General features: G+C 40.2%; 56 protein-coding genes (2 of these 56 cut by a window edge). 1 reads left to right on the top strand and 55 read right to left on the bottom strand.

Going from position 1 to position 57,671, the window contains the following annotated elements:
* The 19 genes from MHB83_RS13110 to MHB83_RS13020 form a co-directional block, all read right to left on the bottom strand.
* Positions 1–792, bottom strand: the 5' portion of a protein-coding gene (locus MHB83_RS13110) for a pitrilysin family protein (protein ID WP_050945004.1). The gene continues 438 nt to the left of window position 1, outside the view; 792 of the gene's 1,230 nt are visible here — the first part of the coding sequence; it begins with the start codon at positions 790–792; its stop codon lies beyond the left edge, outside the window.
* A 33-nt stretch (positions 793–825) separates the two neighbouring features.
* A complete protein-coding gene (locus tag MHB83_RS13105; RefSeq protein WP_223250646.1) occupies positions 826–1,719 on the bottom strand; it encodes a polysaccharide deacetylase family protein in 894 nt (297 codons plus the stop codon).
* Positions 1,720–1,893: 174 nt separating this feature from the next.
* Entirely contained in the window at positions 1,894–4,011 is a 2,118-nt protein-coding gene (pnp, locus tag MHB83_RS13100; RefSeq protein ID WP_003211098.1) for a polyribonucleotide nucleotidyltransferase, read from the bottom strand.
* 181 nt (positions 4,012–4,192) lie between these two features.
* The gene (gene rpsO, locus MHB83_RS13095) at positions 4,193–4,462 is read right to left on the bottom strand and encodes a 30S ribosomal protein S15 (RefSeq protein WP_012009997.1); all 270 of its coding nucleotides are present in this window, start codon (positions 4,460–4,462) and stop codon (positions 4,193–4,195) included.
* Between the two features lie 140 nt (positions 4,463–4,602).
* Entirely contained in the window at positions 4,603–5,568 is a 966-nt protein-coding gene (ribF, locus tag MHB83_RS13090) for a bifunctional riboflavin kinase/FAD synthetase (protein ID WP_268458632.1), read from the bottom strand.
* 18 nt (positions 5,569–5,586) lie between these two features.
* The gene (gene truB, locus MHB83_RS13085) at positions 5,587–6,516 is read right to left on the bottom strand and encodes a tRNA pseudouridine(55) synthase TruB (protein WP_050945010.1); all 930 of its coding nucleotides are present in this window, start codon (positions 6,514–6,516) and stop codon (positions 5,587–5,589) included.
* Between the two features lie 68 nt (positions 6,517–6,584).
* Positions 6,585–6,935: a 30S ribosome-binding factor RbfA gene (gene rbfA, locus MHB83_RS13080; RefSeq protein ID WP_003210803.1), complete on the bottom strand. Its 351-nt coding sequence runs from the start codon at positions 6,933–6,935 to the stop codon at positions 6,585–6,587.
* A 17-nt stretch (positions 6,936–6,952) separates the two neighbouring features.
* On the bottom strand, positions 6,953–7,231 hold the full coding sequence (locus MHB83_RS13075) for a DUF503 domain-containing protein (RefSeq protein ID WP_012009994.1): 279 nt from the start codon (positions 7,229–7,231) through the stop codon (positions 6,953–6,955).
* Positions 7,228–9,348, bottom strand: coding sequence for a translation initiation factor IF-2 (infB, locus tag MHB83_RS13070; protein WP_342496382.1), 2,121 nt, complete (start codon positions 9,346–9,348; stop codon positions 7,228–7,230). Before infB ends, MHB83_RS13075 begins: the two co-directional genes overlap by 4 nt.
* Positions 9,349–9,367: 19 nt before the next feature.
* The gene (locus MHB83_RS13065) at positions 9,368–9,670 is read right to left on the bottom strand and encodes a YlxQ family RNA-binding protein (protein ID WP_034619894.1); all 303 of its coding nucleotides are present in this window, start codon (positions 9,668–9,670) and stop codon (positions 9,368–9,370) included.
* Positions 9,663–9,947, bottom strand: coding sequence for a YlxR family protein (locus MHB83_RS13060; RefSeq protein ID WP_003210758.1), 285 nt, complete (start codon positions 9,945–9,947; stop codon positions 9,663–9,665). The genes MHB83_RS13065 and MHB83_RS13060 overlap by 8 nt, the downstream gene beginning before the upstream one ends.
* Before the next feature lie 15 nt (positions 9,948–9,962).
* Positions 9,963–11,078 carry a transcription termination factor NusA gene (gene nusA / locus MHB83_RS13055; protein WP_003211013.1) on the bottom strand — a complete coding sequence of 372 codons (1,116 nt, stop codon included), beginning with the start codon at positions 11,076–11,078 and terminating at the stop codon, positions 9,963–9,965.
* A 32-nt stretch (positions 11,079–11,110) separates the two neighbouring features.
* Positions 11,111–11,584 carry a ribosome maturation factor RimP gene (rimP, locus tag MHB83_RS13050; protein WP_003211398.1) on the bottom strand — a complete coding sequence of 158 codons (474 nt, stop codon included), beginning with the start codon at positions 11,582–11,584 and terminating at the stop codon, positions 11,111–11,113.
* Between the two features lie 657 nt (positions 11,585–12,241).
* Positions 12,242–13,045, bottom strand: coding sequence for a class I SAM-dependent methyltransferase (locus MHB83_RS13045; RefSeq protein WP_233421742.1), 804 nt, complete (start codon positions 13,043–13,045; stop codon positions 12,242–12,244).
* Between the two features lie 28 nt (positions 13,046–13,073).
* Complete coding sequence (locus MHB83_RS13040; protein ID WP_342496381.1) at positions 13,074–13,667, bottom strand: CPBP family intramembrane glutamic endopeptidase; 594 nt, start codon at positions 13,665–13,667, stop codon at positions 13,074–13,076.
* Between the two features lie 82 nt (positions 13,668–13,749).
* The gene (locus tag MHB83_RS13035) at positions 13,750–14,559 is read right to left on the bottom strand and encodes a SagB/ThcOx family dehydrogenase (protein ID WP_050945016.1); all 810 of its coding nucleotides are present in this window, start codon (positions 14,557–14,559) and stop codon (positions 13,750–13,752) included.
* Positions 14,560–14,583: 24 nt separating this feature from the next.
* Positions 14,584–15,930 (bottom strand): YcaO-like family protein, encoded by a 1,347-nt coding sequence (locus MHB83_RS13030; protein WP_003211025.1) that lies wholly within the window; start codon positions 15,928–15,930, stop codon positions 14,584–14,586.
* A 2-nt stretch (positions 15,931–15,932) separates the two neighbouring features.
* Positions 15,933–16,913, bottom strand: coding sequence for a TOMM precursor leader peptide-binding protein (locus MHB83_RS13025; protein ID WP_342496380.1), 981 nt, complete (start codon positions 16,911–16,913; stop codon positions 15,933–15,935).
* A gap of 24 nt (positions 16,914–16,937) precedes the next feature.
* Positions 16,938–17,636, bottom strand: coding sequence for a hypothetical protein (locus MHB83_RS13020; RefSeq protein ID WP_003211085.1), 699 nt, complete (start codon positions 17,634–17,636; stop codon positions 16,938–16,940).
* 419 nt (positions 17,637–18,055) lie between these two features.
* Here MHB83_RS13020 and MHB83_RS13015 point away from each other — a divergent pair, with 419 nt between their 5' ends.
* Positions 18,056–18,181 carry a plantazolicin family TOMM peptide gene (locus MHB83_RS13015; RefSeq protein WP_003212531.1) on the top strand — a complete coding sequence of 42 codons (126 nt, stop codon included), beginning with the start codon at positions 18,056–18,058 and terminating at the stop codon, positions 18,179–18,181.
* Between the two features lie 344 nt (positions 18,182–18,525).
* On the opposite strand, the gene MHB83_RS13010 is transcribed toward MHB83_RS13015, so the two are convergent.
* From MHB83_RS13010 to fliY, 36 genes are all read right to left on the bottom strand, one after another.
* Positions 18,526–19,245, bottom strand: a complete 720-nt coding sequence (locus MHB83_RS13010) for a pentapeptide repeat-containing protein (RefSeq protein WP_050945022.1) — start codon at positions 19,243–19,245, stop codon at positions 18,526–18,528.
* Between the two features lie 144 nt (positions 19,246–19,389).
* The gene (locus tag MHB83_RS13005) at positions 19,390–20,136 is read right to left on the bottom strand and encodes an ABC transporter permease (RefSeq protein WP_003212220.1); all 747 of its coding nucleotides are present in this window, start codon (positions 20,134–20,136) and stop codon (positions 19,390–19,392) included.
* 262 nt (positions 20,137–20,398) lie between these two features.
* Positions 20,399–21,292: an ABC transporter ATP-binding protein gene (locus MHB83_RS13000; RefSeq protein WP_003211121.1), complete on the bottom strand. Its 894-nt coding sequence runs from the start codon at positions 21,290–21,292 to the stop codon at positions 20,399–20,401.
* A 21-nt stretch (positions 21,293–21,313) separates the two neighbouring features.
* Entirely contained in the window at positions 21,314–21,607 is a 294-nt protein-coding gene (locus MHB83_RS12995) for a transcriptional regulator (RefSeq protein ID WP_034619900.1), read from the bottom strand.
* Positions 21,600–22,193: a hypothetical protein gene (locus MHB83_RS12990; RefSeq protein ID WP_342496379.1), complete on the bottom strand. Its 594-nt coding sequence runs from the start codon at positions 22,191–22,193 to the stop codon at positions 21,600–21,602. The genes MHB83_RS12995 and MHB83_RS12990 overlap by 8 nt, the downstream gene beginning before the upstream one ends.
* 236 nt (positions 22,194–22,429) lie before the next feature.
* Positions 22,430–23,560: a glycoside hydrolase gene (locus MHB83_RS12985; RefSeq protein WP_342496378.1), complete on the bottom strand. Its 1,131-nt coding sequence runs from the start codon at positions 23,558–23,560 to the stop codon at positions 22,430–22,432.
* Positions 23,561–23,578: 18 nt separating this feature from the next.
* A complete protein-coding gene (locus tag MHB83_RS12980; RefSeq protein ID WP_342496377.1) occupies positions 23,579–24,808 on the bottom strand; it encodes an endo-1,4-beta-xylanase in 1,230 nt (409 codons plus the stop codon).
* Between the two features lie 85 nt (positions 24,809–24,893).
* Positions 24,894–26,999 carry a glycoside hydrolase family 48 protein gene (locus tag MHB83_RS12975; protein WP_310426782.1) on the bottom strand — a complete coding sequence of 702 codons (2,106 nt, stop codon included), beginning with the start codon at positions 26,997–26,999 and terminating at the stop codon, positions 24,894–24,896.
* A 30-nt stretch (positions 27,000–27,029) separates the two neighbouring features.
* Positions 27,030–28,880, bottom strand: coding sequence for a glycoside hydrolase family 9 protein (locus MHB83_RS12970; protein WP_212045891.1), 1,851 nt, complete (start codon positions 28,878–28,880; stop codon positions 27,030–27,032).
* Positions 28,881–29,301: 421 nt separating this feature from the next.
* Positions 29,302–33,555, bottom strand: a complete 4,254-nt coding sequence (locus MHB83_RS12965; RefSeq protein ID WP_233421743.1) for a PolC-type DNA polymerase III — start codon at positions 33,553–33,555, stop codon at positions 29,302–29,304.
* 135 nt (positions 33,556–33,690) lie between these two features.
* Complete coding sequence (locus tag MHB83_RS12960) at positions 33,691–35,388, bottom strand: proline--tRNA ligase (protein ID WP_309216708.1); 1,698 nt, start codon at positions 35,386–35,388, stop codon at positions 33,691–33,693.
* Positions 35,389–35,467: 79 nt separating this feature from the next.
* Positions 35,468–36,733 carry an RIP metalloprotease RseP gene (gene rseP / locus MHB83_RS12955; RefSeq protein ID WP_106055909.1) on the bottom strand — a complete coding sequence of 422 codons (1,266 nt, stop codon included), beginning with the start codon at positions 36,731–36,733 and terminating at the stop codon, positions 35,468–35,470.
* Positions 36,734–36,739: 6 nt separating this feature from the next.
* Positions 36,740–37,891, bottom strand: coding sequence for a 1-deoxy-D-xylulose-5-phosphate reductoisomerase (gene dxr, locus MHB83_RS12950; RefSeq protein ID WP_253622611.1), 1,152 nt, complete (start codon positions 37,889–37,891; stop codon positions 36,740–36,742).
* Between the two features lie 39 nt (positions 37,892–37,930).
* Positions 37,931–38,725: a phosphatidate cytidylyltransferase gene (locus MHB83_RS12945; RefSeq protein WP_044141895.1), complete on the bottom strand. Its 795-nt coding sequence runs from the start codon at positions 38,723–38,725 to the stop codon at positions 37,931–37,933.
* A 12-nt stretch (positions 38,726–38,737) separates the two neighbouring features.
* Positions 38,738–39,520: an isoprenyl transferase gene (locus MHB83_RS12940; protein WP_003212321.1), complete on the bottom strand. Its 783-nt coding sequence runs from the start codon at positions 39,518–39,520 to the stop codon at positions 38,738–38,740.
* A 129-nt stretch (positions 39,521–39,649) separates the two neighbouring features.
* Positions 39,650–40,207, bottom strand: coding sequence for a ribosome recycling factor (gene frr / locus MHB83_RS12935; RefSeq protein WP_003212469.1), 558 nt, complete (start codon positions 40,205–40,207; stop codon positions 39,650–39,652).
* Between the two features lies 1 nt (position 40,208).
* Complete coding sequence (gene pyrH / locus MHB83_RS12930; RefSeq protein ID WP_003210919.1) at positions 40,209–40,931, bottom strand: UMP kinase; 723 nt, start codon at positions 40,929–40,931, stop codon at positions 40,209–40,211.
* A gap of 134 nt (positions 40,932–41,065) precedes the next feature.
* Positions 41,066–41,947, bottom strand: coding sequence for a translation elongation factor Ts (gene tsf, locus MHB83_RS12925; protein WP_003211584.1), 882 nt, complete (start codon positions 41,945–41,947; stop codon positions 41,066–41,068).
* A gap of 91 nt (positions 41,948–42,038) precedes the next feature.
* Entirely contained in the window at positions 42,039–42,773 is a 735-nt protein-coding gene (rpsB, locus tag MHB83_RS12920) for a 30S ribosomal protein S2 (protein WP_003212093.1), read from the bottom strand.
* A gap of 155 nt (positions 42,774–42,928) precedes the next feature.
* Complete coding sequence (locus MHB83_RS12915; protein ID WP_050945035.1) at positions 42,929–43,468, bottom strand: Swarming motility protein SwrB; 540 nt, start codon at positions 43,466–43,468, stop codon at positions 42,929–42,931.
* Between the two features lie 21 nt (positions 43,469–43,489).
* Positions 43,490–44,257, bottom strand: coding sequence for a FliA/WhiG family RNA polymerase sigma factor (locus tag MHB83_RS12910; RefSeq protein ID WP_012009976.1), 768 nt, complete (start codon positions 44,255–44,257; stop codon positions 43,490–43,492).
* A gap of 24 nt (positions 44,258–44,281) precedes the next feature.
* The gene (locus MHB83_RS12905; RefSeq protein WP_003212153.1) at positions 44,282–44,782 is read right to left on the bottom strand and encodes a chemotaxis protein CheD; all 501 of its coding nucleotides are present in this window, start codon (positions 44,780–44,782) and stop codon (positions 44,282–44,284) included.
* Entirely contained in the window at positions 44,782–45,408 is a 627-nt protein-coding gene (locus MHB83_RS12900) for a chemotaxis protein CheC (RefSeq protein WP_003211405.1), read from the bottom strand. Before MHB83_RS12900 ends, MHB83_RS12905 begins: the two co-directional genes overlap by 1 nt.
* 12 nt (positions 45,409–45,420) lie before the next feature.
* Positions 45,421–45,882 carry a chemotaxis protein CheW gene (locus tag MHB83_RS12895; protein WP_003211606.1) on the bottom strand — a complete coding sequence of 154 codons (462 nt, stop codon included), beginning with the start codon at positions 45,880–45,882 and terminating at the stop codon, positions 45,421–45,423.
* Positions 45,883–45,906: 24 nt separating this feature from the next.
* On the bottom strand, positions 45,907–47,937 hold the full coding sequence (locus MHB83_RS12890; protein ID WP_268458643.1) for a chemotaxis protein CheA: 2,031 nt from the start codon (positions 47,935–47,937) through the stop codon (positions 45,907–45,909).
* A gap of 5 nt (positions 47,938–47,942) precedes the next feature.
* Positions 47,943–49,016 (bottom strand): chemotaxis response regulator protein-glutamate methylesterase, encoded by a 1,074-nt coding sequence (locus tag MHB83_RS12885; protein ID WP_342496376.1) that lies wholly within the window; start codon positions 49,014–49,016, stop codon positions 47,943–47,945.
* Positions 49,013–49,918 (bottom strand): MinD/ParA family protein, encoded by a 906-nt coding sequence (locus MHB83_RS12880; protein WP_342496375.1) that lies wholly within the window; start codon positions 49,916–49,918, stop codon positions 49,013–49,015. Before MHB83_RS12880 ends, MHB83_RS12885 begins: the two co-directional genes overlap by 4 nt.
* The gene (flhF, locus tag MHB83_RS12875; protein WP_050945042.1) at positions 49,915–51,030 is read right to left on the bottom strand and encodes a flagellar biosynthesis protein FlhF; all 1,116 of its coding nucleotides are present in this window, start codon (positions 51,028–51,030) and stop codon (positions 49,915–49,917) included. Before flhF ends, MHB83_RS12880 begins: the two co-directional genes overlap by 4 nt.
* Positions 51,030–53,063 carry a flagellar biosynthesis protein FlhA gene (gene flhA, locus MHB83_RS12870; RefSeq protein WP_003212241.1) on the bottom strand — a complete coding sequence of 678 codons (2,034 nt, stop codon included), beginning with the start codon at positions 53,061–53,063 and terminating at the stop codon, positions 51,030–51,032. The genes flhF and flhA overlap by 1 nt, the downstream gene beginning before the upstream one ends.
* Positions 53,064–53,092: 29 nt before the next feature.
* Positions 53,093–54,181, bottom strand: a complete 1,089-nt coding sequence (flhB, locus tag MHB83_RS12865) for a flagellar biosynthesis protein FlhB (protein ID WP_003211738.1) — start codon at positions 54,179–54,181, stop codon at positions 53,093–53,095.
* Positions 54,178–54,957: a flagellar biosynthetic protein FliR gene (gene fliR, locus MHB83_RS12860; RefSeq protein ID WP_251191268.1), complete on the bottom strand. Its 780-nt coding sequence runs from the start codon at positions 54,955–54,957 to the stop codon at positions 54,178–54,180. Before fliR ends, flhB begins: the two co-directional genes overlap by 4 nt.
* A 6-nt stretch (positions 54,958–54,963) precedes the next feature.
* Entirely contained in the window at positions 54,964–55,233 is a 270-nt protein-coding gene (gene fliQ, locus MHB83_RS12855) for a flagellar biosynthesis protein FliQ (RefSeq protein WP_003211206.1), read from the bottom strand.
* A gap of 16 nt (positions 55,234–55,249) precedes the next feature.
* Positions 55,250–55,915, bottom strand: coding sequence for a flagellar type III secretion system pore protein FliP (fliP, locus tag MHB83_RS12850; protein WP_003211147.1), 666 nt, complete (start codon positions 55,913–55,915; stop codon positions 55,250–55,252).
* Positions 55,908–56,567, bottom strand: a complete 660-nt coding sequence (gene fliZ, locus MHB83_RS12845) for a flagella biosynthesis regulatory protein FliZ (protein ID WP_034619906.1) — start codon at positions 56,565–56,567, stop codon at positions 55,908–55,910. Before fliZ ends, fliP begins: the two co-directional genes overlap by 8 nt.
* An 18-nt stretch (positions 56,568–56,585) precedes the next feature.
* Positions 56,586–56,948 carry a response regulator gene (locus tag MHB83_RS12840; protein WP_003212360.1) on the bottom strand — a complete coding sequence of 121 codons (363 nt, stop codon included), beginning with the start codon at positions 56,946–56,948 and terminating at the stop codon, positions 56,586–56,588.
* Between the two features lie 27 nt (positions 56,949–56,975).
* Positions 56,976–57,671, bottom strand: the 3' portion of a protein-coding gene (gene fliY / locus MHB83_RS12835) for a flagellar motor switch phosphatase FliY (protein ID WP_212045859.1). 429 nt of this gene lie beyond the right edge of the window; 696 of the gene's 1,125 nt are visible here — the last part of the coding sequence; the start codon falls outside the window, past its right edge; it ends in the stop codon at positions 56,976–56,978.

Raw genomic sequence — 57,671 nt, 5'->3', positions numbered from 1 at the left:
GCTTCCCCCAAGAACATTATTTAAGACGATTAAGTCATAGATGCCTTTGTCTCCAGCTGGGAGGCCATTAAAGCCCATGCATAGATGCGCTTGCTCTGTTTCCTTTTTGCGTGTGAGCTTGTCATAGTGAAATTGCGGCGCTTCTACAGGCTGTTTTTTTCCTTTCGTTTCATACGAACCGAACAACTTTTCAACCTCACTAATGAATGTGTCATCCACATTCCCTGCAACAGAGATAACGACGCGGTCCGGCGTGTAGAATTCATCCATATAAGCTCTAAGAGAATCACCGTTAAAGGTAGAAAGTGTTTCTTCTGTTCCTAAAATCGGGAACCCTAAAGAATGATCACCATAAATCGCTTTGCTCAACAGATCGTGAACGATATCATCAGGTGTATCCTCATACATTTTGATTTCTTCATATACTACATTTTTTTCTTTTTTCAGCTCTTCTTCATCAAAAGCAGAGTGGAAGAACATGTCGCTTAATACATCGAGGGCGTAGCCGGCATGTGAATCAAGCACCTTTGCATAGTAGCAAGTGTATTCTTTTGACGTAAAGGCATTTACTTGACCACCGATGCGGTCAAAGGATTCTGCGATATCACGTGCAGATCTCGTCTTTGTCCCTTTAAAGAACATATGCTCTAAAAAGTGTGAGATTCCGTTAATTTCTGGTGTCTCATGTCTAGAACCCGTTCCAATCCAGACGCCAATTGCGACAGATCTTACAGTGGGATTGTTTTCAAGTACAATTCTTACTCCGTTTTGGCATGTATACGTTTTGACCAAGTTTTGCTCCTCCTATTCAACAAACAGATCGGATCACGGATGTCTTTTTTCACTTAGGAGGTCAGAAACCGTTCCTAATTCATATCCTCTTTCCTTGATTTGAGTGATAAGTGCGTCAAGACTTTTCGCCGTCGAATCTGTTGGATGCATTAATATCATCGCCCCATTGTGAATTTTTCCAAGCACCCGTTTTTGTAGTACGTTTGGTGACGGTTTTTGCCAGTCAATGGTGTCTACCGTCCACATAATGGTTTCCATTCCTTCTTCTGCGGCAAGCTTCACTGTTTCTTCTTTAAAGCTACCGCTTGGAGGGGCGAACCACTTCGGTTTTTTTCCAAGGGATTCTTCAATTTGACGATTTGTTTTGGTAATCTGCTCTAATGCTCGTTCTCTTGTCAGTGTGCGCATATCTGGGTGATTGTATGAATGGTTTCCAATTTCATGACCATCTGCCACGATCTTTTTAGCAAGATCCGTGCTTTTTTTCACCCATTTGCCCTCTAAGAAAAAGGTCGCCTTGACCTGATGCTTTTCCAGTGTCTTTAACATCTTGATTAAATGCTCGTCACCCCAAGCCACGTTGATGAGGAAAGCATTCATTTTTTTATCTGGATGTCCCTTGTAAATGGGTTCAGCACCAAGTTCATGTAAATGAATAGAAGGTTTTGTTTCATTGAAAACAAGCAGCTTTTCATCAAATGACCCTTGTTTTTTCATTTTTTCATAAGAGGCATCGATATTGACCGTCTGTCCATTTAGACCAGGCATCTTTTTCCACACTTTATCAATCTTAGCATTTTGCGCCTTCACTTCATAGTCAGAAGACTTCGATTCAATCTCTTGATATAAAATATCTTTTGAAACAGATGCAACCTCAGCATGCTCTTTCATTGATTCAATATATGTAACAGCAGCCGGCTGCTTCATCGTTTGATATGACACGAGCAGTAAAAATACAAACACAATGAATGGTAACGTTTTTTTCAATGGTTGTCCCTCCCCTTTACCACAAATTATGATGGGGAGAAACAAGCTAGAACTATTGTTAGCGCAAGAAAAGAAAGAAGCCTGGTACGGATACCTGGCTTCTAACATATTTCATTAAGACTGTTTTTCTTCTTTTTCCTTTTCTTCACGTAAAACAGCTTTGCGAGAAAGGTTCACACGGCCTTGTTTATCGATTTCAGTGACTTTGACAAGTAATTCATCGCCAATCTTCACGACATCTTCTACTTTGCCTACACGATCAAGCGCAAGCTCAGAAATATGAACAAGTCCATCTTTGCCGCTGAAGATTTCAAGGAAAGCACCGAATTTTTCAATGCGTTTTACTTTACCTAAGTAAAGTTGTCCTACTTCAACTTCTCTCACAAGATCTTCAATGATTTTCTTCGCTTTTTGGTTCATGTCTTCTTCTGTAGAAGAGATAAAGATTGTACCATCTTGTTCAATATCGATTTTCACACCGGTATCTTCGATGATTTTATTGATTTGTTTACCGCTTGGTCCAATGACATCGCGAATTTTATCAGGATTGATTTTCATCGTTAAGATTTTTGGTGCATAACGAGACAATTCTCCTCTAGAAGCAGGAATCGTTGACAGCATGCTATCTAAGATTTCCATTCTTCCTTTTTTCGCTTGTTGGAGCGCTTCTTCCAAAATGTCTTTTGATAGACCATCGATTTTGATATCCATTTGAAGTGCTGTTACACCTTTTGATGTACCTGCAACTTTAAAGTCCATATCACCAAGTGCATCTTCCATTCCTTGAATGTCTGTCAGCACTGTGTAGTATTCACCGGATTTCACAAGTCCCATTGCAATCCCTGCAACTGGTGCTTTAATTGGAACACCCGCATCCATCATCGCAAGTGTGCTTGCGCAAATACTTGCTTGTGAAGTAGATCCGTTTGATTCCAGTACCTCAGACACAAGGCGAACCGTATAAGGGAAATCTTTTTCAGATGGGATCACTGGTTCTAATGCCCGTTCACCTAGCGCTCCATGTCCGATTTCACGGCGTCCTGGGCCACGCATTGGCCCTGTCTCACCAACACTGAATTGAGGGAAGTTGTAATGGTGCATGAAGCGTTTTGATTCTTCAACGCCTAGACCGTCAAGAATTTGCACATCGCCAAGTGCACCTAATGTACAAATACTGAGCGCCTGTGTTTGTCCTCTTGTAAATAGACCTGAACCGTGCGTTCTTGGTAGAAGTCCTACTTCTGAAGAAAGTGGACGGATTTGATCTACACCACGTCCATCTGGACGTACTTTCTCTTCAGTGATCAGACGACGAACTTCATTTTTGACAAGCTTGTTTAATACGTCTTTCGCTTGTTTAATTGTCGCTTCGTCGCGATCTTCTTCTTCAAATTTCTCAACCACAGCTTTTTTCACTGCACTGATTGCATCTTCACGTGCATGCTTCTCATGTACTTGAATCGCTTTCAGCAGGTCTGTTTCAGCAAGTGCTTTTACTTCGTCTGCTAACGTTTGATCTACTTCATATAGAGGAATATCGATTTTTGCTTTACCGACTGCTTTGACAATTTCCTCTTGGAATTCGATTAAACGTTTGATCTCTTGGTGACCATACATGATAGCTTCAAGCATTGTTTCTTCTGGTACTTCGTCAGCACCAGCTTCGACCATGTTGATCGCATCTTTTGTTCCAGCGACTACAAGGTTGATGTCACTTTGTTCAAGCTGTTCTACATTTGGATTGATGATAAACTTTCCATCAACTCGTCCTACTGTAACGCCAGCGATTGGTCCCTCAAATGGAATGTCAGACACACATAATGCTAAAGATGAGCCAAACATTGCAGCCATTTCAGATGAACAATCTTGATCCACACTCATGACGATACTAATAACTTGTACTTCGTTTCTAAATCCATCAGCAAATAATGGACGGATTGGTCTATCAATTAAGCGGCTCGCAAGGATCGCTTTTTCACTTGGACGGCCTTCTCTTTTAATGAAGCCACCAGGAATTTTACCTACTGCGTATAATCTTTCTTCGTAGTTCACAGTGAGCGGGAAGAAATCAAGTGGTTTTGGTTCTTTAGAAGCTGTTGCTGAGCTAAGCACAGCTGTATCTCCGTAGCGTACGAGGACCGCTCCGTTTGCTTGCTTTGCAAGCTGGCCAGTTTCAACTGTCAGTTGACGTCCAGCCCAGTCTATGGTGAAGACATGTTTCTCTTGTCCCATTCTGAGAAAAACTCCTCTCTTATCTTGAAATTTTAGTTAATTCTTATTATGAACAAAATGATTTTCACATATCAATGTGAAAGGTGTATGTAGAAGGGTTTTTGCCATTCTTTCAACATTTTAACCATAAAATATTAGTGATTATACGATAAAAAAGCGGGAATCCTCCCGCTTTTTACGATTATCGACGTAAGCCTAGTTTGTTAATTAACTCACGGTAACGAGTTACGTCTTTATTACGTAGATACGTAAGAAGATTACGACGTCTACCTACCATTTTCAAAAGACCGCGACGTGAGTGGTGATCTTTCTTATGAGTACGTAAATGCTCGTTCAAGTTGTTAATTGATTCTGTTAGGACAGCGATCTGAACTTCTGGAGATCCAGTATCAGATTCGTGTGTTTTGAACTCACTAATTAATTGAGTTTTACGCTCTTGAGTAATAGCCATCCTGTTTCACCTCCAAATCATGTTAGCCCCATCTACCTCGCAACCGTCGGTGAAGTCGGCCTGCCAAGTAAGTGGTTTTAAAGCTACAGGAATAATCATACTAAAAATATGCTGAATTTGCAAATGGTAGAGCTGTTTTTCTATGAATTTTTTGTTTGCTTTCGCTGATGTTGAAAAAACTGAATCGCTTCTTCTTTATCTTGACTGATTTGAGCCGTTAACTCCTGGATTCCGTTAAATTTTTGCTCACTGCGAATGCGCTTGAACCACTGTAATTTAATCGGTTCACCATATATTTCTTCGTTAAAACCAAAGAGGTTTACTTCAATGGCAGGTTGATCAGGACGTTTTTCATAAAAGGTTGGTTTATAGCCAACATTACAAACACCGTCATACACTTTACCTTTCACTTCTGCTCTTACTGCATAAACCCCTGTTGGCGGAATGATATACTCAGCAGATAAACCGACATTCGCAGTCGGAAAGCCGATCGTCCGTCCTCGTTTATCACCATGAATGACAATACCGCGCAGCTGATACGGTTTTCCTAAAAGCTCACTCACATATTCAACATCCCCATTTTTCAATGCAGAGCGTATGAGTGTTGAGCTGACTTTTCGGTCTTGATTGGACAACTTAGGAACGATGGTGGCCGTGATACGCCCTTTTCCGTACTCATCGAAGGTTTCCATTGTGCCTGCACCAAAACGGCCAAACGTAAAATCAAAACCAGCTACTGCGTGCTTCACATTCAGCTCATCTAAATATTGATCGACAAACTCTTGAGGAGATAGCGCTGCAAAGCTTTCGCTGAACTGCACAATGTATAAATAGTCAGCGCCCAGTTGTTCGATGAAATCAATTTTATCCTCAAGCGGTGTAATTAAGTCCTTGGGTTCACGTGCTTTTTGCAAAACATGTGATGGGTGCGGATGAAAGGTCATGACCGCTAAAGCCAATCCTTCTTTTCTCGCAATGCTTTTTGCTGCGTCAATCACTTTTTGATGTCCGAGGTGAACACCGTCAAAATACCCTAAAGCCATAACAGACGGGTCTTGATCCTTTTGATTCAATGTATGTGGGTGTGAAATATGTATAGTCTTCACGAGATGGTCACCTTTTCTTTAAGATTGCTTGTCCTGAGATAAGATCTTCGCCGGCTTCATCAGATTCTGTTTGGTCGGGTGCTTCATATATATCGCCAAACACCTGCCTGAAGGAGCAAAGACAGCGACACGATCTTCCTCTGCGAAATGAGCGAATTCATCAGGCATGGGCAGGACTGCACCGTTTTCCACTTTACTTGCTAATGTATCATTTATCTCCCATTTCGGCAAATGATTGAGCGCACGCTCGATCGAGACAAGGTGCTCATCTACTGTGCCTTCTTCGCTTATATCTCGCAACTCATCAAGGGTGATGCACTCATCTAGTGTAAAATCACCTGATCCTATGCGAATGAGATGTGACATATGAGCTGGAAATCCTAGTTTCTTTCCAATATCAACTGCTAAGGTTCTGACATACGTTCCTTTTGAACATAAAACGGTGAATCTAAATGATACTTTTCCATTTTCAAATAAAGCAGGTGTTGTCCGCTCGATACGGTGAATCGTAATCTCGCGGCTCGGCCGCTCAATTTCAATGCCTTCTCTTGCATATTCGTAGAGTTTTTTTCCGCCAATTTTCACAGCCGAAAACATAGGAGGAATTTGTTCAATGGTTCCTTGAAACTGTTTCAGCACAGCATCAATGTCTTCTTCTGAGATGGGGTTTTGCACCTTTTTTTCTTCTACGATCTCACCTGTTTGGTCTTCTGTTGTTGTAGAAAATCCAATCGTGATTTCTGCATCATACGTTTTCGATTTATCTGTTAAGTATTCGACAATCTTCGTTGCTCTTCCGATACAAATGGGCAGAACACCTGATACCTCGGGGTCGAGGGTGCCTGTATGTCCGACTTTTTTTGTATGTAAGAGCTTTCTCACTTTGAACACACAGTCGTGAGAGGTCATCCCTCTTTCTTTATGTAATAAAAGAACACCATTTACCATCTGCGCTCTCTCCTTTCGTAAACGATGAAAAAGGACAGACGATCATCGCCTATCCTTATTTCAACGTCTTATTCGTGATCTTTTGTGTTTAGTTCAGCAATTAGGCTTTCAATTCGGTTTCCGTAATCCACGGATTCATCGAATTCAAAGTGCAGTTCTGGTGTTTTGCGAAGTCTAATTCGATTGCCAATTTCAGAGCGGATATACCCTTTAGCCTTAGCAAGGCCTTTTAAGGTTTCCTCTCTTTTCTTCTCGTCACCGAGAACAGAAATGTAGACTTTGGCAATTTGCAAATCACCGGTTACTTCGACATCGGTTACAGTCAAAAAGCCGATTCTTGGATCTTTTAGCTTTCTGCCTAGGATATCGCCTAATTCTTTTTTCATCTGCTCACCCACGCGGGTTGCTCTCATACTCATGATCATATCACCTCTAATTAAAACCACTCAGTTTTCGTGATCGTTCGTTCAATTTCAGGAAAAGAATCAATAAAGCTTAAAACACGCTGCAATTCCTTTTCCACTTGAACCCGAGATGAGGAAATCACGGCGATTCCAATTGATGTACGCTGCCATGTGTCCTGGTAATCCATTTCAGCCATGGTTACATTGAATTTATGGCGCGTTCTTGTCAATATACGCTGAAGAACCGCACGTTTTTCCTTCAGTGAGGAGGCATCATAAATGATGCACTCACATTCGGTATAACCGATCATTTTCTTTCGATTTCTTGCATAACAAATGATTCCAGAACGTCGCCTTCACGGATATCATTGTATTTCTTAATGGTAATACCACATTCATAACCTTGTGAAACTTCTTTCACGTCATCTTTGAATCGTTTTAATACGTCGACTTCGCCTTCAAAAATAACGACGCCGTCACGGATTAAGCGGATACCACTATCTCTTGTGATCGTTCCTTCAGTAACATAGCCACCAGCAATTGTACCGATTTTAGATACTTTGAACGTTTGACGAACTTCAACTTGACCGATGACTTTTTCTTCATATTCAGGGTCAAGCATTCCTTTCATCGCCGCTTCAATTTCATCGATGACTTTATAAATAATGCGGTGTAAGCGGATATCTACGTTTTCTGTTTCAGCTGTGCTCTTCGCATTTCCATCAGGACGTACGTTAAATCCGATCACGATCGCATTAGAAGCACTTGCTAAAATAATATCAGATTCTGTAATCGCTCCAACACCCGTATGGATGATTTTCACTTTTACGCCTTCCACTTCAATTTTTTGAAGAGCGGCCGTCAGTGCTTCAGCAGAACCTTGTACGTCTGCTTTCACGATCAAGTTGATATCTTTCACTTCACCTTGTTTGATTTGCTCAAATAGGTCATCTAGAGATAATTTCGCTTTGTCTGAACGCTGTTCATCAAGCTGTTTCGAAGCACGCGCCTCACCTACTTGACGAGCTGTTTTTTCATCTTTGAATACGAGGAACTGATCCCCTGCATTTGGTACATCGTTTAAACCAGTGATTTCAACAGGTGTAGATGGTCCTGCTGTTTTCACGCGGCGTCCGATGTCATTGACCATTGCACGAACGCGCCCAAATGTATTTCCGACAACGATTGGGTCACCTACTTGAAGCGTACCAGTTTGAACAAGAAGGGTTGCAACTGACCCTCTTCCTTTATCAAGCTCAGCCTCGATAACAGTCCCTTTTGCCGCACGATTTGGGTTGGCTTTCAGTTCTCCAACTTCGCTGACAAGAAGGATCATTTCGATCAATTCGTCAATGCCTTCACCTGTTTTTGCAGATAGAGGAACGAAGATCGTTTCGCCGCCCCAAGCTTCTGGTACTAGACCATGCTCCGTTAATTCCTGCATCACACGGTCAGGGTTCGCTGTTGGTTTGTCAATTTTGTTGACAGCAACAATGATTGGCACTTCTGCTGCTTTCGCATGGTTAATAGCTTCTACCGTTTGCGGCATCACACCATCATCTGCTGCCACGACTAGAATGGTTGTATCCGTTACCTCGGCACCACGTGCACGCATCATTGTAAAGGCTGCGTGTCCAGGTGTATCAAGGAACGTGATTTTCTTGCCGTTTTCTTCAATTTGGTATGCACCGATATGCTGCGTGATTCCACCAGCTTCGCCTTCAACGACTTTCGTCTTACGAATGCTGTCAAGAAGCGTTGTTTTCCCGTGGTCAACGTGTCCCATGATCGTCACAACTGGAGGGCGTACTTGCATATCTTCTTCTTTATCTTCCACTTCATACTTTTCAAGTTCAGTTTCTTCTAAAATAATGACTTCCTCTACTGGAACGCCATATTCAGAAGCGATTAGTTCAACTGTATCTTTATCCAGCTCTTGGTTAATGGTTGCCATTACACCAAGCATCATCAGCTTTTTGATAATTTCAGCTGTTTCTTTTCCAAGCTCTTCAGCCAGCTGGCCGACTTTCATTGAATTTGTAAATTCAATTTTTTCAGGAAGCTCTTTCTTAGGCTTCACAGGTCTAGCTTGTTGATGCTGCGATTTGTTATTCCCACCGCGTTTATTTTTGTTTTTGTTTTGGTTGTTGTTTTTTTTGTTTTTATTAAATTGATTATTCTGCACGTCATTCTTCTTTCTATCATTGTTTTTGTTAGATGATTGTTTTTTTTGTTCTGCGGGTTTCTCGTTAGTTGTCTCTTTTGCTTTGGCTTTTTTATAGATAGCGTCTAGCTTTTTCACAGTGTCGTCTTCAAGCGTCGCCATGTGGTTGTTCACTTCCACATTCATATCCTTAAGCGCTGCTATAATATCTTTACTTGAAACATCTATGGCTTTTGCGTATTCATATACTCTCACTTTAGCCATTCGTTCACCCCCAAATAAATTAATCGAGCAAGCTTATAAGCTTCTTAGCGAAGCCTTGGTCAGTGACAGCGACAACTACGCGAGCTTCTTTCCCAATAGAACGTCCGAGAACGGAACGGTCTTCAATTTTTCTAACCGGAACATTATAAAATTTGCATTTGTCAGATACCTTTTTCTCTGTGTTCGGTGAGGCATCTGCTGCAAGAAGAACCAGCTTAGCACGCGCATGTCTAACTTCTTTGATCACAAGATCTTCTCCTGACACGACTTTACGAGCTCGATTTGCTAGACCAAGCAAAGGATACCACTTAGAATCAGTCATTTGGTTTTTTCACCTTTTCAGCTAGTTCTAGTAATTCTTCAAATATGTGTTCGTCAATCTGTGTCTGAAATTGCTGCTGTAAACTGCGTTTGTTCTTTGCCGCAAGAATGGTTTCTTTATCGAGAGAAAGGTAAGCTCCGCGTCCGTTCTTTTTTCCAGTTGCGTCAACAGACACTTCACCTTCTTTAGAACGAACAACACGGATCAGTTCTTTCTTTGGTTTCATTTCTCCCGTCACGACACATTTTCTAAGCGGGATTTTTTTTCGGCTATTCACCTTTTACATCACCTCTTATTCGTCAGATTCCTCAGCTACTGGTTCAGCCTCTAAGAAAAGAGATTCAGAGTCTTCAGTTCTTGGGAAAATACCGAGTTCCCTTGCATCTGTTTCGCTTTTAATGTCAATTTTCCAGCTAGTCAGCTTTGCTGCAAGACGAGCATTTTGACCTCTTTTACCAATGGCTAACGACAGCTGATAATCAGGGACAATGACTGTTGTCGCCTTATCTTCTTCATTCACAATAACATCAAGTACTTTTGATGGACTTAATGCATTGGCAACAAATTCAACCGGGTCATTAGACCAATGGACAATGTCAATTTTTTCGCCTTTTAGCTCGTTGACAATTGCTTGTACACGCTGGCCTTTTGGTCCAACACAAGAACCAACTGGGTCAACATCAGGATCATCCGTACGAACAGAGATTTTAGAACGGTCCCCAGCTTCTCTAGCAACCGATTTAAGCTCTACAGTACCATCATAAATTTCTGGCACTTCAATTTCAAATAAACGCTTTAAAAGACCTGGATGTGTTCTAGACACATAAATTTGTGGTCCTTTTGTTGTTTTTTCGACTTTTGTAATAAACACCTTAATGCGGTCATGTGGTTTGTAGTCCTCATTTGGCATTTGTTCGTTGACCGGAAGAAGGGCTTCGATTTTGCCAAGTGACACGTAAATGAATTTACTGTCAATTCGCTGAACGATTCCCGTCATAATGTCTTCCTCGCGATCGATAAACTCAGTGTAGATCACACCTCGCTCTGCTTCTCTCACTCGCTGCGTCACCACTTGTTTCGCAGTTTGAGCTGCAATGCGTCCGAAATCTTTTGGCGTGACTTCAATTTCAACGACGTCACCTACCATGTAATTCGGGTTCATATTGGCTGCATCATCTACAGAGATTTCAAGGCGAGAATCATACACTTCATCTACAACATCTTTTCTTGCAAATACGCGAATTGTTCCCGTTTCGCGGTTTAAATCAACACGAACATTTTGCGCTTGATTAAAGTTACGCTTATATGCAGAAATGAGTGCAGCTTCTATCGCTTCAATAATAATTTCTTTACTAATACCCTTCTCTTTCTCGAGAACAGTCAGGGCATCTAACAACTCACTACTCATTTTTATGGTTCCCCCTTATATCAATGAAAAGGTTAATTGAACGAAACTGCTAATCTTGCGTTAGCTATTTTTTCGTATGGAATATTGATCTCTTTCTTTCTTGTCTTGATCTTCACTGTCACTGTTGCAATCTCACCATCAAAGCTTGTAAGCTCACCTTCAAATGCTTTTTCACCATCAATTGGTTCATATGTTTTCATGAAAACATTTTTTCCAAGTGCTTTTTCAAAATCAGCTTTTTTCTTTAATGGGCGCTCCGCTCCAGGAGAGGACACTTCAAGAAAGTAGTTTTGGCTAATCGGATCTGCCTCATCAAGCTTTTCGCTCAAGGCTTCGCTCACTTTGGCACATTCTTCGATATCGACGCCTTTATCAGAGTCAATAAACACGCGAAGGAACCAGTTTTGACCCTCTTTGACAAATTCAACATCAACGAGTTCAAGCTGTAAGCCATCTAAAATTGGCTGTACCATTTCGCTTACGACATCCACTACTTTTTTGCTCATTCTCTTCCTCCTTGTGCTTTCGATAAACGCTCTTATCAATCATTCTGCATAAAAACCCTGCTTTATGTGAGCAGGGGGAGCAGAAAACGGATGAATAATGTCGAGACAAAAATTGCCTGTTCAATACAAAAGAGCGGGTTTCCCCACTCTTGTCTCGGTAATCGTTAGCATTTCCATAAAAACTATACCATATCCAATTTTTTTATGCAAATGAAGTTCTTCCTTATAACAGGTACTCGTAAATCGTTTACTTTAAACCAATCATAACTCTCTCTTCCTTTATTATATATGCCAATATGAACAGAACGGGCTGGTGATAATCGCAGCTGTATACTATGGGCGAAGAACAGAACTCCCTATGAAAAATGATCTCCATCTGCACTAAATCATTTCTATGTCGAAAAAGCATTTTGTATTAAACAGAATGGTTGATATTTAATATAGAAGAAAAGAGTGTAAATGTTAAAGAAATAAGCAGGCTTCCATTTTAATCGCTTTGCCTTTGCTCCCTCATTTCAAAGAAAACCCTTCCAACTTGTTTCTAGCGAATAAAATTGAGAAAAAATTCACATCGAACTCCATGGAGAGTAGGCGGAATACTGTACTGATAACCTTAACATTACACATAAAGAAAGGACCATGTTTAGATGGAGTTATTTAGCCAGAATTTTTAATAAGCCACGCATGTAAAAGTACAGGTACTTTCTGCGTTGAACTGCTATATTGATCTGGAGCCTGTCTTAACGTTTGTTGTAAATTTCCATTTCCTATTAACGATAAAAATTCCATACTAAATGGGCTAAATCCTCCAATTATAGAAGTACCAATCTTATACATCATATCTTCTCTCGGTTTGGTAATATAGGTGAGTAACTGTTCAAACTCAGATAATGTCAACGAGGCATGATATTGATCATATATATACAGTTCTTCTTCTTTGCTCTGAACTGAACTCAATCCACTTTCTATACTATCTCGATTTAAATCAACAATATAAATCATAGATTCATTTGATAAATAAGGAAGTAACTGTTCTAATAATTCGATCGGATTTTCAAATAGCCCAAAACACAGATGTATTAAAATCACATCATATATTTTAGCATGTGATGAAAAATTTTTTATATCTGTACAAATAAAATTGGCTTTTATATTTAATTTATTTGCACAATGTATGGCTTCTTCAGATGAATCAATCCCAGTCAAATCAGCTAGAGGTAATTGCTTAGATATATACTCAAGCATCTGACCTTGTCCACACCCTATATCTAAAATAGAAACAGGTGTTTTTTTGAATGTTAGTTGATAATAAGAAATGAAAGTTTCAGCTGATAGAAATCGAGTAAATGGTGTTTCTCTATTATCATAATTTGAACTTATTTTTCTTTTATCTGGATCCAAAAACCATGACTGAGCCAGAGCTCTTTTTACTTCAAGCTCTTTGATTTTTTCTTGTATCATCACAGGGTTTACCACCTTTATAAAAGCCTCACCAGTCAGTTTCAGATAATACGGGAGGTTTCGTTTTGAATTCCTTTACTTTGAGAGGGTGAAAAAAATGAATGAACAAATTATGAGAAATATGAAATGCTATCGCTGCTAAAATCCCAAATGCAAAATATGAAATAACTGTAATTAATGTAAAAAGAGACATATAAGCAGTTGACTTAGCACCGCCTAATGGTATATGCAGCAATATAAATCCTATCGAACTTACACAGATTGATATTGCAATAGATTCCCATAAATTCATTAATAAAGCCGGAAGAATAAAGCGCCAAATTACTTCTTCTGATAGAGCAGTTAATGGAAGAAAAACGATTGAATCAACATTGACAGCAAATCTACCTTTAAATACAATCACTTTGTTTTTTATTTTCCATAGCACTGATGGTAAAAGTACTCCTAACAAAAAGAAAAATAAAATGCCAAATACATTTTTACTATTCGAGATTTCAACAAAGAGTTCTTGAGAAAGCGCCCCACAGCATATAGAAGCTCCGATAATGGTGAGTCCATCATAGCTCCTCTGAGGTGTGATATATGTTGTTAGCCTTCGATTGGCTGTTGATTTATCTCTCATGATTTTGACAACCATTTTAGAACTTAAGGGACCCAAAAAGTGAATGAGGATCCCTAAAGCTGCTATCATTGAAATCATTTATTTAAGTACCCGCAATCAATGTATATATTGGGGCATCATCTACCCCATTAAATCCACCGATCAATTCCATCAACTCATCATCGATAAACCCTCCGAACGGTCGACTATTAATCTTCTGTGCAGTAGATAGCATGATCATATTTTGCATGACATGTCCTGCCTCCATAAAAACAAAGCGATAAGAACGATGTCCATACTTAAATCGAGAACGCCAAAAATTAGCTGAAATGACTATAGCAAATGCAAAATCTTGAACTGATTCTTCTTGTAACATTATTTTCTCAAATTCTTTTTCGGAGTAATCACCCATTTTAGTCAATCCTCTTCTATACGGATCGAAATGATAAACACCTTTGTCTAAAGTATCCACTTTATTGGCTACAATATATAGATCTAGAGGATAGAGCGCACCACCAGATGGTATAGGACGTCTAGGTCCTTCTTTACGCTCTACCAATCCATAACTCTTCTGTAAAACTGTTGAGAGTTGTTCTAATGAAACACTCCCCCCGCTAAAATAATCTGCACTTCTTCGTCCCTTAATGACATCGTCTAAAGATATATTTGTATTTAATGGTTTAGGTAGTGAAATTAATGGTAGGTCATCAAACCTTTTACTTGCATGTGTAGCAATCTTTTGCAAAGTTTGAGATCGAAGCAGTCCTGCAACACCAGGTGCGTCCCATGCCATTGAACCTCTATAGATTTTTGTTGCTTCAAACCAATTTTCAGAAGGATCATCAAACCGTAATGCTTCGTTTCCATACACAACATCAGCCAAATTAGTAGCATGTCTTTCAATACTATTCATATATTTAATCACCTTTCTACGATATTAAGGAAATGGATGCGGAATTGGATTCAGTTCTTCTAATTTAAAAGGTTTATCTACTAAACCTAATTGATAAGAGTGTTTTAAAATTCGTTCTCCACCCAACATTCTACCTCTATATAGAACGTCAATCGGTTTATATCCAGGAATAATTGATTTTACGACATATGCACCAGCATCTTTTATATCAGGACTGGTTAAATCAAAAGTTGCTACATGATATCCTTGTTTTGATAAATGACTGACGAGACTAGTCCATAAGATATCTGGAGAACCATCATCAAACGGTGTATAATCATTAACATCCACTAATTTCTTACTCGCAGTTAAAAAATCAGCTTCTTTCACAATAGCTGTTCCAGCATAGAGTTTAATATGATCTTCAAAACTATTTATATCACGATGATAATCTACATCTACTAGCGCATTCCCTAATCGTTGTTCTGTTTTTACCCAAGTTCTTGTATACATTCCCTCTATTGCAGCTTTCTCACATGCTCTTTCAATTGAATGAGCAGAGGCAGCGCCAATAGCAAATGGAGCTAAATCTGTATGAGGATTTCTTATCACTGCCAAAATAGTAGGTACACCAGAAAAAACGGTCATATCTACTAAATGCAAATCAAGAGATGTAGGTTTAATATATCGTTCATAGAAATGTTTTAATCTAGGTGAAGTATTAATATCGATCTGCGGTAAACTTAACTTATTGTACCAAGTAAGCATAAATGCATCTCTTTCAATTGTTTCAAATAAACCTGAGATTGCCGCTTCTTGATATGTAATACCACATGCTAGTCCATTACTAGTTGCATGACCAATATTTGGGTCTCCTGGCCACTCAGTATAGTTTGCAATATGAATTAATTGAGCAGGCGTCCAAACTTCTTCATTATTTTCAGCAATATGACCTTTTCTCCACCATAATTTTGTATCTTCATTCCATACATTATGAGGAAAATTCGGATCTTCATATTGGGTGACAGCATACATTTCCCACTTATCAAAGCCAATTACTGATTTGTTTTCATTGATTAAGTCCTTTTGTGTTCCAAAACAAACTACATCAGAGTTTAAAGGTAAATAAGCTGCACTATATCTTTCTACCGTTTCACCTATAGCTGCTAATCTGGCTGCTGCTGGATTAGCAGACCCTCCCCCATTATAAGAATTAGATGGTACTCCAAATAAAATATTGCTGTCTGTACCATGCGCTCCATATGAATGACCCCATATATCATCAACGTCTCTGAGTTTTCTATACTCTCTACGGACTATCCCAACATAAGGATCCGCCAATTGGTCAAGTATCTCCCATGACTCTTCTAATGTTGTCCATTTATTAACCATAATTAATTTTTCACCTCACCATGAAACCAAACTTGAGGAAAACCGGTATCTGCAGCTGGAGAACACTTAGGGCATCTTGGTACTCTATAAACACGATGATTATGAACAGATACTCCCTTATCATCTAAATTAATTGTTGTAAATCCACCTGGTGTTGCACTTGGTGCGTAATCTTTTAAAGTGAGCCATTCTAGAATTAAATTACTTGCAATCCCGATTTGAACTAAATTAATCGGCATATGATAAACCGGCTTCTTTTCAGGATTTACAGGTTTGATTTTCATTAAGTCTGAACGCAGTACTTCGTCAGAAAAGTTCGCTGATTTTCGAAGGTTATAACAATGTAAACAAGCTGATTGATGTGGTATGAAAAATGGACCTACCCAAGATGTCTGTCCATCATATGGCACAATGCTTAACCAAGGTATATGGTCATCTAATGCTAGGTCATTTATTTCTTCCAAAATCGGATCTAAATGAGATTTACCAATAGCAACCCTGATATTTGGTTGCTTAGTTATTTCTCCCTTAAGCGCTACATGTAGCCCTGCCTCTTGCAAATGACGAATGAATTCTACAGCAACTGGATTGTGATCCTGCGCAATCACTTCAACAATCCCTGTTTTTAAACGATCTAGTATATCTTCAACCAATACTTGGCCACCGGCTCTTTCATAAGACAAAAGCGCAGTCAAATCAAAGTTCATATCAGTCTTAACACATATTCCATTCGCAACTAAAAATTCGAGGACATGTTTTAATTGATCACTCTCAATTTCAAAATTCTCCTCTAGCTCTTTAATTGAAACCCCATTATCTTTCGTGAGATGATTAGAAATTTCTTGAATAAATTCAATAATTCCTTCACCTTCAATTTTGGTGACAGTTTGCGCTTTTAAACCAATCAAACTGTCTTCTAATTTACCCAGCGTAACGTGTGGTGCTAATTTATATCTCGTGCTTTCTTGTTCTTTAACAAACATACATTATTCCTCCTTTAAGAATAACTAATTTGTATTTTTAAATAATTGTGCACTTGTTGGGGGATGACCAATTATTTGTTCTAGCGTTTTCGTAAATGGCTGTAATTGTTTTGAAGAAGAATATTCCTGAAATCCGACTAACCATTCTAATACATCTAAAGGCATATTATTTTGGGATAAAATTGTTATAACCTCTTCTTTACTTTTACAATATAATTCAATTTTCATGTCTAAATCCTTTTCAAAGATATCCTTAAGCCTACTCATACTTACTAACTCTGGCCCTGTTAAATCATATGCTTTTCCAGCGCGACTTCTAACATCTTTTTTAGGGATCAAACATGCCTTTATAACATCTATTGTATTAATCCAATTAACTCCCTCGGGAGAAAATGCAGTTATTAATTTTCCAGTAGCACCTGCCCATCCTCTATAAAGTTCTATATTGATATCAAGCGGTGAAGTCCTATAAAGTATACTATTCTGATAAATTTTCAATAATTCACTTTCAAGAGAACCTAGTTCATCCTCGACATTATGCCTTCTATTAGATAAAAGAATTGTTTCCGTTTGAAAATCAGTATTATTTATAAAAAATTCTTTGTCATAATTGACCGCTCCGCCCAAATCAATAACTTGAACAGGGTAGTCGTCATAATCAACTTTCATCTTCTCTAAATAGACTTTTATTGGTTCTCTAATACCGACATAATGAATACTCATAAACAGCACTTCCCTCTTTTCTCTTTCTTATCTCTCAGTTAGATAAAATGATTAAACTTTTAACAGAAATAGTAATCTTCTTTTTGAGTTCTTCATAACATAGTTAACCTCGACTTTTTTCATACATTTACTTAACTTAATATCTAAATACCCAAAATAATTGATCCAAATTAACATCATCCCTCAATTAAAAAATAACATCTAGACCATATAATGACTTTAAATACATAAAATTTTAATTATAGTATTATTTTCCATAGTCATATTAAACCACACTTTTTTGGTGTTATCAATGTACTTTTCAGAAAATATAAAACTTTCACACTTAATTATTGACAAATAAAGACTTATGAACCATCATATGTAATATATCAACTACATAATCTATGTTGATAAATTTTATTTAAGGAGGTTTAAAGATGACTAAAATTACAATTCCAACTGCTTTGTCTGCTAAGGTACATGGGGAAGGTCAACATTTATTTGAACCAATGGCTGCGCGCTGCACTTGCACAACAATCATCTCAAGTTCTTCAACTTTCTAATCAACTTTAGGTTTTTTCGTAATATATATGATTGAAAAAACCTCCCACACACTTAGCGAAGCAGATTAGTTAGGTGTGTGGTCATCTTTTATTTGGAAAAATAGAAATTTTCCACACTTATTCTCCTTAACGAAAACCTTGCATTTAACTCGCTTTTGTAAAGCTCCCTCTTATAATTTAAACTAATTCTTGTACTTCAATTTAAATTCTCAACACAACTATTTCTCTTACATATATTTGAATTTCAACCCAAAGACACGGTGATCATGATACTAATGGGGTAATCTAGAGATAGAGGATAAAACAAAAAAGGCTATTGAGATTTTTCTCAACAGCCTACTACATTAACTATCGATTACTTTCACACCGCTTAAATCAGCCCCTTCTCCTTCTAAGATATGATAGGTCATTTTATCCATTGTCACTCCAATAAAATTTAATTTTTTAAACGTACATGATTTGAAATTAACATTTATTAATTTAGAATTCTCAAAAGAGATGTTTTTAAAATAACAATTTTCAAATGAAACATTTATTAAAGTTGATTCATCAATACGAACATTGGGTAAATGACAGCCATATAAAGATGAATTCGTTATCTCACAATGTTCAAAATGAGATTGAGTCAAATCACTCTTTTCAAAAGTTGATGTGGAAATTTTAGAATTGCTAACATTCATTTTTCTCAGATAACACCCATTAAATTCTGAATGGTTCATCACTTTTTGTACGATCGATAGCCCTTTAAAATCGCACAACTTATACTTAACATTTATAAAAGTCAACCAATCTAAATCAGCATTAACAAATATTTTTTTCACATGCTCTACTCGATTATGATCATCAATATCTAATGTATTGACATCAATGCTTATTTCACCTGATTTCAGCTTTTCAATAAGCATATCCTGAACTTCTTCATCTTTTGTTCCAGCATTTTTCAGTTTTAATTTAACTTTTCCAAGCATCTCTAATAATTCTTTTTTCTTTTCTTCATATGTTTTGTCTTTTTTATATGGCCGAAAACAACTTTCAACATATAATTCTAACTTTTCACTTAACATTGCCCCACTCCTTTTATATAAAAAGACGGCTTACAAGTATTGATTTTTCGGTCAACGTTCTAGAAATAGACTAATTGAAGTTTAGATAAATCATTAAAATTTAAGTTAGTTTATGTGCATAACATTCAGCTGAAATTTTATAGCCTAGCCTCTGGCTCTCTTTATATATTTTTTATAACCAACCAACGAAAGAATAAATCCTAACAGTGTATAACCTATAAGGACTACTGTTACTAAGATCAAATTCTCCCCCCCGGGTAGTGTTGATACTGATTGCACTAAGCCTTGATGTGCCCAATACTGTGGGAAGAGCATTCCAATTATTTTTAAATAACTAGGTAATTGATCAAATGGAGTCCATAAACCACAAGCAACCGCTGTCCCTAAAGCAATCATGTTCGTCATCACTAAACCTGTATTCTCAGTTTTAGCAAATGCGGCGATGGCTACTCCCCATGAAGTGACTTGCATTGATAATAGGACAACTACTAAGAAATACGAGCTGTATTGTGTGATTTCAATACCATATAAGTAAACACCCAAAATGGTTAACAACAAAACTTGAAATAAAATGATGACAAAGAACGGAACACACTTTCCAAGAAAAAAATTATGCGGCTGTAAGGGAGTACTTGCCAGCCTTGCCACAATTCCTTTCTCTCGATCTTTTACAAAGCTAATTACAATTGAAATAATAACAAATGTGGAAAAAAACACACTCATTCCTGTAACCGATTGAGAAGCAACTAATGTTTTTTGTGCTTGTGAACTACCTGATGTAAATAATTCTATTAAAAGAATAATTGAAGCAACTGGCAACAAAATGGTCCAGAACAACAAAGATCGATCTTTCACTTGTTTTATGGATTCGATGCGGACTAATGGCCACATAAAAATCACTCCCGTTATATTAATTTAATTCGCTTTCTTATATCACTTTTAAAATAATCACATTTTTTAATTATTTTACCATTTATAGATGCATTTAATTATAATTAGTCAAATAATCTTAACTAACCTACTTATTATTTTAAATTGAAGGTTCACACAAGGTAATTCTGTTCGTTTGATGTATGCCTCTTAACTATGTCAATCACTCTTATAAGTTATATGAATTAAAATACGAGAGTGGTTTTCATTCATAAAGACATTTTTATTGGAATTGATCACGTAAATCTGTTCCTGTTAATTGAAAAAATACATCTTCGAGTCTAGGTCTGTACAAAGATAATTGTTGGGGAACCAATGATTCTTTTTTACTCAGTTTAGCCAAATCTTCTAAAGTTTCTAAGGGTTTTGTTGTTTTAACTAACACACCGCCTTGATAAGTTACAAAGTCATACCCGAGACTAGTTAATGTTTTATTAGGAATCATAGAATCAAAAAAGACAGATGTTTCTGCATAACGATTCAAAAGTTCACCTATTTTTCCTTCTTCAACAATTTTTCCTTTATCAATGAAAGCCACATAATCACATAAACTCTCTATTTCCTCCATATAATGACTAACATAGATAATAGTTCTTCCCTCTTCCTTCAATTTGTTGATTATGTCAAAAATATAGCGTCTTGATTGAGGATCTACCCCCACTGTCGGTTCATCTAAAAGAATTAACTCAGGGGCGTGCATGAGAGCGCAGCCAATATTCAAACGGCGTTTCATTCCTCCTGAAAAATGTTCAACTATATCATTTGCTCTTTCCCACAACCCTACATCTTTTAGTGTTTTTTCTACTCTTTCATCTAATTTCTTCCCTTTTAAACCATAAATCTGTCCAAAAAACTCCATATTTACTTTAGCTGTTAATTTTTCCTCCAAGCTGATGTCTTGGGGGATGTAGCCTAGCGCACTTTTAGACTCACCAACATGCTCAACTTTGCCTTCATAAGATTTAATTATATGAGATATAATTTTCATTAAGGTTGATTTACCAGAGCCATTTGGACCTATTAATCCATAACAAACTCCTTCTGGAATCGTTAATGTAATACTTCTTAACGCTTGGGAAGCTCCGTATTTTTTACTGACGTTCTCTATTTTCAACATTCGGCACCCTTTCCTTTCATCTCATTTATTTTTTAAAATGGCTTCAATAACACTCAAATATTCTTTGTAAGCGTGCTCTCCTAAATCTGTTATACTAACTATTGTTTTTGGTTTTTTATCCACAAAGGTCTTTGTAATTAGCACATAGCCAGCTTCTTCTAATTTTTTCAAATGCGAGCCCAAATTCCCGTCTGTTACAGATAAAGAACCTTTTAAGAAGGTAAAATCACATGTTTCATAAATCATTAATAAACTCATAATCCCTAACCGGACTTTTGGATGGATTAAATCATTTAAACTATTGACATTACTCATTTCCTTGTCCTTTTCTTTTTAAAATCACACCAGTTAATAACAAACTTCCTCCACCAATAAAAGCAAAAATAATGTTCATTAAACTAGGAAATAATAAAAATGTAGTTACACCTAAAACACTTAACCAGAACCCCATAATAAAAATCTCTTTAGCTAGAACAATACCTAAAAGTAAATACATTATGGATACCAATAAAACAATATAAAAGGGTAAATTATCTACTGTATATGGTAATAAACCAACACATATTAAAAAAATAAAGATACCTAAAATGATTCCAAGGCCAAGCCATGTGTATTGCAATTGAGTTCTTAAAAACAAGGGCATTGGTATCATTTTCTTTTGTTTAAAATATGTAGTTAAAGTGATAACCCAGCCCACAATACCTAAAACAAGCCAAAAGACACCTATAGTTATTGGATTAGCAAAAAGTAAAGGTATTGAATACCCCATTATCCAAATAAGGCCCCAAATGATAAAATAAATACTTGTTTGTTTACAATACTCTGTTTTATAGTTTGTAATCGTCTTGATATGAGATAAATTCTCTAATATTTCTGAATTATTCGATTTTTCATTCAGCATAAATAAACTCCTCTTCCACAAAGAACTCTGTACTACAGAGTATAGAGTTAAATTTCCATTTAGTCAAGTTATTGGAAATGTTTTTTACAAATTAAGATAAAAAATAAAAATAACCACCTCCTTTTTTATGGGGAACGAAATCTCATAAATACCTTCTGTCACTTGATCCTTTCTGAAAACTTGGTTTAAGCAATATAAACAGCAAATGAAGTTCCTTATTCAGCAAGCATTCGCCATCAGTTCTTTTCGTTCATTCTTTTCGCATGTTCACTGATAAGGGCTGCCTCCCTGCTCCCTTTTATGATGCGGAAACCGTCATAATCGGGATAGAGCGAATCATCGTCTTGAATGCTTGTTAAAATCCAAAATTGACTACCAGCCCCTCCGAGCCGCTCAACCGCTGACAGCCAGCTTTGATATACGTCAGGACGTGCTGATTGATTTTGATAGCCAAACTCTTCTAACACAACTGGTTTTCCGATTGACTTCCCGCGGATGATATGGTCTTCGATCCATTTCACTCCCCAAGCAGCAGACTTGTTCCAATGATCTGGGTACAGATGGTAGGTTCCATAATCGATATTAGAGAGAGCTGTCAAACGGTCCCAATCGACGCCTTCTCCGCCTCTGTAAAACCAATCTTCATGGCCTGGTATGCGAAAAAACCCTTCATCTCCTACTGCAACAAGATGGTGACGATCCAGCGATTTGATCCATGTACTCATTTCATCTGCCCATTTGACTAGTATATTACCCGTTGGATCTGACTGCACACGCGGCTCATTGGCTAGTTCCCAAGTCATAATAGCTGGATCGTCCTTATATTGAACACCTGTGTACGTATTCGTTCTTTCTAAAACATAACGCACATAATTTTTGTAAGCATGTTGAATACGAGGATCTGTATAAAAGGCATCATGTGATCCTGCATTGAACCACTTTACGTATTGATTCATCCCGCCAAAGTCATCCCAATTGTTCACTAGTGGGATGACAAGTTTTATTCCTTCCTGCCCCGCTTTATAAATCGCATAATCTAGTTTTTGAAAACCCGATTCTTCATAGACCCCTGGACTAGATTGTAAAACGGAGTTTTCTTGAGGGGCTCCGTCGTGAAATCCCCAAATACGTAAGACCTTTAAATTCATTGCTTTCATATCATCGAACACTGCATCTACCATCTTTTTAGATTTGTAATGGAAATAGTAATTATTTGTACCAGCAAAGTAAAATGGTTGATTGTTCAGCGTAAATTGTGTGCCAGACGTCTGTACATAAGCGGCGGCTTTAATCGTCAGTGAAAACCATCCGGCCCATATAGCGACCACAAGTATGAAGAAGGACACTCTTTGAGTCCACTTTTTCATTTACATTCTCCTCACAATCTATCCTTCTTCAGGTATGATCACATCTAGCCGAAGTGGTGTTTGTTCATTTGAATCAAGTTCAATTGTCTGCTGTTTCAACAGTTTACTTTCTTTACCGATTCGAATCTCATATGTCCCGTGAAATGCTCGACATGTCACATTGCCATTAGCATCTGTTTTTTCAACTCTTTGTGTCGTCCACTCATTTAGAAGCTTTTCGTAACGTCTACCTGCTTCATTTAAAGACCAATCGTAATTCACGATGGCCGCATGCTCACCTCTCCAATGGGCACCTGCCCAAAATCCCCACATTAGCACTCCTTTTACGGCTGGATGACTAAATGCGACGCGATATAAAGCCTCTAGGTTATCCGCTCTTCTATTAGCGTCAGGGTGAACAGAGTCGTACTCTGTAACCCATATAGGAAGTCCAAGCTCAGCAAGCACATCGAGCCTCTCTTTTACAACGGCTGGATCGACCCGTTCTTCAAAATGCCCTTGTACACCAATCGCCTCAATAGGTGCGCCTAACTGACGAAGTTCATTGATATGTGCTTTATAAGCATGGTGCTCACCATATGAGATCACATTATAATCATTCACAAACAATCGTGCTTGAGGGTCAATTTTTTTCGTTTCTTCATACATCCATTTCCAAATATTTTTCCCGAAGCGGTCTTTAAAAAATGAACCATGCATCATTTCATTGTTTACATCCCAGTGACGGAATCTTCCTTTAAAGTGATTGCCCGCATGCTCAAGCCGGTTTTTCATGGCTTCATACACTTCGTGATTCGGTAGTGACCTCAGCCAGCTTGGATTGGCGTCCTCTACCTCCCAAAATAAAGCGTGCCCCCTTACTGGAAGTTGATGTTTATCTGCAAAATTCAGCATCGCATCTGCTTTTTCGTAGGTGATTCTCCCTCTTTCCGGCTCATTTGCATACCATTTTGCCTCATTTTCAAAAACAGCCCAATTAAAATGCTTCACAAAAAAATCGGCATATTGTTGATTAAATAACACTTGGTCATTCATCGCTGAACCAAATGCAAATTCATGCCTAATTTGCTTAATCTCAACCTCTATTCCTGCTATTGGCTTTTTATCGTGATTTGTGACGTTTATTTCAAGATCTCTTTGTCTATGCTCTGAGATTCGATCATTCGCCTCTTTTTTCCACATCAGATTGATCTGCTCATTTTCGCCCTTGTTTATTGATTGATGAAGAAAACTTCTTTCTTTGACCATGTAAAAACACCCTTATCTTCACTGTATTTATATTTCTTAAACAAACTGCCGGCTCAAAGAAACCGGCAGCTTAAATTTTCACCTGCTAGTTGATTAGACGATGATATTCTGCGTAGGCAGTGGCCATATCCACTTGTGACCAAAAACGGTGATAGGTGAAAACCGGTGCCCCATTCTCCCATTTGCCTGTTGCTTCATTATATGAAGACTGATATTTACTCTCGAGTGAAGACCATGCTGGATCTTGTTTAATGTTTGGACGAAGATCAGCAAAACTCGTATAGACCCCATTACCTCCTCGCTGCGGATCAGAAGGAATAGTGCTTGATCCAGGAATCTGATTCCCTTGACCAAATGTCCCGCTCCAACCATTTGGGAAATACACTTCTTTTTTAAAGAAGCGGTCATAGTCCTCTCTGTCTTCCTCTGTCACAATGCCCACGCCATCATTGTAATTCCACGCAACCTCAAGGAGCTGAGCGGCTGCATCTTTCGCTCTTACGCCAAGCGCTGTATAATCCCCTGTTTCTAGCTTAGTAGCAGCAGCAAAGAAAGTTAAAGCCTTGACGAGACTCCCTAGTACGCCCGTATCCTGAGTTGGATCTTTTGTGACAGCTATTAGGTTTGGATTTCCTGTTGCAGACTGGAATCCATTCCACGTGTCAGGCTGTCCGCTCCAAGCAATATTTCCAGGAAGCCAAAACTCGCCAGGTGCACTCGTTGTAGCAACAGCAGCATTTGTTCCTCCTAGAATTCTTTGTCCTTGGTCATCTAAGAAATACCCCTCTTCATCCGACACAGGACGGCTGCCGATAAAAATGTAATCTAATGCATAGTCGACCCATTTTGTGATACAAGATTTCGCCATTTGGACATTTTCAGAAGTTTTGTCTCCATCTTTCACAAAAATATAATAAAGCTCTGCTACGCGCTCCATCGGCCATGCCTGCATCCCGAACCAGTTATTAGAAGGTGGATCATGGTAAACAGGTGCATCCTCGTATGCCATATCGTAAAAAGTACTTCTTCCCGCCGGATATGCACTATAGTCTCCATTCCAGCTATTGGTTGCGCCTCCTGCTATCGCTCCCTCTTTTGATTGCAGCCATACATAAAATTCAAGCTGCCTTTTTAATGTTTTTTCCCAATCGCTTGCACCGGTAGCGGAAGATGGCTTTAAACCACCTTTGTCTGAGGACAAAGCATAAGCGGCGACAGGGTTTTGATACCCTTGGTGGCAGTGGCTCGCTCCGATACGCCATGACCAGTTTGCATAGTCGCCAAGTCCTCCGCCCCAAGAGGTATACCACGCCATTAAGTAATGACAGGCACCCTTTCCGTTTCCAGGGTACGGATTCCCTTGCTTGCCGCTTCCAATCGTTTGAAAATACTTATCGTACATACCGTAACGGAGAAAATCACCCATTTTTTTTGCTTTATCAAGATAGGTTGAATTATTGTAGCCGAGTTCCTTTGCCCAATACATCGCTTGTATTGCACGCGCATCAGCATCCGTCGCATTGGTATAGCGCCACTGAGCAGCTGGTGCTTGGTTTTCTTTTGTGAACAAGCTCATAAAGCCTTCATTTGGCTTCCCAAAAGATTGATCATCTTGTGATGGATGTGGGATCGCCTCCCATACAGATTCCTGCGGCCCGCGCTGGAACGTGTTCACATATGCGGCTGTATGTGATGGATTGAGTAAGTTCCCATATTTATACCAGTTATCGACATCAAGCAGCCAGTGCATTAAATACGTTTCATTCGTTCCATAGGTTGATTTCAATTCACCATCAATCGGATCTTGACCAGCAGGACGAGCTCCGCTCAGCTGACTAGGATATTGATCTGGATATGGTTTTTCCGCTGCGTATGTGGCTGGGCTAGAAGGATTGTAGGCGCTCATATGCGGCTGCTCATCATTTCCATCTTCATTTACTGGGATGATGTACTTCTCCATATTGTCCCAGGCTGCCTCTAATTTGCTCCAATCCCCTGTGTAATGTCCGTACAACACCTCTAGCCACAGCCAATAGCTATACGCTTCTGACGTTGTCATATGCCCATAATCAGGCGCTTCGCAAATAAGCGTCTCAATTGAATGATACGGAATTCCTTCTGATGAAAAATATCCATTCCCATCACTTTTAATTTGATGATAAAGCGTTAAAAACCGTTCTTTGTTTGACAAATCCTTCACCCTTTCAAAAAATCTTGATTTTTATTTGTCTGGAAGTGTACCAAATACTAAAGCACCATCATCAAAAACAGGAATTCTCGTTGTTTTTTGCATATTGGATGTTAAGCCTTGAAAGGAATAATCATTTGAGGCATCCCATATATTCGACCCATTTGGTGCAGATAATCGAAATTGTATTTCCTTCTTATGCTCTGATTCTCCTCCAGGAAAAATCGCTACGCCTGTAAAATCAATTTCTGCATAATACACGTGAGCTGATGCGTCATATACCTTGAGCGGAGATAAGGAAGCGCCTTCATTGTAGGCGGCTGTCACTTGAATATCTTTTTCAGTGAATCCCTTTGCAAAGACCTCACTCAGATTGACGTAATATCTAAAGGAGAGCGTTTGACTACGTCTCGCCGGCCATCCGGACCGGTTGTATAGAACCGCCTTTACTTGAGTAGATGTTGCATCGTTATTCATCACTGCTGCCTCTACAAAAAACTCATCCTCTGGTTGTTCTTGAGGCGGGAAATTGGGCAGCTTTGATTGCCCTTTTCCAAACAGCTGCACCATTTTGGCTATATTTCCTGTAAAAGCGGCATTATAGTCCGTCGCCACCTCGTTTGATACATAATCAGAGATGTCATCGTCATATTGATCCTGTGCATTTGGTCCGCCAACGAGCGCCCCATAAAGAGTGTGACGATGATTCGAAGGATTTGTCAGCTGATTAGACCATGAACCGTGTGCAGTTCGGTGGTGTGGATGCTTCGGCGGGTTCTGGCCAAACCCAACGACATAGCTTCTATTAAGCGGATTATCACCAAGCATATAGTGAGTTTGGTTGATCGCAAACGTTTGGTATCGATTCTTTTTTTCTTCATCTGACACCCAATCAGCGTAAACAAAGGCTAAAAATGCTGCATTTGCTGTATAACGAAGCGAGCCCCATTGATCAAGCCATGCCAAACCGCCAGGCGTATAAGTGATTCTTTCGACTTTTCCATTTTGAACAAAACCTGTGGTCCAGTAATCAAGATTACGCTCTGTCGATTCTATAAATCGATTCTCTTTCGTGATTCTGGCGAGTAAGATTTGCGAAGCAAAAAAAGTATTGTCCCAGGACATGGTAAACGTATAATCCCAATCCTTCGGCCATTCCTCTACTGCTTTTAATGCTTGATTTAAATAGGTTTCTTCATTTGTTGCCAAGTACAGCCAGATTCCGCCCCAAATGAGTTCATCAATATAGCCGCTCCATGAGTTGTAAAACGGCTGAGCGTTTGTGACACAATCTGTATACTCGCCGCGATACCTGTCCGCAAATGCATACAGCTGTTTCGCGTGCGTCAGAAGCTTTGCTGCATAAGGGGCATCTGTCTCTTTAAAAATGATAGAGCCCGCTGCTAAAGCTGCCGCAGTTTGTGCGGCCACTTCTGTTCCTGGACAATTTTCATCAATTTTAAAAGCTGGCCGGCTCATCGGCATCACTTCTGCCGGTCCCCACCAAGCATGATCAGCGTTCCCATCACCTACCTGCGCCCAAAACTCGTTCGGACCTGTATGAGCTTTCAAAAAATAATCTGTTGCCCACCTGATTTGATCGAGGATGTCATCAAGCAGTTCTGCCTCTTCATAGGCTTCTCGGTATTCATATACTGTCCATGCAAGCACAGCTGCTGAGTACGCCATTGGAAGTCCAAATTTCACATGATCACCTGCGTCATACCAGCCGCCAGTTAAGTCATGCCCTACATCCTTCCCGTCCTCCAGTCCAGAATCTCCCCGCCAGTTGAGACGGCTGCTTTTAGGCAGTTTTCCAGACCGCTGCGCTTCATAAAACAACAAGGATTTTTGAAGAACCTCTACATAGTTATACGATGCCATTTCTGTATGACTCACCCCTTCTATTTAGTCAAACATGAATAGACAAGCCACCTCCTTTGATTCAGAACGTGATTTGAACAGCTTTGAAAAGAATCAAATATGTTTCAAAAATAAGCATAGTAAACAGCAATCAGCTTTGCGCTCATCGAAGTTTTTTTCTCTTGATTCTTTCTGTGACTGTACCCAGAATGATCATATGTCGATTGAGAACATTTCAGACGGCGAAATTCTCTTTTTTGCTCTATTTGGGTAGAAAGAATGACATACAATCTCTTCTTTTAAAACATCACGCTAAATCAAGGTATATGAATGAATTAGAAAATGATTCCATTTGGTGGAAATTCTTTATTAGTTAACATAATAATATTATTGTATATATAAAAAAGAAACGCCCCTTTAAGGGCGCTCTTCATTGATCGCATTAAAACAAAGAAAGCTGGTTTTGATCAGGAAGTGCTTCTAAGCAGCCTTGACGATCTAAATATTCTAGAATCGTTTTCGACACTTTTCCGCGTTTTTGTAAATCCTCTTTTGAAAGGAATTCCCCATCTTGACGTGCGCGAACAATATTTAACGCAACGTTCGTTCCGAGTCCAGGGATTGAGTTGAATGGCGGAATTAATCCATCTCCATCAATGATAAACTCTGTTGCACTTGATCGATAGAGATCCACTTTTTTGAAATGGTAGCCTCTTTCACACATTTCAAGGGCAAGCTCTAGTACAGTTAATAGGTTCTTTTCTTTCGGTGAAGCATCTAAACCTTTTGAGTTAATATCGTCCATGACCGCTCGAATCGCATTCGATCCTTTTGTCATTGTTTCAATATCAAAGTCATCTGCACGAACGGTAAAATAAGCCGCATAGTATAAAAGTGCATGATGCACCTTAAAGTAGGCAATCCGTACAGCCATTAATACGTAAGCAGCTGCGTGGGCCTTAGGGAACATGTATTTGATCTTTTTACAAGAATCAATATACCAGTTCGGTACATTATTATTCTTCATTTCTTCTTCCCATTCAGGGGGAAGTCCTTTTCCTTTACGAACAGACTCCATGATTTTAAAGGCAAGTGACGGCTCTAAGCCCTGATAGATGAGATAGACCATAATATCGTCACGGCACCCAATCACTTCACTTAGTTCACACGTTTTATTGTGAATGAGCTCTTGCGCGTTCCCTAGCCATACATCCGTCCCGTGTGATAATCCAGAGATCTGAACAAGCTCTGAGAAGGTTGTTGGTTTTGTATCCTCAAGCATTTGCCGAACAAACCTTGTCCCAAACTCTGGAATACCGAGTGTACCTGTTTTACAGCCAATTTGCTCCTCTGTTACACCAAGAGGCTCTGTTCCTTGGAAAATTTTCATCACTTCTGGATCATCTGTTGGAATCGTCTTTGGATCAATTCCGCTTAAATCTTGAAGCATACGAATAACCGTAGGATCATCGTGCCCTAATATATCAAGTTTGAGCAAGTTGTCATGGATTGAGTGGAAATCAAAATGCGTCGTTTTCCAATCAGAACCTGTCGCATCTGCTGGAAATTGAATAGGTGAGAAATCGTAAATGTCCATATAATCCGGCACTACAATAATACCGCCTGGATGCTGGCCCGTTGTCCGTTTTACCCCTGTACAGCCTTGTACAAGCCGGTCGATTTCTGCGCCCCTCATATGAAGATTATGATCTCCAGCGTAGCCTTTCACGTAACCATACGCTGTTTTTTCTGCAACAGTACCAATCGTACCTGCTCGGTATACATACTCTTCACCGAACAGCTCTTTCGTATAGTTATGGGCAATCGGCTGATATTCACCTGAGAAGTTCAAGTCGATATCAGGGACTTTGTCTCCTTTAAAACCTAAGAACGTTTCAAACGGAATATCATGTCCGTCTTTTTTGTACGGCGTGCCACATTCCGGGCAGTCCTTGTCAGGAAGGTCAAAGCCTGAACCAACAGATCCGTCGTTAAAGAACTCGGAATGCTTACAGCTTGGACATACATAATGCGGCGCAAGCGGGTTCACTTCGGTAATCTCTGTTAAAGTTGCAACAAGAGATGAGCCGACAGATCCCCTTGAACCAACAAGATATCCGTCATCAAGTGATTTCTTTACAAGCTTATGAGAGATTAAGTAAATAACGGCGAATCCATGCCCGATAATACTTTTTAATTCTTTCTCAATACGGTCTTCTACGATTTTCGGCAAATCATCTCCATAGATGCTGCGCGCCATTTGATAGCTCATTTCCCGTACTTCTTCATCTGCACCTTCAATTTTTGGTGTGTATAGGTCATCTTTGATTGGTTTAATGCTTTCGACCATCTCAGAGACTTTTTTCGTATTCGTCACGACGATCTCTTTCGCTTTTTCCTCTCCTAGAAAGGAGAATGCTTCAAGCATTTCATCTGTCGTTCTAAAATGAACTTTTGGCAGTTCATGACGATTCAGCGGATTTGCTCCACCTTGTGATGAAATTAAGATTTTACGATAAATTTTGTCTTCTGGATGCAGATAATGCACATTTCCGGTTGCTACGACTGGTTTATTCAGCTTTTCGCCAAGCTTCACAATGTTTGTGATGATTTCTTTTAACGCACGTTCATCTCGAACAAGCTCCAGCTGCAGCAGATGCTGATACACTTCTGGCGGATGAACTTCTAAATAGTCATAAAATGCTGCAATGTCTTCCACCTCATCAGGTGATTTTTGCATCATCCCTTCAAACACTTCACCCTTATCACAGGCAGACCCAATAATTAAACCTTCTCGATATTTCTCAAGCTGTGAGCGCGGAATGCGCGGCACTCGGTAGAAATAATGAATATGAGAAAGAGAAACAAGCTTGAATAAATTTTTCAGCCCTGTCTCATTTTGTGCGATCAGAATGGCATGGTAAGGACGTGAGCGCTGGTAAGCATTAGACTGACCCATGTTTTCATTCAATTGATCGTGATAGGCAATATCCTTTTCAGCCGCATCTTTTAGCATTTTCAGCATGAGGTAGCCTGTCGCCTCTGCATCGTAAATGGCCCGGTGATGCTGCGTCAGTTCTATATCGAACTTTTTACAAAGTGTGTTCAGCCGGTGATTCTTAAATTCAGGGTAAAGGAATCGGCCAAGTTCCAGTGTATCAATCACAGGGTTTGACGCTTTATCTGTTTTTAACAGGCGTTTGTACGCTGTATTTAAAAAGCCCATATCAAAGCTTGCATTGTGCGCAACAAGTATATCTTGTCCAATCCATTCTTTGAAATCCCGTACGACATCGACGACATCTGGAGCATCTCTGACCATATCATCCGTGATACCTGTTAATTCGATCGTTGTCGCTGATAGTGGGTGATGAGGATTTGCAAATGCCTCAAAACGGTCAATGATTTCTCCGCCCTTTATTTTCACTGCTGCCAGCTCAATAATCGTGTCATACACAGCTGAAAGTCCAGTTGTCTCTACGTCAAATACAACATACGTTGCATCCTCTAACAAACGGTGCTCTGGATTATAGGCAATAGGTACTCCGTCGTCAACCAAGTTGATTTCCACACCATACATCATTTTGATGTCATGCTTTTTACTTGCTGCATACGCATCTGGGAAGGATTGTACAACCGCATGATCCGTCAGAGCAATCGCTTCATGTCCCCATTTTTTTGCTTGTTCCACCAACTTGCCAATGCCAGTAACAGCATCCATTTGACTCATTGGGGAATGCAAATGAAGCTCGACACGCTTTTCACCTTCAGGTGCCGTATCCTCTTTCAGCTGAGGTTTCATTTCATTGACGTCATTGGCAATCATGACAAGGTCTCTGACAAACGTATCGTTTTGAATGCTTCCTCTTGCTTTGACCCACATGCCTTTTTTCAATGATTTCATCAGCTGGGCATCTTCTTTTTCTCTTGCAAACATTTTAATTAAAATACTGTTTGTATAATCTGTAATTTTAAAGATACAAAGCGTTCTGCCGCTTTTCAGCTCACGCGTTTCTGCATCGAATACATAGCCCTGAACGGTGATTCTTCTTTCCTCATCCATAATACTATCAAGCGTACGAATTTCTTCATTGTCTTTAATTTGATAGCCAATCATGAGTGGGCCAGACGGACCTTCTTCCTGCTCCTCACTTTCCTTCTTCTCCATCTCAGTGAGGGCTTGCATCGCTCTTTCTTGATCTTCTGCAAGCTTTTGTTCTCTGAACTTCTGAATCTCTTGATCTGATACAAAAATTTCTGTATCAAATTGCAATTCTGGAAAGCCTACTTGTTTAAAAGCAGCCTGGAGCATTGGACTGTACTTCTTCTTGATGGCCAAAGCCTCTGTTTCGCTTTTCGTTTTGATGATGATTTTATGTCCAGACAGCGATGGTTTTTGCTGCTGAAGCAAGCTGATAATTGGAGGAGAAATTCCTTGAAGCTCTTCCACACAATGTGACCAATACGATTGAACGAGCTCTTCAGAGATGCTCGAATCATTGACTTCAATCGTGCAAGTGACTTGTGCAATATGAGAAAATGCATTTGTCAGCCTGCTGAGAAACATTGCATATACCTTGTAAGGCAAAAGCGCCTTAAATTTAAAAAGGAAATGCCACGTTTTCGCCGCCTTATGCACCGTCAATTTGACGATTTCTCCTTCTTCAAAGTAACGACTGAGGTCATCATCTGTCATTTGAATCTGATTGAGTAATATATGAAATTGCCGCCGTGTGATCGGTAATTGTTCATCCAAGACAGGACCCTCCTTTTGTCAATCAGAAAGGTACCTCTTTTCTACAGGAGGTACCTTCATTTTTTTGTTCGTTTTTTATGCTTGGCGTATAAAAGAAATCAGCTCATCAACAGATACTTCGTGTGATTCCCCTGATTTTCTAAACTTCACTTCAACAATGCCTTCTTCTGAACGTTTTCCGCAGCTAATGCGAATTGGCAGCCCAATTAAATCACTGTCTGCAAATTTCACGCCTGCTCGCTCCTGACGGTCATCGAAAAGTACGTCAAAGCCCTCATCTTCTAAGCGCTCGTATAACGTTTCAGCTAGCTCTTTTTGAGCATCGTTTTTCATATTTAATGCAAGGAGATGAAGGTCATATGGCGCAACAGCTTCCGGCCAAATGATTCCTTTCTCATCGTGATGCTGTTCAACAATCGCTGAAAGCGTTCTAGAGATACCGATACCATAGCAGCCCATAATCATTGGCTGCGCTCGACCATTCTCATCAAGGTACGTCGCATCCATTGACTCAGAATAACGAGTGCCTAGTTTAAAGACTTGTCCTACTTCAATCCCTTTAGCAAACTGGATTGTGCCTTCTCCATCTGGAGAAACGTCGCCTTCTTGGATCAAACGGAGATCTGTGAATTCTTTCACTGACACATCACGCGCAGGATTGACATTGATATAGTGATAATCCGCTTCGTTTGCACCTGCAACAGCATTTGTCATGCCTTTAACCGCAAGGTCTGCATAAATATCGACTTCTGCTTCCAGCTTCACTGGACCAACAAATCCAGGCTCTGTTCCAATGACTTCTAGTACTTCTTCGCGAGTAGCAAGCTCTACAAGCTGTGCTCCTACCAAGTTTTTCACTTTCACATCATTTACTTCATGGTCGCCTCTCGTCAGGATGAGAACATACGCATCATCTGCTTTAAACAAAACAGACTTGATACAAAGAGAAGGATCAACTTCTAAAAATCCAGCGATGTCTTGAATCGTTTTTGCTTGCGGTGTATGGACTTTTTCAAGTTCTTTGAAGTCCGCAGGATTTGCTTCTTCTCCTTGATATAAAGCTTCAGCCATTTCAATGTTCGCAGCATAGGAAGATGTATCAGAGTATGCGATTGTATCTTCTCCTACTTCTGACAGTGCCATAAACTCATGTGTATCTTTTCCTCCCATTGCACCAGAATCTGCAATAACTGGTCTAAAATTAAGACCTACTTTTGAGAATACATTGGAGTAAGCTGTAAACATCTTGTTGTAAGTGTCATCAAGGCTTTCTGGTGAAGAATGGAATGAGTACGCATCCTTCATAATAAATTCACGTCCCCGCAGTAGCCCAAAACGCGGTCTCTGTTCGTCGCGGAATTTTGATTGAATTTGATAAAGAGTTAAAGGAAGCTTCTTATACGATTTCACTTCGCTGCGTACAAGTGATGTAATCACTTCTTCGTGCGTTGGGCCAAGTGCAAACTCACGGCCATGACGATCTTTCATACGCATCAATTCTGGACCGTATGTATACCATCTTCCTGACTCTTGCCACATTTCTGCCTGCTGCAGCACTGGCATTAACAGCTCAGCTGCTCCCGCCTTTTCCATCTCCTTGCGAACGATGGATTGAATATGCTGGATGACTTTATGAGCAAGCGGCAGATAATGATAGATTCCGCTTGTGTTTTGTCTAATGAACCCAGCTCTTACTAAGAGCTGGTGACTTTTTGCCTCAGCATCTGCTGGCACCTCTCGAAGAGTTGGTATGAAAGTCAGGGATTGTCTCATGTCGTTACACCTCATTTATGAAATAGGACTTCTCACAAAAACTCTTGTTTCCCGTAATGAGAAACAAGAGACATTGGTTTTATAAAAATAATCGCTGGATGTCATTCCACGTAACCACTAGCATTAACAGCATGAGGAATGCAACACCGATAAAGACAACAAGTGCTTCTTTCTCACGATTAATTGGTTTACCGCGAATGGCTTCAACAAACAAGAATAGTAAACGTCCTCCGTCTAGTGCAGGAATCGGCAATAAATTCACGATACCTAAGTTAATACTAAGGAACGCCGCAAACTGCATTAATGTTAACACACCTTGCTTAGCTACTTCTCCTGTCATGTCATAGATCCCAACAGGACCTGCTAACATATCTAGTGAAAATTGCCCTGTGACAATCTTTTGTAAGTTCGTTAAAATCAGACCTGCTGTTGAAATCACAGTCGTTCCTGAGGATGAAATAACCTTCAGAAATCCATTTTCCGTTGGCGGATAAGATCCGAAACGGCCAATGTTTTTTCCGTCTGCTTTCACAGCTTCTGGTACAACCTGCACAGTGCTTTCTTTGCCGTCTCGGTCAATGACGACATTCATTTTTTTCTCAGGGTTCTTTTGAACAGTTTGAACGACGTCTGTCCAAGAATTCATTTTATCCCCGTTAATGGACACGATGTGGTCCCCCTGCATGAGTCCAGCTTCTGCCGCTCGGCCGTCTTTCGTCAGCTTGCCGAGTACAGGATCATCAACGGTGACCCCTTGAATAAACCCTAAAGCAACTAAAATCACATACGCCAAGATAAAGTTCATAATCGGTCCAGCTGCGATCGCTTTAATACGCTGCCATACCGTTTTTGATCCAAATTGACGATTGTACGGTGCGATTTGAATTTCTTCACCATCTGCAATATAAAAGCTTGTTTGACTTACATTGTAGCCAGTCAAAATATCTTCATTTCCAGCTTCATATCCTGAGATTCTCATCGCATGATCTAAATCAATCTGCTCAACTTCGATGACAAGTGCATCAGGATATTTTTCTTTATCATTTAAAATGATTTTTTCTACTTCATTTTGCTCATTGAATAAGAGCCCCACTGTATGACCTGGTTTAATTTCAATGACTTCAGGGTCCTCTCCTGCCATTTTAACAAATCCGCCAATAGGTAGAAGTCTAATGGTATAAACGGTTTCTTTTCGTTTAAAGGAGAAAATCTTCGGCCCAAAACCAATTGCGAACTCACGGCATAAAATCCCCGCTCGCTGCGCCATAATTAAATGGCCAAGCTCGTGGAAAAAAACGAGCGTTCCAAAAATAATAATAAACGCAATCACTGTATTCACGAACATACCACCTTATGTGAGGATTGATTGAACAAAGTCTCGTGTATCTTTGTCCACTTCATGGATATCTTGCAAACTAGGCGTTGAAATCACATGATGTCTGTTTAGTGCCTTTTCAATCAATTCTTCAATTTGCAGGAATGTTACTTTGCCTTTCAGAAATGCATCGACTGCCATTTCATTTGCTGCATTGAGCACAGCAGGCATTGTCCCTCCTATTTTACCTGATTCATAAGCAAAATGTAAGCAGCGATACCTGTCAAAATCCGCTTTTTGGAAATTCAATTGTCCAATCTCCCAAAGGTTCAATGATTTTGCTTCTGGTAATGGCGCCCTGTCAGGGTATGTGAGTGCATATTGAATGGGCACTCTCATGTCAGGTGTCCCTAACTGAGCCATGACGCTTTTGTCGTGAAATTCCACCATCGAATGGATAATGCTCTCTTTATGTAACAGCACATCAATTTGTTCATACGGTATATCAAACAACCAATGTGCCTCAATCACCTCGAGCCCTTTATTCATCATCGTCGCTGAATCAATGGTAATTTTCGCTCCCATCGACCAGTTTGGGTGGTTCAGCGCTTCTTCAACCGTAACACCTTCAAGTTCAGTTCGTTTTTTATCTCGGAAACTACCACCTGAGGCTGTCACGATTAAGCGTTCAATGTTTTTAGCTTGTTCACCTTGCAGGCATTGAAAAATAGCGGAATGCTCACTATCGACAGGAAGTAAAGGTACATCATATCTTTTCGCGTACTCTTTTACTATATGACCAGCTGTCACAAGTGTTTCCTTATTTGCGAGTGCAATCGTCTTTTTTTGTTCAATGGCCTTTAATGTTGGAACAAGCCCGACACTTCCGACAAGGGCATTGACCACAACGTCCACTGCTTCATAGGTCGCTGCTTCGATGTTGGTTTCATCACCAGCAGCCATCTTGACATCGTATTCAAATGAATGACCCTTTAGCGTGTGATAGGCCTCTTCACTTAAGCATCCGACAAATTCAGGCTGAAACTGTTCAATGATTGGTATGGCTTTGTCTACATTTCGGCCAAACGTCATGGCTTTTAGCTTAAATTTGTCTGGGTGCTGCCTCATCACATCTAATGTTTGTTCTCCAATTGATCCTGTTGCGCCTAATAGCGAAATATATCTCAAATTGCCACTCCTTCTCTCGTTCAATAAGTTTCTATGAGGTTAGCTGGCAAACGTTGCAAGCAATAAATATAAAAACGGCAGAACGAATAAAAAGCTGTCAAACCTGTCCAAAATCCCGCCATGTCCAGGGAGAATTGTCCCTGAATCCTTCACGTGGTAATGACGCTTTAAAGCAGATTCCACAAGGTCGCCAAGCTGTCCAAAGATACTGAGCAAAAGCGTAATAAACATAACGAGCAGATATGATGGCAAAAATCCTGTAACCGCCTGAAACACAAATGACAACACGACCGCTGTGACGATTCCGCCGATAAATCCTTCTACTGTTTTGTTTGGGCTGATCTCTGGCCAGAGCTTTCGTTTCCCCATCGATTTCCCAATAAAATAGGCACCTGAGTCAGTGGACCAAATAATCACTGCTGCGAAGAAGATCGCACTCATGCCATATAAGCCTCTAATTTGAATAAAATAATAGAAACTGACACCAATATATAATGTCGCTAATATTACAAAAGCAACCTCATCGAATGTGAAAGAGTTTTTGCTCAACACTGTATAAGTTAAAAGAATTAAGACTGCAAATAAAGCAATCTGCATTTTTGATGCGTCTACGTTCGGGAAGAAGCTATTCTCTCCGCCCATTAAAAGCCAAAGCAATATTAAGCTGACAATACCAGGAAAGCTAAAAATCGATATCTTTTTCATTCTTAGAAGCTCAAAGAGAGCGACACTTCCCATTAAGTAAATCAGCAGGGTAAATGGCATCTGTCCATATATAACTGCAAGTAAAAAGACTGCAGCTGCCAAAACACCCGTCAAAATTCTTTGTTTCATCTGCACCACCCTCTAAATTCCACCGAACCTCCGGCCGCGGCGCTGGTATTCTCCGATAGCGCCTATAAGATGCTCATCAGAAAAGTCAGGCCAAAGCACATCCGTAAAGACAAATTCGCTGTACGCAATTTGCCAAAGCATAAAGTTGCTTAATCTAATTTCTCCACTTGTGCGAATAAGCAAATCCGGATCTTGAAGAGATTCTGTCATTAAATAAGCTGAAAACATCTCTTCTGTGATGTCTTCTGCTTGAAGCTTACCTTCTTTGACTTTTTCAGAAATTTGTCTGCATGCGGAGACGATTTCTGTGCGCCCTCCATAGTTGAGCGCAAAATTCAAAATGAGCCCGTCGTTATTCGTCGTACTCTTTACTGCGTTCTCCACCGCTCTTTTCGTATGCTGCGGGAGGCCGTCTGGATCACCTGTTAAGCGAACACGGACATTTTCCTCGATGAGCTCGGGCAGGTAGATGTTTAAAAATTCTTCAGGAAGTTTCATTAAAAAGTCTACTTCTAGTTTTGGACGCTTCCAATTTTCTGTAGAGAAAGCATACAAAGTCAGCACTTTGACATTCAGCTCATTTGCAAGCTTTGTCATGCGCTTGACGACTTTCATTCCTTCATGATGTCCTGCTACCCGCGGAAGAGCACGTTTTTTTGCCCATCTTCCGTTCCCATCCATGATAATGGCGATATGTTCAGGAATTTCTCCATTTAATATGTCTTCTTTTGTCAGACTTTCTAAGTTGGAAGCTGCAGTTTGCTGATTCTTCCAATTTTTGAGTATATTGAGCATGAGATTCCTCCATCACCCAAAAAGGTTGCGTTTCCGCTAATAATATAGTCACCAACAGTATTAACAAAAAAACCCCCTGTAAACATGAAGAGGGTCTTTTCACTATTATCTATTGTACATAGTTTTTTCTTAAACTTCCATGATTTCTTTTTCTTTATCTTTCGTCACGTCATCAATTTTAGCGACATATTCATCTGTCAATTTTTGAACATCCTCTGTTGATGATCTTAATTCATCTTCAGTGATCTCACCATTTTTCTCGAGCTTTTTCAACTCATCGTTTGCATCACGACGAACATTACGAACAGCTACTTTTGCTTCTTCTGAATATTTTCTTACCACTTTCACAAGCTCTTTACGTCTTTCTTCTGTTAGTGCAGGAATCGCAATACGGATCACATTTCCGTCACTTGTTGGCGTGATGCCAAGATCAGACTTTTGGATCGATTTTTCGATATCACCGATAGCTGTTTTATCATAAGGTGTGATAATCAGCATACGTGCTTCTGGCACTGTGATTGACGCGATTTGGTTAAGTGGTGTTTGTGCACCGTAATAATCAACCGTCACTTTATCAAGCAATGAAGCATTTGCTCTGCCCGCACGAACAGTTGCAAGTTCACGTCCGTATGCTTGAACGGCTTTTTCCATTTTTTCTTTCGTTTGGTTCAATACTTCTTTTGACACGTTATTTCCCCCTCACAATCGTTCCAATTGATTCGCCATTTACGGCACGTTTAATATTTCCTTCTTCCATAATAGAGAATACGATTAATGGAATGTCATTGTCCATACATAATGAGGACGCAGTAGAATCCATTACTGCAAGCCCTTCTTTTAGCACATCAAGATATGAAAGCTTGTCATATTTTACTGCATCCGCATCTGTACGAGGATCAGCACTGTAGACACCGTCTACATTATTTTTCGCCATTAAAATGACATCTGCTTCAATTTCTGCTGCACGAAGTGCTGCCGTTGTATCTGTAGAGAAATAAGGGTTACCAGTACCTGCAGCAAAAATTACGACACGTTTCTTCTCAAGATGACGGATCGCTTTTCTTCTTATGTATGGTTCTGCAACCTGTCTCATTTCGATAGAGGTTTGTACCCTAGACTGAATGCCAAGCGTTTCTAGGCTGTCTTGTAGCGCGAGTGAATTCATCACTGTTGCCAGCATGCCCATGTAGTCTGCTGTTGCACGGTCCATTCCTAAGTCACTACCTGTCTTACCGCGCCAAAGGTTTCCTCCGCCTACAACAACTGCAACCTCAACATCTAGCTCTGCAATTTCTTTTACTTGCTTTGCAATTGAATGAATGACAGTTGGGTTAATTCCATTTCCAGCATCACCTGCTAGTGCTTCGCCACTTAGCTTCAGTACAATGCGATTATATTTCGGTTTGCTCATGATAACCTCCAAGTGTAAACTATACCGTCTCTTATTATGCGTAAGAAACTGCCTTTTGTAAATCAATATCCTCTAAAAAATAGGGAACACAGTGCTTGTGCTCCCTAAAAAAGCCCCAGAGAGCTTTTCAAACATTATTTTTTCACTTGGCTCATAACTTCTTCAGCAAAGTTATCTTGACGCTTCTCGATGCCTTCGCCCACTTCATAGCGAACATAAGTTTGAACGCTTGCGTTTTTCGCAGCTACTACTTGTTTCACTTTTTCATCTGGGTTTTTAACGAAAGCTTGGTCAAGTAAGCAAATTTCTTCGAAGAATTTGTTTAGACGGCCTTCTACCATTTTAGCTACGATGTTTTCAGGTTTTCCTTCTTGAAGCGCTTGCTGCGTTAATACTTCGCGCTCACGGTTTGCTTCTTCTTCTGACACTTGGTCACGAGAAATGTATTTAGGGTTTACAGCAGCAACGTGCATTGCGATGTCTCTTGCAAGCTCTTCGTCAGTTGTTCCGTTAAGAACAGCTAACACACCGATGCGTCCGCCCATGTGTAAGTAAGAACCGAATGCTGCGTTATCTTCTTTCGTGATAACAGAGAAACGACGTAGAGTGATTTTCTCTCCGATTTTCGCAATCGCAGATGTGATATGCTCTTCAACTGTTGAACCGTTTTCCATTTTAGAAGCATGAGCTTCTTCAATTGTTGCAGGTTTAGCAGCAAGCAAATGATCAGCAAGTTCGTTAAGAAGTGATTGGAACCCTTCGTTTTTCGAAACGAAATCAGTCTCAGAGTTCACTTCTAGGATCACGCCTGTGTTGCCGTCAGTTTTGATAAGAGTTAATCCTTCTGCAGCAATACGGTCTGCTTTTTTCGCAGCTTTTGCAATTCCTTTTTCTCTTAGAAGATCGATTGCTTTGTCGATGTCACCATCAGTTTCTGTTAATGCTTTTTTACAGTCCATCATACCTGCACCAGTTTTTTGACGCAGTTCTTTAACTAATTGAGCAGTAATAGCCATTTTACATTTCCTCCTTCTATGTTAAAACACGGATTACTAGGTGAAAAAAAGGTGATAAAAGGCATTTCCCTCTTATCACCTTTTGAATAGGTTACGCAGTTGTTGTTTCAGTTTCTGTCGTTTCTTCTACAACAGCTTCTTCTTCGCCTTGTTTAGACTCAAGAATCGCATCTGCCATTTTAGCAGTTAGAAGTTTTACAGCACGGATTGCATCATCGTTTGCAGGGATCACAACATCAATTTCGTCTGGATCACAGTTTGTGTCAACGATACCGATGATTGGGATATTCAATTTACGAGCTTCTGCAACTGCAATACGCTCTTTACGAGGGTCGATAATGAAAAGTGCATCCGGAAGACCTTTCATGTCTTTGATTCCGCCTAGGAATTTTTCAAGACGTTCTAATTCTTTTTTCAGTTGAACGACTTCTTTCTTAGGAAGAACATCGAATGTACCGTTTTCTTGCATTTTTTCAATATCTTTTAAACGTTTGATACGTTTTTGGATTGTTTCAAAGTTTGTTAAAGTTCCACCAAGCCAGCGTTGGTTCACATAGAACATACCAGAACGGATTGCTTCTTCTTTCACTGAATCTTGTGCTTGCTTTTTCGTACCAACGAAAAGGATTTTTCCTCCGTCAGCAGCAAGGTTTTTCGTGAAGTTGTAAGCTTCCTCTACTTTTTTCACCGTTTTTTGAAGATCGATGATGTAGATACCGTTACGCTCTGTAAAGATGTAACGCTTCATTTTTGGGTTCCAGCGGCGCGTTTGGTGACCGAAGTGAACACCAGCTTCTAGCAATTGTTTCATAGAAATAACTGACATGTTGTTGCCTCCTAATATAATGGTTTTTTTTCCTCCGCTCAAGTCATGTTCACATAAAACTGCGCCACGGCAGCACCTTCATATGAATCATTAAGCGTGTGTATTTAACACCAAGAAATAATATAACACATGATGGACTGACAATCAAGAATCCTTTACAGCTTTCCGCTAAATTTTAATAAAAGCTCGATTTCTGTCTTGCCCGTTTTCAGTTCTTTCGCTATTTCTTCTAGCGAATGCCCTTGGTCATATAAGGTCTTCACTTGGTCCTCGAATGTTTCTTCTACTTCACTTTCAGAAGACGCAAAAGCGTCTGATTCAAGATGTGGAACGGGTTCGTTTACCTTCTCTTCCTGCACTTCGACTTCGCTAAGGAGAGCCGACAAGTGCTCTGGTACTGGATCTTCACTTTCTACCGATTGCTGGGATTCAATTGGTGTTTGTGGCTGCTTTGGTGTCTGAAAATCTGTTTTCAGCTCTTCAGCAGAAAAATCAGGGGAAGCGGCTGCCACTTTTGATAGTTTGTCATTCTCTTCTTTGACTTCCATCAAAAATGCAGCCAGGGTATTTTCCGTTTCTTCTAGAAGTTCTCGCTGCTTTTGTTCAGTTGCCTTCAGCGAATTCATTCTCGTATATAAAATGATCACAAAATAAATAAGTGCAGCATGAAGCATGAAGCTAATCAGCCATAACATATTTTTTCACTCACTAACTCTTTAAGATTGAATGGCTTTATCAAGTAGATGCTTAAGCTTGAACAATGCCTTTGAATGAATTTGTGAAATGCGTGAGGTCGATAAATTGAGCACGTGACCGATTTCCGTTAACGTCAGTTCCTCTTTATAGAAAAGACTGATCACGAGCTTTTCTTTTTCAGATAGCTCGGTCATTTTTTCAGCAAGCTGTTCTATTAATTCATCTTTCAGCATCTTCTCTTCAGGTGTCACAGTTTTCTCGTCGCGAATCATGACTTGGACGTTTTCACCGTCTTCTTGATCATGCAGCTTCTCGTCGATTGAAAGCAGATTTGCAAAGAAACCTTCATTCATTGTTGTGACAACATCCTGTTCACTCATGCCAAGTTCCTCTGCCACTTCTGTCGGCGTCACATTTCGTAAATAGCGTTGTTCAAGCTTTTCAATAGCCGCTTCTACTTTTTTTGTTTTTTCTCTTGATGTACGAGGCAGCCAGTCCTCTTTACGAAGACCGTCGATGATGGCCCCGCGGATTCTGAAGGATGCATATGTATCAAACTTCAGATCTCTTCCAGGGTCGAATTTTTCAAGGGCATCATATAAACCGAGCATCCCTAGACTGATCAAGTCTTCTTTATGCACTGACTTCGGGAGACCGATGGAAATTCTTCCAACATGATATGTGACGAGCGGCATATAGCGGCGCATAAGATCATCTCCAGCAGCTGGGTCCTTCCACTCTTTCCATCTAGCCCATAGCGCCTGATCTTCGTAATTTAAGGATTGCATCTTTCTCCCCCTATACTTCCTTAGTTATATCTTCATAATGCCTTGCTTCACAGTGCGGATCTCAAGCTCTGTCGTAAGCGGATCAAATTCAATCGTACGGCCATTGTTCCCGCCCGTATCCTCACTAATGATCGGGATGCGATAAAGAGACAGATGTTCTTTAACAGCTGATACGTTTCTAGGTCCAATTCTCATCAGATCATTGGTTGACTTAAACTTAAACATTTCTGCGCCACCAGCAAGTTTTGCCTTTAGCGCATGTTTGCGCGCTCCTTCTTTAAGGAGCAGATCAATTGTATGCTTGACACCTGTATCTGCATATTTAGCCAAGTTCTCCACTGCCCCTTTTGCAAGGGATGAGTCTGGAAGCATGACATGGACAAGACCTGCCAGTTTTTTTTCTTGATCAAACAGAACAAGCCCTACACAAGAACCAAGTCCGGATGTCCGAATGCGGTCCGGTGTTTTCACAAGCTGAACATCCGCTATACCAACCTTTACAACTGCCGGAATCTGAACGTTCATTAAAGGTTACCTAATGCTTTGAATAGTTTTTCAAACGATTCAAAGTCTGGTAATAGAAACATATTCCCTTTCAGCTCTTGCTTATTTTGATCATCAAAAATTGATGTATCAATCACAATTGCCTGATCACCTAGAGGACTGAATTGCATTAACCCTTCGCTAATGACAGCCCCGAACATATCGAGCGTAACATCTGGAACACTTGGGTGAAGCTGCAATTTTGTTAAATCGGCAAGGGCTGATAAATAAGAGCCTGCTAAAATATTTCCCAGCTCGTGTAGTGCTGACGTCCCCATCACATGCTCGTGAATGGTATCAATATCAAATGCTGGATCTCGTACAAGCTCTCTTACAAATTGCTCAGCTTGCTCAAAGGGCATAATGAAAAAGATAGAGCCAGATAAATCTCCTTCCATTCGCAGGAAAATGCTTGCAACTGGGAGGTCTGCACCGCCAAAGAAATCCATTAATTCTTCAAACGAGAGAACCTTGACAAACGGAACAGCCATATCTATTTTGCGATCCAAAAGGCTGGCAAGAGCAGACGCGGCGTGGCCTGCTCCAATATTCCCTACCTCTCTTAATACATCCAGCTGTTCATCTTTTATTTCATTGAAAATGCTCATTTCACATCCTCCTTAATGAACAGGTGCATCTTGAACGCTCTTGTCGAGGACAGCACCAGGGTGAATGATATTAAATAGACGCTGATCATGCTTAATGATACCTGTTACCCATGATTGTCCTTCTTTTTCAGCTGACTCAGGAGAAGATTCTACTTCTTCTTGATGGACTGTAATGACATCATTCGCTTCATCAACAATCCAGCCGACTTCAATGTCACCAACTTGTACAATAATCATTCTTGTTTCATCTGTAATTTCGTTGTCACTTGATCCAAGTCTCACTCTAAGATCGATGACAGGCGTCACGACACCGCGCAGATTAATAACACCGCATATATAAGGGGCAACGCCAGGGACTCTTGTCGGCTGCTGCCATTTTTCAATGGACTTTACTTCTGATACTGAAATGGCGTATTCTTTTTTGTTTACGATAAACACAATCATCTTTTCGCCAGTTTTGATATCTGTACTCATTTCAGACCGCTCCTCTATTGTTTTTTACTTGATCAGTGCATTACAGTCAACGATGAGTGCAACTTGACCGTCGCCTAGGATTGTTGCGCCTGAGATCGCAAACACGTTTGGCAGGTAATCTCCTAGTGATTTCAATACAACCTCTTGCTGACCAATAAATGAATCGACCACAAATGCTGTCAGCTTATCTCCTTTACGAACAACGATGATGTGCAGTTCTTCCTCTAATTCATTCGCATTTGGTACGTGGAATTGTTTCTTCAAGTACACGACCGGTACGATAAATCCGCGGAAATCAATTACTTCGCGATCATGCGTTTGAAGGATGTCGCTTTTCTTAATGACAGCCGTTTCAATAATAGAAGAAATCGGAATCGCAAATGTTTCCTCTTCCAGTTTTACAAGAAGTACAGAAATAATCGATAATGTAAGCGGAAGCTGGATCGAGAATAGTGAGCCCTGTCCTTCTGTTGAGTTGATGCTTACAGATCCGCCTAGTGATTCCAGCTTGTTTTTCACGACGTCAAGACCTACACCGCGGCCTGAGATGTCAGATATCTCATCAGCTGTAGAGAATCCTGCTGCAAAGATCAATGAATCAATTTGATGATCTTCAATGGTTTCCGCTTCTCTTTCTGTAATAACCCCGCGCTCTAATGCTTTTTCAAGCACTTTCTTACGGTTAATTCCGCCGCCATCATCTTCTACTTCAATGAAGACGTGGTTTCCGCTATGATACGCCTTTAATAGAACGGTTCCTTTTTCTGGCTTGCCTTTTTTCACACGTTCTTCTGGCGATTCAATTCCGTGATCTAGACTGTTTCTAAGTAAGTGTAGGAGCGGATCTCCAATCTCGTCGATGACTGTTCGATCAAGCTCAGTATCAGCACCTTCAATGATCAGTTCAATTTTTTTATTGAGCTCTTTCGTCAATTGACGGATCATACGTGGGAACCTGTTAAACACCGTTTCTACAGGAACCATTCTCATGTTCAGGATGATCGATTGCAGATCGCCTGAAATACGTGTCATTCTTTCGACCGTATCAGTGAGTTCGTTATTTTCAAGCTCTTTGGCAATCTGTTCTAAACGGCCTCTGTCAATCACCAGTTCTTCAAATAGATTCATAAGAGAGTCTAGACGATCGATGTTGACACGAATCGTTTTTGTTCCTCCTGCAGCTGAACCGTTATTGCCATTTGCTTTTGGTGCATCGTTTGCTGGTGCTTTCGCAGCAGGCACGGAGACTTCTTCTTTTTTCTGTTCAGGTTTTGCTTCTTGTTTTTCAGCTGGAGTCGCTTCTTCAAATGCAGAAACTTCCGAGATCTCAACTTGTTCAACTTCTGAGATCGTCATCACGATTTTTTTCACTTCGTCCATCGGTTGTTTAGATAAATAAGAAATACTGAATTCAGATTCGAAATCTTCTGATTCTAAAAGTTCTGCATTTGGAACTGTTTTGACGACCTCGCCTGCTTCGTTCAGTCTTTCAAAGATCATATAGACACGAACGGCTTTTAATAGGCATGCGTCACTTAATGTTACATTGAGTTCATAGCATTTAAAGCCTTGTTCCCTCGCTTCATCAAGCACTGTTCGTTCAAATTCGTTATAGTCTAAGTCATTAGCAGCAGCCGCTGATACAGCCGCTGTTTCAACACTAGGAGCTGCCTCAGCATGGCTTCCTGTCACATCTAGCTTTTTACTAATCTCTGTGACATCGCGTTTCCCATCTCCGCCTTCTGCAATTGATTGAACCATTGCTTCAAGGTGATCAAGTGCTTCAAACATTGTGTCCATTGACTGAGGTGTGACAATCATTTGTTCATTTCGAATGGCATCAAACATGTTTTCTAAATGATGTGTTAGCTGAGCCATATCAGCGTAGCCCATCGTTGCACTCATGCCTTTCAATGTGTGAGCCGCTCTGAATATATCATTCACTAGCTGCAAGTCGGTTGGGTTCTTTTCTAAATCAAGAAGTTTTTCATTACAAGTTTGTAAGTGTTCTCTGCTTTCATCTAAAAAGATATCTAAGTATTGGTTTACATCCAACGTGTTCACGCCCTCTCTTTTTTCATGGAGCTTATAATTGCATGTGCGATGTCATCCACATGCCTTGTTTCATGTGCAAGGCCTGCTTTAATGACTGATTTAGGCATTCCGAAAACAACACATGATTCTTCTTTTTCTGCAATGACTTTAGTATGACCGCTTGCGACCATTTTTTTGACACCTTCTGTGCCGTCACTACCCATGCCTGTCATAATGACAGCAATTTTCTCGTAACCCTTTATATGACTGATAGATTCAAATAAATAGTTAACAGAAGGTTTGTGCCGGCTTTCCGTGTCCTCTGGAGAAAGCCTGATGACTAAGGATGCCCCTTGTTCATGAAGTGACATATTCATTCCACCAGGCGCTATGTAAGCCACTCCATTTTTAGCGATGTCTCCATCTTGTGCTTCTTTAATCGAAATTTGAGATAAATGGTCTAACCTAGTAGCAAGTGATGCTGTAAATCCTGCCGGCATATGCTGCACAATCAAAATAGGTGCTTCTATGTCCTTAGGCAGCTTCGTGACAACTCGTTGAAGTGCCCTTGGCCCTCCCGTTGATGTTCCGATTGAAATAATCTTTCGGAGTGAGCCACTTTTTACGGCTTGCGGGCGAGGTGTAACCACTGGAATTGGCGGCTTCATCACCGGCTTTGGAGAAACCTGTACTTCAGTGCGTTTCCTTGACAGCCCTGCCGCAAGCACCCGCTCTACAATTTGGCCTCTTACTTTGTGTAAATCGAGCGAAATACTTCCTGAAGGCTTTGTCACAAAGTCAAAAGCACCAAGTTCTAAGCAATGGATGGTTAAATCTTTCCCTTGCTTTGTCTGGCTTGACACCATAATCACGGCAAGGTCGTGTTCAGCCAGAATTTGTTTTAATGCTTCTGTTCCATTTAAAACAGGCATTTCCACATCTAATGTGACGACATCTGGATTCAGTTCCTTGATCCGTTTTAAGGCATCTTCCCCATTTCGCGCCGTTCCGACGACTTCTATTTCTTGCTCGGCACTTAGGAAATCACTAATGAGCTTTCGCATAAAGGCCGAGTCATCTACTACAAGCACTCTAATCATGAGTCCACCTTCCTCCTTTTAAAAAAAGAGGACAACTTATCTATAAACGTATGCTGCTCTCTCTGTGCCTCTCTTATCTGCTGTTGATAAAGTGTTTCTGCCAGCATCTTGATCGTTTTACTCAGCCGTGAATGAGGCTGCTTCATATAAAATGGAATTTGTTCAGCCACCGCTTTTGGAACCGCAGGATCATCAGGCACAGCACCAGCAAATACTAGTTTTCTGTGTAAAAATGATGTGACCACTCCTGCTAATTTCCGGTAGGTTTCTGACCCTTCTGACGAGGTTTTACACCGGTTGACAATGATTTGCACAGGTTGTTCGAACTGATGAATCGCTAAGTGTTTAATTGCGCTGTAGGCATCCATGATTGATGTTGGTTCTGGCGTTGTCACAACCACAACTTCTCCTGCTGATAAAACAAAAGGCAGTTGATCTTTAGACAAGCCAGCCCCCATATCAAAGAAGATACAATCAAAGTCGTGCATCATTCTTTCCATTTCCTCTAGAAAGAACGACCATTGATCTTTATCTAAAGAAAACAGCTGTTCAAGTCCGCTGCCACCAGAAATGTAATAAAGGTTGTTCGTGCCTTGGGTCATAGCTGCTTGGAAGGATTTCTTCCTGACAAGAACATCTAATATAGAGCTAGTCGATGTTTTTCCTAGTAAAATATCAATATTCCCCATACCAAAATCAAGGTCGATGACTAACACTCGCTTCCCTGCATTTGCGATAGACAGTGCCATATTCAGCGTCAAATTCGATTTTCCAACCCCACCTTTACCGCTCATGACAGCAATGGTTTTTGCCTGTCCGCTTATACCAAGAGGAGCTGGTGCGATCGTTTGATTCTGCTGAACGAGCTTTCTTAAACCTTCTGCTTGGTCGGGCTTCATCATTGTAAGACCATCCTTGTTAATTCAAGAGGAGAGCCCTCAAGAATATCCTCAGGAACATTTTGACCATTTGTTAAAAAGCCAAGTCCAATTTGAGAGTCTGCAATGATTTGAAAGATGGTTCCCATCGTGTCTGTTTCATCTACCTTTGTAAAAATGAATTGATCGATTGGAACGTGTTCAAAGCGTTTAACCATGGCTTTCATGTCCTGATACTTCGAGGTCGCACTCATCACTAGAAAACTTTGAATGCTTTCATTAAATGGAATGATGTCTGTCAGCTCTTTGATATACGCTTCTTCTTTAAAGTTACGACCCGCTGTGTCTACGAAAATATGATCATACTCTTTAAACGTCTCTTGAGCTTTTACAAAATCCTCTCTCGAATAACAAACCTCAAGCGGTGCATTGAGCAGTTCCGCATATGTTTTCAGTTGTTCGATCGCTGCAATTCGGTACGTATCTGTTGTAATAAAAGCGATTTTCTTTTGCTTCTGAATGGCCGTTTTGGCAGCGAGCTTTGCAATCGTTGTTGTTTTACCAGCTCCAGTTGAACCAAACAGCACAATGTATTTTGAACGAATCATCGGCTCATCAGAGGTGTGAGCCGGCAGCATATCTGTCAGCTGTTGTTCAAGTTCTTTTTGAATTTGATCTTCCTTGACAGCACCCTTCGTTAAAAGACCTTTGAGGCATTCGTCTCGAATGACATCATCAAGACCTTGATCCTTCAGTTTTTGATCGATTGCCATGAGAGGATCAGGCAGAATACCAGCAAGCCGCTCATTCCTCGCATATTCTAAAGGCTGAGCTTGAGAAGGTACTGGTTTCACTGCCTCAGGAGCAAGAGACGGCTCTTCAGGCCGGTGTTGAATCTGCTCCTTTTTCGGAAATACTGGAAGAGAAGGTGCAGGGTGTCCACCTTTACCCGCTCTTTCTTCAAAATCTTGATCCAGCACTGCAATCACTTCAACCATTTGCTGTTTCTTTAAACCGAATAGCTTTCGTTTCACAACAGTTTTGGAATTTAAAATGACGGCATCCTTCCCAAGCTGCTGCCTAATTTGAATCGTTGCCTCCTGCATTGAATTCGCTGTGATTTTTTTCATTTTCATTAGATATCCACCACTCCGATGCTCTGTACTTCCACATTTGCTTCTAGTTCGTTATAAGATAGTACCGGTAAATCCGGGAAATATCTTTCTAACAGCTGCTTGACGTACATTCTTATAGGAGGTGAGCACAATAGAACCGGCGTTTCCTGACGAAGCGAAAGCTGTTCAATTTCTCTCGCCACTGATTGAATCACACTTTCAGAGGATTCTGGATCTAACGATAAGTAGTTGCCATGCTCTGTCTGCTGTACGCTGTCAGCAATCACCTTTTCCACTCGGCCTGAGCATGTCACGACTTTGAGCGATTCATTTTCTCTCGCATATTGTGCAGTAATCTGTCTTGCCAGCGCCTGTCTGACATACTCTGTTAACAAATCTGTATCCGTCGTTAATTTTCCGTAGTCTGCAAGCGTCTCAAAAATGGTGACAAGATTTCGAATAGAAACCTTTTCTTTCAGCAGTTTTGCCAACACTTTTTGAATATCACCAACTGCTAGTGGGTTTGGCGTCACCTCATCCACTAAGACAGGATAACTTTCTTTTAGATGATCGATTAATTGCTTCGTTTCTTGGCGCCCGAGCAGTTCGTGTGTGTTTTGTCTAATTTTCTCTGTGATGTGAGTAGACACAACCGATGCAGGATCTACAACCGTATAGCCAAGCATCTCAGCCTGATCTTTTTCTGCTTCTGAGATCCATTTAGCCGGAAGACCAAAGGATGGCTCAATTGTTTCAATCCCTTCAATCGGATCATCATCAGGCGTTGGAGACATCGCTAAGTAATGATCAAGCAGCAGCTCTCCTTTTGCTACTTCGTTCCCTTTAATTTTCAACCGGTATTCATTTGGGTTCAGTGCAATATTGTCCCGGATCCGTACGACTGGAATGACAAGACCAAGTTCGAGGGCAAGCTGCCTTCGGATCATCACAATTCGGTCTAACAGGTCACCGCCCTGATTTGCATCAGCGAGCGGGATGAGGCCGTAGCCAAATTCAAATTCAATGGCATCCATTTGCAGGAGATGAATAACGCTTTCTGGACTTTTCATCTCTTCTACCTCTGCCTGTTCCTCCAGTACCTCTTCAATTTCTTCTTGGTCTTGTTTGTTTTTCGACATCATGTATGCGCCAAGTGCAATTAAACCTGCGATCGGTCCTGTCAAAAGTATGCCGATTGGTGTAAACAGCCCAAGAAGGAAGATCGTGCCTGCTGTGACATAAAGCATAGCTGGGAATGCAAAGAGCTGACCTGTAATGTCTGATCCAAGGTTTCCGTTAGAAGCTGCTCTCGTAACAACAATCCCTGTCGCCGTTGAAATGAGGAGTGCCGGAATTTGAGAAACAATTCCGTCCCCTACTGTTAACAGGGTAAAGTGGGAAGCTGATTCTTGAATCGACATGCCTTGCTGAAGCATCCCAATAATAATTCCAAATATAATATTGATGATAACGATGATAATACCAGCGATGGCGTCCCCTTTAACGAACTTACTGGCACCGTCCATCGCTCCATAAAAGTCTGCTTCCCTCGCTACTTTTTCACGGCGGTTTCTTGCTTCACTTTCTGTCAGCATCCCTGCATTTAAATCAGCGTCAATACTCATTTGTTTACCTGGCATCGCATCAAGTGTAAATCTTGCCGCAACCTCTGATACACGCTCAGCCCCTTTAGTAATAACAATAAACTGAATGATGATCAGAATAAGGAAAACAACGAGACCAACGATGATATTTCCTCCAACAACAAATGAACCAAACGTTTCTACAACCTTTCCAGCATCTCCTGTTGAAAGAATAGAACGTGTTGTAGAGATGTTAAGCCCTAAACGAAACAGTGTTAAGAGCAAAAGCAATGATGGAAAAATTGAAAATTCCAGTGGTTCTTGCATGTTCATAGTGGTGAGAAGCACGATAAGCGCAAGAGAAATATTAATAATGATTAAAATACTTAATAGCATTGGCGGAAACGGTATGACCAGCATCGCCACAATTAAAATAACACTGAATATAACAGATAAATCTCTTGCTGACATGCCTGTTCTCTCCTTTTAAAACCAAAAATTCATAAAATCTTTTGTTTCGTTTTATAGACGTAAGCTAAAATTTCTGCGATCGCCTTAAAGTATTCCTCTGGGACCGCTTGGTCGATGTCGACCTGATCATATAGTGCCCGAGCGAGCGGCCGGTTTTCTACGGTCATGATATCGTGCTCTTTCGCAATCGTTCTAATTTTCAAAGCTAAAATATCTGTTCCCTTTGCCACAACAAAGGGCGCGTCCATCTTTTCTTCGTCATATTTCAAAGCAATTGCATAGTGGGTTGGGTTTGTAATGATGACGTCCGCTTTTGGGACTTCCTGCATCATCCGTCTCATGGCCATTTCCCGCTGGCGCTGTTTAATCTTAGATTTTATGAGCGGGTCACCCTCTGATTTTTTATACTCATCTTTGATGTCTTGTTTGGACATCCGTAAGTTTTTTTCATAATCAAATTTCTGATACATATAATCAAGCCCTGCTAAGATCATGAGAGCACCTGCTGCATATAGCCCCATAATCAAGGTCATATTTGCGACGAAATGAAGGGTTTCCTCTGCTGTTAATAAAGGAAGCCTCAGGATTTCGTCAAAGTGCATCCAAAGTGCAATAAATGTCGCAAAACCAATTAAACCAATTTTCAAAATGGATTTTAATAGCTCTACGAGGGCTCGAATACTGTATATCCGTTTAAACCCTTTGATTGGATCGAGTTTTTCTAATTTTGGTTTGATTACTTCTGTCGAAAAGAGAAAACCAACTTGCAAATAGTTACTGATGATCCCTGCCAGCATACCAACACCAAGGATTGGCATGAGGAGGATTCCTGTTTCCTGAAGCAATTGCACAAATAGTTGATGAATATTAGATGTGCTAACCTTCATTAGCATCGTTGTTGAATAAAAACGTTCAATGAGCGCAATAATACGCTCTTTCATAAAAGGCCCAATAAAAAAGAATGATAAAAAGATTAATAGAAATGAGATGGCTGTATTGACGTCGGTACTTTTGGCAACCTGACCTTTTTTACGTGAATCTTGTCTCTTTTTCGGCGTTGCTTTTTCTGTTTTTTCACCTGCGAAAAATTGCAAGTCTAGTCTAAGTCTTGTCATCATGACGAACCACCGACCAATGCTAAGAAATTCCTCATGGTGAGTACAATCGTATCAAATGTATTTTGGACAACCCCGAAGATGACGCCCATACAGATGATGATCATAATAAAACTCACACCCATTTTAATAGGAAGTCCGACAACAAAAACGTTCATCTGCGGAACTGTTCGTGCCACAATGCCCAGTGCCAAATCGACCAAAAACAAGCTGGCAACGACCGGTGCTGAGATTTGAAAGGCAATGATGAACATTTGGTTGAAGCTCTTTGCAATAAAATAAGCAAAGGATTCACTGCCGAAATTCAGTGCGTACTGATCAACTGCAATATATTGAAAGCTGTAATAGATTCCATCAAGCAGCAGGTGGTGTGCATTGGTTGCCAGCATCAATAGCAATGTGACCGTATAAAAAAACTGCCCCATCAGCGGCGTTTGCGCCCCTGTTTGCGGATCAATCACATTGGCGATCGCAAAGCCCATTTGAAAATCAATAAATGAGCCGGCAATTTGAACAGCGGACACCATGATATATGCAATCAAACCAAGCAGAAGTCCGACCGTTGCTTCTTTCACCGCAAGCATCATATAAAGACCGTCTATGTCGAGTGCTGGCGGTTCCTTAATCGTGCTAAAACTAATCACGGCTAAAAACAGAGAGAATCCAACTCTGTGTACAGCTGGGATCGTTCTATGCGCTAAAAGCGGTACTGTCACAAAAAAAGCGGTGATCCGAATAAAAACTAATAGAAAAGCAGGGAATAATTCTATGATTGACATCGCTCGTTAACCTGCAAATCGATCTAAATTCGAGAACAGCTCTGTCGTAAAGGACACAATGGTTGACAGCATCCATGGACCAAACACAACAAGCCCGATAAGAACTGCAACAATTTTAGGAATGAACGCAAGCGTCTGTTCTTGAATTTGGGTTGTCGCCTGAAACACACTGACAATCAGTCCCACAATAAGAGCGAGCGCTAGAAGCGGCCCACTGACAAGCAATACCACATACACTGATCTTTCAGCCATCGTAATGACAAATTCTGAACTCATGTTTTAAGCACCTACTCTAAAAGCTTTGCAGCAAAGATTTAACAATCAAATACCATCCATCGACTAAAACAAATAACAATATTTTAAAAGGGAGCGATATCATAACCGGCGGAAGCATCATCATCCCCATTGACATCAGAACACTTGCGACCACCATGTCAATAATTAAAAAGGGAATAAAGATCATGAAACCAATTTGAAATGCCGTCTTTAATTCTGAAATCGCAAAAGCGGGTACCATCGCCGTTAACGGAATATCTTTTATCGATTCAGGTGTATCGATTTTTGCGTAACTAAGAAATAAAGCCAAATCCTTCTGTCTCGTATGTTTACTCATAAATTCTTTAATGGGCACTTCGGCTTTTTCATATGCCTGATTGAGCGTAATGTCATCATTTAAAAGCGGCGTGAGTGCCTCTTTATTAATCTCTGAGAACGTAGGTGCCATGATAAAAAATGTGAGAAACAATGCAAGCCCTACAAGCACTTGGTTTGGCGGCATTGAGTTGGTTGCAAGTGACGTTCTAACGAATGAAAGTACAATCACAATTCGTGTAAAACACGTCATTAAAATGAGAATGCCTGGTGCAACCGAAAATACGGTTAAAAGTAAAAGAAGACGGACAGACGTGCTAATATTCCCTGCACCGCTGGAATTAAATAAATCGATAAACTCATTCATTTTGTTTCGGGCCTTTCTTTCTGACTTCTGATTGGGTCTTTTTCAATTCGGCTAGCTGCGCCTTCAAATTGGCTGAAAAAGAAGAAGTGGTTGGCTGATCCTGTTTCTTTATCTGAGATGTGAATTTTTGAACGATTTTTGGTAAATCAGTTTTGCTTTCCATCGCTTCTTCATATTGTTTCACGATCGCTTCACATTCTTGTTCATCATCAATTTCTTTTAGCAGCTGGATTGAGTCCGCTACTCCGACAACTAATACTCGTTTACCCACTTTGATAAGCTGGACTGAACGGTTTTGGCCAACCGTCGTTCCGCCAATATTTTCAACATAGCGAAATGGTTTAAGTAAGCGGTTTTGCTTACCAACAAATCTCACCAATCCATATATGAGCAGGATGACAAAAAGTAAGGCACCAATCATTTTGACAAAATCCATAATGGAGACAGAAGAAGAGGGAACTTCTTCTGCCGGATTCGTTTGATTGTCAGTGGTTGTCTTTTCTGTATCCTTTTTGCTGCCTTTCTCTTCTTTGAGCCAGTCATTCACTGTGCCATTTTCAGGATCTTTCGTTTCAGCAAACAGTGAAGCAGGCTGTATCGTTAAGAAAAGCATAAAACTGATCATTGCTATACATATCAAACGTTTTTTCAACAAGTCTTACACCCTTTTTTAGCCTAACGTTTTATTAATTGCTTCAAGTACACGGTCTGCCTGGAACGGCTTCACGATAAAGTCTTTTGCGCCTGCTTGGATCGCGTCAATAACCATTGACTGCTGCCCCATTGCAGAACACATGATGATTTTTGCAGAAGCATCGATTTGTTTAATTTCTTTTAATGCTGTGATCCCGTCCATTTCTGGCATTGTGATATCCATTGTGACAAGATCAGGAGATGTTTCTTTAAATTTTTCAACTGCTTGAGCGCCGTTTTCTGCTTCTCCTACTACATCAAATCCGTTTTTTACAAGAATATCCTTTATCATCATTCTCATGAATGCTGCATCATCTACGATTAATACCTTAGTAGCCATTTACTTATTCTCTCCCTGTATGTTTGTTTATTTTAAATTAGAAAGTCTTTCTGACTGACTTAAAATATCAGTCACACGAACACCAAAGTTCTCATCAATGACAACGACTTCCCCTTTGGCGACGATTCGTTTGTTCACTAGAATGTCTACTGGCTCACCAGCAAGTTTGTCCAGTTCAATGATACTTCCTGCTGAAAGCTCAAGGACTTCTTTGACACTTCGCTGAGTTCTTCCAAGTTCCACCGTAATGGAAAGCGGAATGTCCATCAGCATATCAAGATTTCCAAGCTGGCTTGTTGTATGCTGAGGCTCACTGAACGCTTCAAATTCAACTGGTGCCACATTTACAGGTGCTGCCGCCTTTGGCTTCGCCTGTCTTTTCGGCGGAGCAGCTTGCTGCGCTGGTGCAGACTGCGTTTGAGGTGCTGCCTGCTGAGGTTCGGGTGTGCTCACTTGCGTGTCTTGAACCGGCTCTTCCTCCTGCGCTGGGTCTGTTAATTCTGCGATTAAATCTTTCGCAAATGTAATAGGATAAAGCTGCATAATATTTGAATCAATGAGCTCTCCTATTTTTAATCTGAAGGACACTTTGACAAGCATTTCTTCAGCTGGGATCCGGTCTGTTCCTTCTCCTTCTTTCACATCAAGTAATTCGACGCGAGGCGGAGAAATATCAATCTTTTTATTAAAGACCGTCGACATGGATGTCGCAGCAGAACCCAT

It is taken from the genome of Bacillus sp. FSL K6-3149 (genome assembly GCF_038630515.1).
Classification (GTDB): domain Bacteria; phylum Bacillota; class Bacilli; order Bacillales; family Bacillaceae; genus Bacillus; species Bacillus pumilus.
This window is presented reverse-complemented; position numbering and strand designations above follow the sequence as displayed.

Excerpts from the sequence above, each read along its gene's own strand:
- MHB83_RS12840 (WP_003212360.1), bottom strand. The coding sequence starts at position 56,948 with ATGGCTACTAAGGTATTAATCGTAGATGATGCAGCATTCATGAGAATG.
- MHB83_RS13005 (WP_003212220.1), bottom strand. The coding sequence starts at position 20,136 with ATGTGGCCATTAGTCCGCATCGAATCCATAAAACAAGTGAAAGATCGA.
- MHB83_RS12895 (WP_003211606.1), bottom strand. The coding sequence starts at position 45,882 with ATGAGTACAGATATCAAAACTGGCGAAAAGATGATTGTGTTTATCGTA.
- pyrH (WP_003210919.1), bottom strand. The coding sequence starts at position 40,931 with ATGAGCAAACCGAAATATAATCGCATTGTACTGAAGCTAAGTGGCGAA.
- rpsO (WP_012009997.1), bottom strand. The coding sequence starts at position 4,462 with ATGGCTATTACTCAAGAGCGTAAAACTCAATTAATTAGTGAGTTCAAA.
- MHB83_RS13020 (WP_003211085.1), bottom strand. The coding sequence starts at position 17,636 with ATGAGTATTCATTATGTCGGTATTAGAGAACCAATAAAAGTCTATTTA.
- truB (WP_050945010.1), bottom strand. The coding sequence starts at position 6,516 with ATGGTAAATGGTGTTCTTTTATTACATAAAGAAAGAGGGATGACCTCT.
- flhA (WP_003212241.1), bottom strand. The coding sequence starts at position 53,063 with ATGTCAGCAAGAGATTTATCTGTTATATTCAGTGTTATTTTAATTGTG.
- rseP (WP_106055909.1), bottom strand. The coding sequence starts at position 36,733 with ATGTTCGTGAATACAGTGATTGCGTTTATTATTATTTTTGGAACGCTC.
- MHB83_RS12990 (WP_342496379.1), bottom strand. The coding sequence starts at position 22,193 with ATGCTGAATGAAAAATCGAATAATTCAGAAATATTAGAGAATTTATCT.
- fliQ (WP_003211206.1), bottom strand. The coding sequence starts at position 55,233 with ATGAGTTCAGAATTTGTCATTACGATGGCTGAAAGATCAGTGTATGTG.
- MHB83_RS12980 (WP_342496377.1), bottom strand. The coding sequence starts at position 24,808 with ATGGTCAAAGAAAGAAGTTTTCTTCATCAATCAATAAACAAGGGCGAA.
- MHB83_RS12970 (WP_212045891.1), bottom strand. The coding sequence starts at position 28,880 with ATGGCATCGTATAACTATGTAGAGGTTCTTCAAAAATCCTTGTTGTTT.
- MHB83_RS12965 (WP_233421743.1), bottom strand. The coding sequence starts at position 33,555 with ATGACAGATGATGACCTCAGTCGTTACTTTGAAGAAGGAGAAATCGTC.
- MHB83_RS12910 (WP_012009976.1), bottom strand. The coding sequence starts at position 44,257 with ATGCAATCCTTAAATTACGAAGATCAGGCGCTATGGGCTAGATGGAAA.
- MHB83_RS12885 (WP_342496376.1), bottom strand. The coding sequence starts at position 49,016 with ATGATTAGAGTGCTTGTAGTAGATGACTCGGCCTTTATGCGAAAGCTC.
- flhB (WP_003211738.1), bottom strand. The coding sequence starts at position 54,181 with ATGATGACAAGACTTAGACTAGACTTGCAATTTTTCGCAGGTGAAAAA.
- rbfA (WP_003210803.1), bottom strand. The coding sequence starts at position 6,935 with ATGAGTATGAGAGCAACCCGCGTGGGTGAGCAGATGAAAAAAGAATTA.
- pnp (WP_003211098.1), bottom strand. The coding sequence starts at position 4,011 with ATGGGACAAGAGAAACATGTCTTCACCATAGACTGGGCTGGACGTCAA.
- tsf (WP_003211584.1), bottom strand. The coding sequence starts at position 41,947 with ATGGCTATTACTGCTCAATTAGTTAAAGAACTGCGTCAAAAAACTGGT.
- MHB83_RS12995 (WP_034619900.1), bottom strand. The coding sequence starts at position 21,607 with ATGAGTAATGTCAATAGTTTAAATGATTTAATCCATCCAAAAGTCCGG.
- MHB83_RS13010 (WP_050945022.1), bottom strand. The coding sequence starts at position 19,245 with ATGTTAAGTGAAAAGTTAGAATTATATGTTGAAAGTTGTTTTCGGCCA.
- MHB83_RS13105 (WP_223250646.1), bottom strand. The coding sequence starts at position 1,719 with ATGAAGCAGCCGGCTGCTGTTACATATATTGAATCAATGAAAGAGCAT.
- MHB83_RS13030 (WP_003211025.1), bottom strand. The coding sequence starts at position 15,930 with ATGGTTAATAAATGGACAACATTAGAAGAGTCATGGGAGATACTTGAC.
- MHB83_RS13040 (WP_342496381.1), bottom strand. The coding sequence starts at position 13,667 with ATGAGAGATAAATCAACAGCCAATCGAAGGCTAACAACATATATCACA.
- MHB83_RS12900 (WP_003211405.1), bottom strand. The coding sequence starts at position 45,408 with ATGAGCATTTTCAATGAAATAAAAGATGAACAGCTGGATGTATTAAGA.
- rimP (WP_003211398.1), bottom strand. The coding sequence starts at position 11,584 with ATGAGCAAAAAAGTAGTGGATGTCGTAAGCGAAATGGTACAGCCAATT.
- MHB83_RS13035 (WP_050945016.1), bottom strand. The coding sequence starts at position 14,559 with ATGAATAGTATTGAAAGACATGCTACTAATTTGGCTGATGTTGTGTAT.
- MHB83_RS12945 (WP_044141895.1), bottom strand. The coding sequence starts at position 38,725 with ATGAAACAAAGAATTTTGACGGGTGTTTTGGCAGCTGCAGTCTTTTTA.
- MHB83_RS13045 (WP_233421742.1), bottom strand. The coding sequence starts at position 13,045 with ATGATACAAGAAAAAATCAAAGAGCTTGAAGTAAAAAGAGCTCTGGCT.
- flhF (WP_050945042.1), bottom strand. The coding sequence starts at position 51,030 with ATGAAAATGAAAAAAATCACAGCGAATTCAATGCAGGAGGCAACGATT.
- fliP (WP_003211147.1), bottom strand. The coding sequence starts at position 55,915 with ATGAATGAGTTTATCGATTTATTTAATTCCAGCGGTGCAGGGAATATT.
- MHB83_RS13075 (WP_012009994.1), bottom strand. The coding sequence starts at position 7,231 with ATGATCGGTTATACCGAATGTGAGTGCATCATTTATGATGCCTCCTCA.
- MHB83_RS13000 (WP_003211121.1), bottom strand. The coding sequence starts at position 21,292 with ATGTTGAAAATAGAGAACGTCAGTAAAAAATACGGAGCTTCCCAAGCG.
- rpsB (WP_003212093.1), bottom strand. The coding sequence starts at position 42,773 with ATGTCAGTTATTTCTATGAAACAATTGCTAGAAGCTGGTGTTCACTTC.
- MHB83_RS12985 (WP_342496378.1), bottom strand. The coding sequence starts at position 23,560 with ATGAAAAAGTGGACTCAAAGAGTGTCCTTCTTCATACTTGTGGTCGCT.
- MHB83_RS12880 (WP_342496375.1), bottom strand. The coding sequence starts at position 49,918 with ATGATGAAGCCCGACCAAGCAGAAGGTTTAAGAAAGCTCGTTCAGCAG.
- MHB83_RS13015 (WP_003212531.1), top strand. The coding sequence starts at position 18,056 with ATGACTAAAATTACAATTCCAACTGCTTTGTCTGCTAAGGTACATGGG.
- fliR (WP_251191268.1), bottom strand. The coding sequence starts at position 54,957 with ATGTCAATCATAGAATTATTCCCTGCTTTTCTATTAGTTTTTATTCGG.
- MHB83_RS12940 (WP_003212321.1), bottom strand. The coding sequence starts at position 39,520 with ATGCTCAATATACTCAAAAATTGGAAGAATCAGCAAACTGCAGCTTCC.
- infB (WP_342496382.1), bottom strand. The coding sequence starts at position 9,348 with ATGGCTAAAGTGAGAGTATATGAATACGCAAAAGCCATAGATGTTTCA.
- MHB83_RS12905 (WP_003212153.1), bottom strand. The coding sequence starts at position 44,782 with ATGAACGTTCAGATTCCGGCAGTTGTAAAGGTTGGTATAGCGGATGTT.
- MHB83_RS12915 (WP_050945035.1), bottom strand. The coding sequence starts at position 43,468 with ATGTTATGGCTGATTAGCTTCATGCTTCATGCTGCACTTATTTATTTT.
- MHB83_RS12960 (WP_309216708.1), bottom strand. The coding sequence starts at position 35,388 with ATGAGACAATCCCTGACTTTCATACCAACTCTTCGAGAGGTGCCAGCA.
- MHB83_RS13025 (WP_342496380.1), bottom strand. The coding sequence starts at position 16,913 with ATGTTTGTTAAAGAACAAGAAAGCACGAGATATAAATTAGCACCACAC.
- MHB83_RS13065 (WP_034619894.1), bottom strand. The coding sequence starts at position 9,670 with ATGACTGATTCTAAGTGGTATCCTTTGCTTGGTCTAGCAAATCGAGCT.
- nusA (WP_003211013.1), bottom strand. The coding sequence starts at position 11,078 with ATGAGTAGTGAGTTGTTAGATGCCCTGACTGTTCTCGAGAAAGAGAAG.